The 55,362-nt window shown below is 42.1% G+C and carries 65 protein-coding genes, 2 other RNA genes and 6 pseudogenes; 18 read left to right on the forward strand and 55 right to left on the reverse strand.

The window, feature by feature from the left end:
• Positions 1-375: 375 nt before the first annotated feature.
• From MAHAU_RS12195 to MAHAU_RS12235, 11 genes are all read right to left on the reverse strand, one after another.
• Positions 376-744: a hypothetical protein gene (locus tag MAHAU_RS12195; RefSeq protein ID WP_013782032.1), complete on the reverse strand. Its 369-nt coding sequence runs from the start codon at positions 742-744 to the stop codon at positions 376-378.
• 66 nt (positions 745-810) lie between these two features.
• On the reverse strand, positions 811-1,167 hold the full coding sequence (locus MAHAU_RS12200) for a hypothetical protein (RefSeq protein ID WP_013782033.1): 357 nt from the start codon (positions 1,165-1,167) through the stop codon (positions 811-813).
• Between the two features lie 21 nt (positions 1,168-1,188).
• The gene (locus MAHAU_RS15775) at positions 1,189-1,365 is read right to left on the reverse strand and encodes a hypothetical protein (protein WP_171804982.1); all 177 of its coding nucleotides are present in this window, start codon (positions 1,363-1,365) and stop codon (positions 1,189-1,191) included.
• 19 nt (positions 1,366-1,384) lie between these two features.
• The gene (locus MAHAU_RS12205; RefSeq protein WP_013782034.1) at positions 1,385-2,482 is read right to left on the reverse strand and encodes a DUF3854 domain-containing protein; all 1,098 of its coding nucleotides are present in this window, start codon (positions 2,480-2,482) and stop codon (positions 1,385-1,387) included.
• The gene (locus MAHAU_RS12210; protein WP_013782035.1) at positions 2,479-3,021 is read right to left on the reverse strand and encodes an HAD family hydrolase; all 543 of its coding nucleotides are present in this window, start codon (positions 3,019-3,021) and stop codon (positions 2,479-2,481) included. Before MAHAU_RS12210 ends, MAHAU_RS12205 begins: the two co-directional genes overlap by 4 nt.
• Before the next feature lie 14 nt (positions 3,022-3,035).
• Positions 3,036-3,470 (reverse strand): JAB domain-containing protein, encoded by a 435-nt coding sequence (locus MAHAU_RS12215; RefSeq protein ID WP_013782036.1) that lies wholly within the window; start codon positions 3,468-3,470, stop codon positions 3,036-3,038.
• 87 nt (positions 3,471-3,557) lie between these two features.
• Positions 3,558-4,682 (reverse strand): DNA polymerase III subunit beta, encoded by a 1,125-nt coding sequence (dnaN, locus tag MAHAU_RS12220; RefSeq protein ID WP_013782037.1) that lies wholly within the window; start codon positions 4,680-4,682, stop codon positions 3,558-3,560.
• Positions 4,683-4,759: 77 nt separating this feature from the next.
• Complete coding sequence (locus tag MAHAU_RS15780) at positions 4,760-4,897, reverse strand: hypothetical protein (RefSeq protein WP_013782038.1); 138 nt, start codon at positions 4,895-4,897, stop codon at positions 4,760-4,762.
• 14 nt (positions 4,898-4,911) lie between these two features.
• Entirely contained in the window at positions 4,912-5,322 is a 411-nt protein-coding gene (locus MAHAU_RS12225; RefSeq protein WP_013782039.1) for a single-stranded DNA-binding protein, read from the reverse strand.
• A 128-nt stretch (positions 5,323-5,450) separates the two neighbouring features.
• Positions 5,451-5,951, reverse strand: a complete 501-nt coding sequence (locus MAHAU_RS15140) for an apolipoprotein A1/A4/E family protein (protein ID WP_245543918.1) — start codon at positions 5,949-5,951, stop codon at positions 5,451-5,453.
• A gap of 355 nt (positions 5,952-6,306) precedes the next feature.
• A complete protein-coding gene (locus MAHAU_RS12235) occupies positions 6,307-6,975 on the reverse strand; it encodes a helix-turn-helix domain-containing protein (RefSeq protein ID WP_013782041.1) in 669 nt (222 codons plus the stop codon).
• 247 nt (positions 6,976-7,222) lie between these two features.
• On the opposite strand from MAHAU_RS12235, the gene MAHAU_RS12245 reads away from it, so the two are divergent.
• Genes MAHAU_RS12245 through MAHAU_RS12270 form a run of 5 tightly spaced genes read left to right on the forward strand, consistent with a single transcriptional unit; the run spans position 7,223 to position 10,316 of the window.
• The gene (locus tag MAHAU_RS12245; protein ID WP_425357400.1) at positions 7,223-7,447 is read left to right on the forward strand and encodes a helix-turn-helix domain-containing protein; all 225 of its coding nucleotides are present in this window, start codon (positions 7,223-7,225) and stop codon (positions 7,445-7,447) included.
• A 14-nt stretch (positions 7,448-7,461) separates the two neighbouring features.
• Positions 7,462-8,451 (forward strand): hypothetical protein, encoded by a 990-nt coding sequence (locus MAHAU_RS15145; protein WP_013782043.1) that lies wholly within the window; start codon positions 7,462-7,464, stop codon positions 8,449-8,451.
• A gap of 7 nt (positions 8,452-8,458) precedes the next feature.
• A complete protein-coding gene (locus tag MAHAU_RS12260; RefSeq protein WP_245543919.1) occupies positions 8,459-9,118 on the forward strand; it encodes an ATP-binding protein in 660 nt (219 codons plus the stop codon).
• 4 nt (positions 9,119-9,122) lie between these two features.
• On the forward strand, positions 9,123-9,464 hold the full coding sequence (locus tag MAHAU_RS12265) for a hypothetical protein (protein ID WP_013782045.1): 342 nt from the start codon (positions 9,123-9,125) through the stop codon (positions 9,462-9,464).
• Between the two features lie 27 nt (positions 9,465-9,491).
• Positions 9,492-10,316 (forward strand): DUF5131 family protein, encoded by an 825-nt coding sequence (locus MAHAU_RS12270; RefSeq protein WP_013782046.1) that lies wholly within the window; start codon positions 9,492-9,494, stop codon positions 10,314-10,316.
• Positions 10,317-10,648: 332 nt separating this feature from the next.
• Here MAHAU_RS12270 and MAHAU_RS12275 read toward each other — a convergent pair whose 3' ends face one another.
• The 7 genes and pseudogenes from MAHAU_RS12275 to MAHAU_RS12300 form a co-directional block, all read right to left on the reverse strand.
• A complete protein-coding gene (locus tag MAHAU_RS12275; protein WP_013782047.1) occupies positions 10,649-10,966 on the reverse strand; it encodes a hypothetical protein in 318 nt (105 codons plus the stop codon).
• Between the two features lie 117 nt (positions 10,967-11,083).
• Positions 11,084-11,401, reverse strand: coding sequence for a type VII toxin-antitoxin system MntA family adenylyltransferase antitoxin (gene mntA / locus MAHAU_RS12280; RefSeq protein ID WP_013782048.1), 318 nt, complete (start codon positions 11,399-11,401; stop codon positions 11,084-11,086).
• A gap of 54 nt (positions 11,402-11,455) precedes the next feature.
• Positions 11,456-11,605: pseudogene (locus MAHAU_RS16165) on the reverse strand (IS3-like element ISHahy4 family transposase); the annotation flags it as partial.
• Positions 11,606-11,791: 186 nt separating this feature from the next.
• Positions 11,792-12,037, reverse strand: coding sequence for a hypothetical protein (locus MAHAU_RS12285; protein ID WP_013782049.1), 246 nt, complete (start codon positions 12,035-12,037; stop codon positions 11,792-11,794).
• A gap of 3 nt (positions 12,038-12,040) precedes the next feature.
• The gene (locus MAHAU_RS12290) at positions 12,041-12,262 is read right to left on the reverse strand and encodes a hypothetical protein (RefSeq protein WP_013782050.1); all 222 of its coding nucleotides are present in this window, start codon (positions 12,260-12,262) and stop codon (positions 12,041-12,043) included.
• Positions 12,263-12,290: 28 nt separating this feature from the next.
• Positions 12,291-12,650 carry a hypothetical protein gene (locus MAHAU_RS12295; RefSeq protein WP_013782051.1) on the reverse strand — a complete coding sequence of 120 codons (360 nt, stop codon included), beginning with the start codon at positions 12,648-12,650 and terminating at the stop codon, positions 12,291-12,293.
• 29 nt (positions 12,651-12,679) lie between these two features.
• Positions 12,680-13,066 (reverse strand): DUF1413 domain-containing protein, encoded by a 387-nt coding sequence (locus MAHAU_RS12300; protein WP_013782052.1) that lies wholly within the window; start codon positions 13,064-13,066, stop codon positions 12,680-12,682.
• A 340-nt stretch (positions 13,067-13,406) separates the two neighbouring features.
• Here MAHAU_RS12300 and MAHAU_RS15150 point away from each other — a divergent pair, with 340 nt between their 5' ends.
• The 4 genes from MAHAU_RS15150 (at position 13,407) to MAHAU_RS12320 (ending at position 16,707) form a co-directional block, all read left to right on the forward strand.
• A complete protein-coding gene (locus MAHAU_RS15150; protein ID WP_013782053.1) occupies positions 13,407-15,008 on the forward strand; it encodes a cell wall-binding repeat-containing protein in 1,602 nt (533 codons plus the stop codon).
• Positions 15,009-15,628: 620 nt separating this feature from the next.
• Positions 15,629-15,925, forward strand: coding sequence for a hypothetical protein (locus MAHAU_RS12310; protein ID WP_013782054.1), 297 nt, complete (start codon positions 15,629-15,631; stop codon positions 15,923-15,925).
• A 60-nt stretch (positions 15,926-15,985) separates the two neighbouring features.
• Positions 15,986-16,189 carry a hypothetical protein gene (locus MAHAU_RS12315; protein WP_013782055.1) on the forward strand — a complete coding sequence of 68 codons (204 nt, stop codon included), beginning with the start codon at positions 15,986-15,988 and terminating at the stop codon, positions 16,187-16,189.
• Between the two features lie 59 nt (positions 16,190-16,248).
• Positions 16,249-16,707, forward strand: coding sequence for a hypothetical protein (locus MAHAU_RS12320; protein WP_013782056.1), 459 nt, complete (start codon positions 16,249-16,251; stop codon positions 16,705-16,707).
• A 363-nt stretch (positions 16,708-17,070) separates the two neighbouring features.
• On the opposite strand, the gene cptIN is transcribed toward MAHAU_RS12320, so the two are convergent.
• Positions 17,071-17,712, reverse strand: a complete 642-nt coding sequence (gene cptIN / locus MAHAU_RS12325) for a type III toxin-antitoxin system CptIN family toxin (protein ID WP_013782057.1) — start codon at positions 17,710-17,712, stop codon at positions 17,071-17,073.
• A 343-nt stretch (positions 17,713-18,055) separates the two neighbouring features.
• Between cptIN and MAHAU_RS12330 the strand changes: the two genes are divergently transcribed.
• The 5 genes from MAHAU_RS12330 to MAHAU_RS12350 are packed head-to-tail and all read left to right on the forward strand — an operon-like array spanning position 18,056 to position 21,556.
• Positions 18,056-19,063: a hypothetical protein gene (locus tag MAHAU_RS12330; RefSeq protein WP_013782058.1), complete on the forward strand. Its 1,008-nt coding sequence runs from the start codon at positions 18,056-18,058 to the stop codon at positions 19,061-19,063.
• A 30-nt stretch (positions 19,064-19,093) separates the two neighbouring features.
• Positions 19,094-19,957: a ribonuclease HI family protein gene (locus MAHAU_RS15155; protein ID WP_013782059.1), complete on the forward strand. Its 864-nt coding sequence runs from the start codon at positions 19,094-19,096 to the stop codon at positions 19,955-19,957.
• Complete coding sequence (locus MAHAU_RS15785; RefSeq protein ID WP_013782060.1) at positions 19,950-20,222, forward strand: hypothetical protein; 273 nt, start codon at positions 19,950-19,952, stop codon at positions 20,220-20,222. Before MAHAU_RS15155 ends, MAHAU_RS15785 begins: the two co-directional genes overlap by 8 nt.
• Positions 20,215-21,087 carry a tyrosine-type recombinase/integrase gene (locus tag MAHAU_RS12345; protein WP_013782061.1) on the forward strand — a complete coding sequence of 291 codons (873 nt, stop codon included), beginning with the start codon at positions 20,215-20,217 and terminating at the stop codon, positions 21,085-21,087. Before MAHAU_RS15785 ends, MAHAU_RS12345 begins: the two co-directional genes overlap by 8 nt.
• Positions 21,088-21,139: 52 nt before the next feature.
• Positions 21,140-21,556 (forward strand): hypothetical protein, encoded by a 417-nt coding sequence (locus tag MAHAU_RS12350; protein WP_013782062.1) that lies wholly within the window; start codon positions 21,140-21,142, stop codon positions 21,554-21,556.
• 142 nt (positions 21,557-21,698) lie between these two features.
• Here MAHAU_RS12350 and MAHAU_RS12355 read toward each other — a convergent pair whose 3' ends face one another.
• The 25 genes from MAHAU_RS12355 to MAHAU_RS12465 all read right to left on the reverse strand — a co-directional run bounded on the left by MAHAU_RS12355 (position 21,699) and on the right by MAHAU_RS12465 (position 40,354).
• Positions 21,699-22,592 (reverse strand): ArdC family protein, encoded by an 894-nt coding sequence (locus tag MAHAU_RS12355; RefSeq protein ID WP_013782063.1) that lies wholly within the window; start codon positions 22,590-22,592, stop codon positions 21,699-21,701.
• Positions 22,593-22,660: 68 nt separating this feature from the next.
• Positions 22,661-22,921, reverse strand: a complete 261-nt coding sequence (locus tag MAHAU_RS12360; protein WP_013782064.1) for a hypothetical protein — start codon at positions 22,919-22,921, stop codon at positions 22,661-22,663.
• Positions 22,911-23,570: a hypothetical protein gene (locus MAHAU_RS12365; RefSeq protein WP_013782065.1), complete on the reverse strand. Its 660-nt coding sequence runs from the start codon at positions 23,568-23,570 to the stop codon at positions 22,911-22,913. The genes MAHAU_RS12360 and MAHAU_RS12365 overlap by 11 nt, the downstream gene beginning before the upstream one ends.
• 2 nt (positions 23,571-23,572) lie before the next feature.
• Positions 23,573-24,517, reverse strand: coding sequence for a hypothetical protein (locus MAHAU_RS12370; RefSeq protein ID WP_013782066.1), 945 nt, complete (start codon positions 24,515-24,517; stop codon positions 23,573-23,575).
• A gap of 55 nt (positions 24,518-24,572) precedes the next feature.
• A complete protein-coding gene (locus MAHAU_RS12375) occupies positions 24,573-25,016 on the reverse strand; it encodes a host-nuclease inhibitor Gam family protein (RefSeq protein ID WP_013782067.1) in 444 nt (147 codons plus the stop codon).
• Entirely contained in the window at positions 25,013-25,288 is a 276-nt protein-coding gene (locus tag MAHAU_RS12380; protein WP_013782068.1) for a hypothetical protein, read from the reverse strand. Before MAHAU_RS12380 ends, MAHAU_RS12375 begins: the two co-directional genes overlap by 4 nt.
• Before the next feature lie 91 nt (positions 25,289-25,379).
• Positions 25,380-25,826 (reverse strand): hypothetical protein, encoded by a 447-nt coding sequence (locus MAHAU_RS12385; protein ID WP_013782069.1) that lies wholly within the window; start codon positions 25,824-25,826, stop codon positions 25,380-25,382.
• Between the two features lie 42 nt (positions 25,827-25,868).
• Positions 25,869-26,105 carry a hypothetical protein gene (locus tag MAHAU_RS12390; RefSeq protein WP_013782070.1) on the reverse strand — a complete coding sequence of 79 codons (237 nt, stop codon included), beginning with the start codon at positions 26,103-26,105 and terminating at the stop codon, positions 25,869-25,871.
• 59 nt (positions 26,106-26,164) lie between these two features.
• Positions 26,165-26,347, reverse strand: coding sequence for a hypothetical protein (locus MAHAU_RS12395; RefSeq protein WP_013782071.1), 183 nt, complete (start codon positions 26,345-26,347; stop codon positions 26,165-26,167).
• A gap of 18 nt (positions 26,348-26,365) precedes the next feature.
• Complete coding sequence (locus MAHAU_RS12400) at positions 26,366-26,818, reverse strand: DUF6166 domain-containing protein (protein ID WP_013782072.1); 453 nt, start codon at positions 26,816-26,818, stop codon at positions 26,366-26,368.
• 90 nt (positions 26,819-26,908) lie between these two features.
• Complete coding sequence (locus MAHAU_RS15160; protein ID WP_013782073.1) at positions 26,909-27,814, reverse strand: hypothetical protein; 906 nt, start codon at positions 27,812-27,814, stop codon at positions 26,909-26,911.
• On the reverse strand, positions 27,807-28,028 hold the full coding sequence (locus MAHAU_RS12410) for a hypothetical protein (protein WP_013782074.1): 222 nt from the start codon (positions 28,026-28,028) through the stop codon (positions 27,807-27,809). The genes MAHAU_RS15160 and MAHAU_RS12410 overlap by 8 nt, the downstream gene beginning before the upstream one ends.
• Positions 28,029-28,118: 90 nt before the next feature.
• Positions 28,119-28,197, reverse strand: a transfer-messenger RNA (tmRNA) gene (ssrA, locus tag MAHAU_RS15415).
• Positions 28,198-28,417: 220 nt separating this feature from the next.
• On the reverse strand, positions 28,418-28,642 hold the full coding sequence (locus MAHAU_RS16170) for an RRXRR domain-containing protein (RefSeq protein ID WP_041644138.1): 225 nt from the start codon (positions 28,640-28,642) through the stop codon (positions 28,418-28,420).
• Positions 28,643-28,863: 221 nt separating this feature from the next.
• Positions 28,864-29,538, reverse strand: coding sequence for a hypothetical protein (locus MAHAU_RS12420; RefSeq protein WP_013782075.1), 675 nt, complete (start codon positions 29,536-29,538; stop codon positions 28,864-28,866).
• 5 nt (positions 29,539-29,543) lie between these two features.
• The gene (locus MAHAU_RS12425; protein ID WP_013782076.1) at positions 29,544-30,278 is read right to left on the reverse strand and encodes a hypothetical protein; all 735 of its coding nucleotides are present in this window, start codon (positions 30,276-30,278) and stop codon (positions 29,544-29,546) included.
• Between the two features lie 136 nt (positions 30,279-30,414).
• Entirely contained in the window at positions 30,415-31,638 is a 1,224-nt protein-coding gene (locus tag MAHAU_RS12430) for a vWA domain-containing protein (protein WP_013782077.1), read from the reverse strand.
• Entirely contained in the window at positions 31,638-32,720 is a 1,083-nt protein-coding gene (locus MAHAU_RS12435; RefSeq protein WP_013782078.1) for an AAA family ATPase, read from the reverse strand. Before MAHAU_RS12435 ends, MAHAU_RS12430 begins: the two co-directional genes overlap by 1 nt.
• 22 nt (positions 32,721-32,742) lie before the next feature.
• Positions 32,743-32,874: a hypothetical protein gene (locus MAHAU_RS16050; RefSeq protein ID WP_281004385.1), complete on the reverse strand. Its 132-nt coding sequence runs from the start codon at positions 32,872-32,874 to the stop codon at positions 32,743-32,745.
• 154 nt (positions 32,875-33,028) lie between these two features.
• Positions 33,029-33,108, reverse strand: a transfer-messenger RNA (tmRNA) gene (gene ssrA / locus MAHAU_RS15425).
• 972 nt (positions 33,109-34,080) lie between these two features.
• Positions 34,081-34,839 (reverse strand): IS21-like element helper ATPase IstB, encoded by a 759-nt coding sequence (istB, locus tag MAHAU_RS12445; protein ID WP_013780107.1) that lies wholly within the window; start codon positions 34,837-34,839, stop codon positions 34,081-34,083.
• Positions 34,832-36,328: an IS21 family transposase gene (gene istA / locus MAHAU_RS12450; protein ID WP_013780108.1), complete on the reverse strand. Its 1,497-nt coding sequence runs from the start codon at positions 36,326-36,328 to the stop codon at positions 34,832-34,834. The genes istB (MAHAU_RS12445) and istA (MAHAU_RS12450) overlap by 8 nt, the downstream gene beginning before the upstream one ends.
• Positions 36,329-36,769: 441 nt before the next feature.
• Complete coding sequence (locus MAHAU_RS12455; protein ID WP_013782082.1) at positions 36,770-38,338, reverse strand: nucleotidyltransferase domain-containing protein; 1,569 nt, start codon at positions 38,336-38,338, stop codon at positions 36,770-36,772.
• Positions 38,335-39,351: an ABC transporter ATP-binding protein gene (locus MAHAU_RS12460; RefSeq protein WP_013782083.1), complete on the reverse strand. Its 1,017-nt coding sequence runs from the start codon at positions 39,349-39,351 to the stop codon at positions 38,335-38,337. The genes MAHAU_RS12455 and MAHAU_RS12460 overlap by 4 nt, the downstream gene beginning before the upstream one ends.
• Before the next feature lie 49 nt (positions 39,352-39,400).
• Complete coding sequence (locus tag MAHAU_RS12465) at positions 39,401-40,354, reverse strand: IS66 family transposase (RefSeq protein WP_013782084.1); 954 nt, start codon at positions 40,352-40,354, stop codon at positions 39,401-39,403.
• Between the two features lie 413 nt (positions 40,355-40,767).
• Here MAHAU_RS12465 and MAHAU_RS12470 point away from each other — a divergent pair.
• Positions 40,768-41,895 (forward strand): annotated as a pseudogene (locus tag MAHAU_RS12470) (IS256 family transposase).
• A 154-nt stretch (positions 41,896-42,049) separates the two neighbouring features.
• Here the strand turns inward: MAHAU_RS12470 and MAHAU_RS15430 are convergent.
• From MAHAU_RS15430 to MAHAU_RS12485, 3 genes and pseudogenes are all read right to left on the reverse strand, one after another.
• A pseudogene (locus tag MAHAU_RS15430) lies at positions 42,050-42,866 on the reverse strand (IS110 family transposase).
• 292 nt (positions 42,867-43,158) lie between these two features.
• Positions 43,159-43,959, reverse strand: a complete 801-nt coding sequence (locus MAHAU_RS12480) for an ABC transporter permease (protein ID WP_013782085.1) — start codon at positions 43,957-43,959, stop codon at positions 43,159-43,161.
• Between the two features lie 3 nt (positions 43,960-43,962).
• On the reverse strand, positions 43,963-44,748 hold the full coding sequence (locus tag MAHAU_RS12485) for an ABC transporter permease (protein ID WP_041644142.1): 786 nt from the start codon (positions 44,746-44,748) through the stop codon (positions 43,963-43,965).
• Positions 44,749-44,830: 82 nt separating this feature from the next.
• Between MAHAU_RS12485 and MAHAU_RS15620 the strand changes: the two genes are divergently transcribed.
• Complete coding sequence (locus MAHAU_RS15620) at positions 44,831-45,100, forward strand: hypothetical protein (RefSeq protein ID WP_171804983.1); 270 nt, start codon at positions 44,831-44,833, stop codon at positions 45,098-45,100.
• A gap of 293 nt (positions 45,101-45,393) precedes the next feature.
• Here MAHAU_RS15620 and MAHAU_RS12495 read toward each other — a convergent pair whose 3' ends face one another.
• Genes MAHAU_RS12495 through MAHAU_RS12510 form a run of 4 tightly spaced genes read right to left on the reverse strand, consistent with a single transcriptional unit; the run spans position 45,394 to position 49,367 of the window.
• A complete protein-coding gene (locus MAHAU_RS12495) occupies positions 45,394-46,344 on the reverse strand; it encodes a prenyltransferase/squalene oxidase repeat-containing protein (RefSeq protein ID WP_013782088.1) in 951 nt (316 codons plus the stop codon).
• Positions 46,341-47,399, reverse strand: a complete 1,059-nt coding sequence (locus MAHAU_RS12500; protein WP_013782089.1) for a hypothetical protein — start codon at positions 47,397-47,399, stop codon at positions 46,341-46,343. The genes MAHAU_RS12495 and MAHAU_RS12500 overlap by 4 nt, the downstream gene beginning before the upstream one ends.
• Before the next feature lie 10 nt (positions 47,400-47,409).
• A complete protein-coding gene (prs, locus tag MAHAU_RS12505) occupies positions 47,410-48,510 on the reverse strand; it encodes a ribose-phosphate diphosphokinase (protein ID WP_013782090.1) in 1,101 nt (366 codons plus the stop codon).
• Positions 48,507-49,367: a radical SAM protein gene (locus tag MAHAU_RS12510; RefSeq protein ID WP_013782091.1), complete on the reverse strand. Its 861-nt coding sequence runs from the start codon at positions 49,365-49,367 to the stop codon at positions 48,507-48,509. Before MAHAU_RS12510 ends, prs begins: the two co-directional genes overlap by 4 nt.
• Positions 49,368-49,470: 103 nt before the next feature.
• On the opposite strand from MAHAU_RS12510, the pseudogene MAHAU_RS16175 reads away from it, so the two are divergent.
• Positions 49,471-49,656 (forward strand): annotated as a pseudogene (locus MAHAU_RS16175) (IS110 family transposase); the annotation flags it as partial.
• A 366-nt stretch (positions 49,657-50,022) separates the two neighbouring features.
• Here MAHAU_RS16175 and istB (MAHAU_RS12515) read toward each other — a convergent pair.
• Entirely contained in the window at positions 50,023-50,793 is a 771-nt protein-coding gene (istB, locus tag MAHAU_RS12515) for an IS21-like element helper ATPase IstB (protein ID WP_013782092.1), read from the reverse strand.
• Positions 50,790-52,018: pseudogene (istA, locus tag MAHAU_RS12520) on the reverse strand (IS21 family transposase). The gene istB (MAHAU_RS12515) and the pseudogene istA (MAHAU_RS12520) overlap by 4 nt, the downstream one beginning before the upstream one ends.
• A gap of 107 nt (positions 52,019-52,125) precedes the next feature.
• On the opposite strand from istA (MAHAU_RS12520), the pseudogene MAHAU_RS15980 reads away from it, so the two are divergent.
• Positions 52,126-52,395, forward strand: a pseudogene (locus MAHAU_RS15980) (IS110 family transposase); the annotation flags it as partial.
• Between the two features lie 331 nt (positions 52,396-52,726).
• On the opposite strand, the gene MAHAU_RS12525 reads toward MAHAU_RS15980, so the two are convergent.
• Both MAHAU_RS12525 and MAHAU_RS12530 read right to left on the reverse strand, forming a co-directional pair.
• Complete coding sequence (locus MAHAU_RS12525; protein WP_013782093.1) at positions 52,727-53,596, reverse strand: radical SAM protein; 870 nt, start codon at positions 53,594-53,596, stop codon at positions 52,727-52,729.
• A 56-nt stretch (positions 53,597-53,652) separates the two neighbouring features.
• Complete coding sequence (locus tag MAHAU_RS12530; protein ID WP_013782094.1) at positions 53,653-54,729, reverse strand: radical SAM protein; 1,077 nt, start codon at positions 54,727-54,729, stop codon at positions 53,653-53,655.
• Positions 54,730-55,362 lie beyond the last annotated feature (633 nt).

Below are 55,362 nucleotides of genomic sequence, written 5' to 3' on the forward strand. Positions count from 1 at the left end.
TTTTTGTTTTAGAAATTAAGCATACCCCAGAAAATGGGCATACTTCCAGACAGATATTTCTCCTTACATTTCTTTTTTTAAAACAAAAAAGGGCAGCACAAACACATTTGGCTTATACTGCCTTTTAGATACAAATCCACCTTGTTTTTTTGCCGGCAGAAACGTCCGGCGATGACGTAGTCGCCCCTACTCCCCGTATGGCGCTACTTGCTGCCACCCACAGTAGTGGACTCGCATTAGGTTGCGGCGTTGGACAGCTCGGGCTTCCGAACTTTTAGTCCGTTATCCCCCAACATTTTTTACAGCTATATTATACCAGAACGTTTATTTGCATGCAAGAAAAATTTTTGTCCTACCCATAGGTGAAGCTAGGGGCTACCGTACTTGTTTTGGTTCCCGGTGTTGCTCGATATATTTGCGAAGAGTTATACCATCGTTTTGTGGCACCCATTCGACAGTTTCCGTACCGTCCGGGTTTTGGACTGTGCACAAATGCAGTTCAATGATACTCATGCATTCAAATTCAGCTTCGTTGCCACGCGATTCCAATATACCGCCGGTTATCTGATATCTCTTGCCGCGGATATCGCCGGATTCGCACTGCAGAAAATCATCTTTAATCCTTTTTTCTGCACTCCGTTTCTCTATTGTTTCTGCTACGACTCGCTTAACTTCGTCTACCATTAATTTGTGTTCAACCAGGTCTCTGGCCGCCGTTTCGGTAAATATAAGCCTTACGTGCATAAAGCCTGCTCCTTTCTTTTAAAAAAATATAGGAGGTAAGATTTCGCTCCTACCTCCTATATTCTATCACTTTGCGGTAGTGCCCGCAAAATTGAACAGGCTTTCTTGAACAGGCACCCACACCTCAGCATCATCCTGTTTGGTTGGTACCATATCCGCACTGTCCAGCACCGTCATAATGTCTATACTTGGCTCATAGCGGCAATGGAACTGTGCCACAAATGATATGCCCTGATTGCCGTCATGGACAACAACATATTGGTTATCCTTGACGGTATCGCCTAAGCCGTCTTCTGCCCCCTCCAGAGCTGCTATGACCGCTCCCGGCAATACTTCTCTCTCAGTGCAGCGCTTTATCGCGTGCTTGGAGAAGTACACCGCGAAATCAAATCCGAACAATGATATGTTATATATTCCTTTCATGAAAATTTCTCCTTTCTTTTTTCAGTTGCAGGCGCTCCAGCCGCAGCTGTAGCATGTTACACATCCGCCTTCGTGTGCTAATCTGTCACCGCATTCCGGGCAAATACCGTTATAAACCAGCAATCGTACCAGCTTTTGCCCGTCTATTGTGCCCTTCTTAACCTCTTGCCACAATTCTTCCAGTTGTTCTTTAGACATTTGTTTTTTTCTCCTTTCTTTATTTCGCACCGAATATACGTTTCAATAACGATACCTTCCTGCCGGTTATCTCTATGTTTGCACCCGACAGAATGGCATCATCTATTCCTTTGCCCATACCGGGATGCCAGCAGGCCGTTGCGGTTTTAATGCCGGCTTTCTTCAGAGATGCGTGCAAATGTTTTATGGCTTCTTCGACATGTTCGTTCCTCACGAAATCCATATCAAAAGCCACTACAGCTTCTTTTATACCCATCTGCTTCAGCTGCTCGGCTAAACCTTTCGTGGCGTTTACCCCGGCTACACCTATAAACGTATGGCCGGTTAAAAATGATGCCACATCGGCTTTAAGCGGTCCTTCTGTGATCCATACTTCATCATCAATACCGTACGATGTATGGACCCAGCTTTTAGCCGACACGCTGTTGTCTTTATCCGGCATGGAAAACCAACGGTATTTGCCACCGATACCCGGGCTGTCAAGCCTGACCTGCATACCCTGTATACGACCTTCCACGTCCCGAACGGGTATGAGATAACCTGCACTACCGTAAAAATCCCAATTGCCGTTATCATCCGTGTAAAACCCGGGGACGCCTTTAAGCATATGTCCTGTCTGTATTAAAGCACGGCAAATGCTTTGGCGTGCCGCCGCTTCCTGCGGTACGGAACGGTATCCGCGGGATATGATCTCTTTTACGGTAAGCCCGCGCCGCCGCAGATCGGCAGTATGGTTAATATACAGCTCGAGTTTTTTCAGTAGCGCGGTATACGTCTCATCCCTGGTTTTTATATCCGCCGTATCCGGTACATTAACGACCGAAGGTTTGACTGCTGTGTGCGATACAGGAGCATCGTTTATAAGCTCACGGTATGCTTCTTTTGTGTCTATACCGGTCGCTTTTGCATACAGGCCGATCGCATATCCCCCTATGCCGCAGCGTGTGCAGTAATACTTATCCTCAACTATATTGAGGTACAAGTGTTTATGCCGCTTATCGTTACTGTCACCGCAAATAGGGCAACGTGCAACGTACTCGGTTCGGGTCTTAGGCTGGGGTGTCAATCCCAGCCTGTCTGCTACGTCCAGTATGTGTATTTCCTTTATGTCGCTCATAGACTTCTACCTCCAATCATGTAATGTATGACGTTTTTGTGCCGGATATCGGCATTATACGGCCACTCAGGGACAAACACCGGCCTACCGGCTTTCAGCAGTGCCCTTATCTCGGCCGGATTATCTTCTATGTACACGTCAGCTTCTACAAGAAGCTTGTTGTGTACGTAAAAGACCGGGTATACCAATTCGTATCTTGCCAGCCAGTCTTCTGTTATTTTCGATAGCGCCGGATGCCGGGTTGTGGCAAGTACCACTTCGGCTTGCATAGCTGAAATATACTCTGCCAAGCTTAAGGTTTCAGTTATCGGTTTAGCTTTGACCATGGCGCTTTGCCCGTCGTAGCCGAACCAAAAGTCCTCATTTAGCTTTTTGTTGGGGTATTTATCTGTACAATATCCCATTCTTTTCAGTTCCGCATTGGTGTTTGCAAGAGTATTGTCGATATCAATGCAGACTATTTTGCCCGCGGTACTGCGCAGCAAGTGTACAGCGCTGTTTAATTCTTCTTCTCTCACTATTATGTCAACCTCGCGCATATGGCACCTGCTTTCTACAGCAACCCGGCTGCATGCATACTGTAGTGTTTTTTATAGCCTATGATTATGCTGTCTAAGACTTGTATGCCAAGAACATCCCCCGCCTTGGCAACCTGTTTTGCCGTGGCAATATCGTCGCTGCTGGGGGTGGGATCTCCACTTGGGTGGTTATGTGCCAAGATTATTTTTGCCGCATTAACCAAAATAGCTGCTTTGAACACTTCCCTCGGATGGCTCACGGTTAAATCCAAGCATCCGATTGAGATTGTGCTAATGCCGATAACGGTATTCTTAACATCTAAGAATAACACGGCAAACATTTCCCTATCGGCGCCGACGAAGTATTCCTGTGCTATTTCGGCCGCATCGGTATCGTACAAGACGCGGCCATAGTTTTCTTCCCTTTCTCTGACCAGTGCAACCTTGTATACGGGCAGATATCCTTCCATTTTTTCTTTCTCCTTTCTTTTTTAGAAAAATAAAAAGGCAGCACAGCGCATAATACGGCTATACTGCCTTTTTGTCTAAATTTCAACTTATTTGTTTAATCGTATGGGCAAGATGTAATATAAATATTCCTGCTCTTCTACTGGTTGCACCAGGATGGGGTCTGCACTCGAACCGAAGCTAAGCACTATCTGGTCATCACCGATTACAGACAAGACATCGCTCAGGTACTTTCCATTTAGCCCAACCTTTGCATCTTCACCTTCACAATCTACCGCTATCCTGTCACTGACCTTGGCAATATCAACAGATGTGTTGAGTAACAGGTAATTATTCGTCACTTCCAATTTGAGAAGCGTTGAATTGCCTGCCTGTGCTACTGTAACATCTCTACCCACGGCGGATCTCATATCTTCGGTAAACAGGGTCATCCGGGATTTGCGGTCTTCCAGCGCTTCATCGATTAGTCCTTTATAATCAATGTATTTGCCGTTTAACAACACGGCGGTAAATATAATTCCCCCGTCGGCTGTGTTAAACCGGATAACTTTATTGCCAAGACTAATCTTTACGTCGCCATTGCCTACCGGCAATATCTTTGCGAGCGTAGCAAGTGATTTAGCCGGTATTATGGCCGTACCGTTGTAACCCGCCGTGTTTGTTACAACACTGCATCGTTGTGCTATCCGGTAGCCGTCAATAGCGGTCATAACAAGGTTGGTGCCTTCTAATTCCATTGCCACACCTGTCAGTATCTCTTGGGCGCTCTGGTCCGGTGCTGCAAACAGCGATGTGCCTTTTATCATGCTTTTGAGCACATCTGCCGGAATGCTAAATTCCGCACCGGTTTCAACAGCAGGCGGAGACGGGAAATCTTTTGCCGGTAGCGTTGCCAGCGTTATTTCTGATAGCCCGGCTGTTATAACCACGTTGCCTTGATTATCAGTTTTTATGGTTACCGGCCCTTCCGGCAAACTGCTAACTATATCAATCAGCAGCTTGCCGTTCGTTACTATGGCGCCCGTCTCAGTTACCTTGGCCGCTTTTGAGACTGCGATGTGCGTGACAGTATTTGTCGCATCGGCCGTCAGCATATTACCGGTTGCCGATAACTTAACACCTTCCAATACTGGCAATACGGATCTGGTTGCCAGCGCTTTGCCTGCTGTGGCCACTACTGTTTCCAGATTGTCCTTTTCAATTTCTACATACATTTTTTATTCCCCTTTCTTTTTTTGAAAAAATAAAAAAAGAGGTCTAAATACTGATTTGTATTTAGACCTCTTTCTCCTTACTTTTTTGCCGGTATTTTCGGTTGGTTAGTGTCTTCCCGCAGGGTATGTAAGACACAGGCCAAAACCTTGTCGGCATATGCTGCATACACGCATTTTTCAGCATGTACGCAGCTTAAGCATTTGTTTTGTTGCATAAGCCTACCTCCTGTTAAAACGGCAGATCTTCTTCCTCGGATATACCGAGGTCGGTAAAGCCGCTCAAGTCTGCCTCAGGTATTGGTTCCTGTGCAGAATCAGAATGCTGTGGCCGGGCTAATAACTGAAGCTCCTCAGCTATTATCTCAGTCGCATATCTGTTGCGGCCTTCCGTATCCTGCCATGTCCGGGTTTGCAGGCGGCCAGATACGGCTACCTGCCGGCCTTTTTCGCAGTATTTTGCAACTACGTTCTCGGCCAGCTTCCCCCAGACAATAACCGGCAGAAAATCAGCGTCCGGTTGCCCTTGCTGTTTAACCCTGCGGTCGACAGCAAGGCGGAATGATGCTATGGATGTGCCGTTTTGCGTCTGTCTGATTTCCGGATCGGCCGTTAACCGGCCGATCAATACTACTTTATTCATAGGATAAAACCTCCTTAAAAAATTAAAAAAACAGCCTAAAAGCTTTCTTTTTTTGCCTTTAGACTGTTTTCTTCTTACCTTAAAATTTAGGACAAGACGGTAAACATTATTTTTTCGGATTTGCTTCTTTATAGCAGTTTGATAAAGCCAATCATCGCTGCCATACCGGCTATAACAGTGCCAACCGTCCACATGAGATTTTTGGACAAGCCTTTTTGGATATCTTTGATCTCCGCTGTCATATCGGCACGTAGCTCCTTGAACTCCGCCGCCATATCGGCACGCAGCTCCTTGTTCTCCGCCGCCATATCGGCACGCAGCCCCTTGTTCTCCGCCGCCATATCGGCACGCAGCCCCTTGTTCTCCGCCGCCATATCGGCACGCAGCTCCTTGTTTTCCGTCGTCATATCGGCACGCAGCTCCTTGATCTCCGCCGTTAGGTCAGTGCGTGTTCTCTCAACGCTGGTACGGACTTCCTTGATCTCCACCGTTAGGTCAGAGCGCAAACCGTCTATTTTTTGATCCAGTCGATTCAATCTGTCATCGATCCTGTTAGGCCGAAAGTCTATCGGTTCCTCATAATTATAAGTCTCAGCTTTTTCTTTAACTTCTTTATTTTCTTCGCCCATGGCTTTCGCCTCCTCAATCATATTATACCACTTCTCCTTTCCGTTTTAAACATAAAAAGGCAGCACAAACACACTTGGCTTGTACTGCCTTTTAGTCTCAAATCCAACTTATGTTTTTTTGCCGGCAGAATGTCCGGCATTAACATAACACCCCTGCTCCTCGCATGGTGTTATTTGCTGCCACCCACAGAGTGGACCCGCATTAGGTTGCGGCGTTGGACAGCTCGGGCTTCCAAAACTGTTTCAGCTTTGTTATCCCAAACAATACTTTACACTTGTAGTATATCATGCTTTCTGAATTTTGCAATAGTTTTTTTATATTTTGCTATTATGTACAAAGATCCCATTAGTTGCCTTACTCATGAATAAATTTACCTTCTGTTCTTTTCTCTTTCCTGTATTTTTGCTTATCCTTTTCTCTGCTCATCCAAAACAATTCGGATATGTCCCTGAACAACGTTTCCTTATCGTCCTCCGGCACATCATCATTCATAAAGAACTGGTCAATATGTTCTATAAAGTCTTCATATTGGCTCAAGTCGCGTTTTGTTACAGGATATCTTTGGGCATATTCTTCGGGAATATACGAATTAGGTACATTGATCCTGCCGATAAGATAGTCGGCAGATACGTTAAATATGTCTGCTAATTTTTTGGTCAGTTTAATATCCGGCTGCCGGTTTCCTTCCTCAAGATCATGATAATACTGTTCCGAAAGGCCTAATTTCTCGGCCGTTTCCGCTACAGACCATTTCCTTTGCTTTCGCAGTTCTTTTAATCGATTTGCTATCTCCATTGCGGTATTGTTATCAGAGACAATATTTGGTTCGTCTTCCCCCAATAAATAACTTACAGTAGTGCCAAGCACCTCCGCAAGCTCGCTTAATCTTTTTAAAGAAGGGTTACTCCTACCATTCTCAATATCACTTAAAAAGGATATTGAGATACCGGCTTTCTGCGATAAATCGCGTAATGTCAATTTTCTTTGTTGCCTTAACTGTTTAAGACGCTCTCCAACGGACATTAAAATGATCCTTCCTCAAAATATTTACTCTCAAAAACGAAACTTTCCGTAAATATTAAACTGCTTTAATTATATCGCAAAAATCAGAAAAGTAAATTACAATATTTACGTAAATCGGAGGAATACAGAGATTGTGTTCGTTTTATACGTAATAATCCTCCTTTTTAGCCTTTTTTGCCACTATTTGCGGTTTTTTGGAGTTTGATATTATTCCGGTATAAGCGTAAAATAAACGTAGATTTTGGAGGTGGAGATTTTGCTGGGAACAAAAATAAAAAAACTGCGTATTAACAAAAAAATCAAACAAATTGAGTTAGCGAAAGCAGCCGGTATTTCAAACTCGTTTCTTTCGGATATAGAAAATGGCCGGACAATGCCTTCTTTGAAAACATTGTACAAGTTAGCTGACGCCTTGGATGTCAGCATAACTGTTTTCCTCGAAGACGATTCATCTTATGAATTCGTACAATAGGCGGTGAAAATATAATGGGTGGTTGGATTAAACTACATAGAAAATTAACCGAGCATTGGATATGGGACGACAAACCATTTTCAAAAGGCCAGGCATGGATTGACATGCTGATGATGGCCAACCATGACACCAACAAAATTTGCATTGGTAATGAACTTATAGAGGTTCAGCGCGGTTCTTTCATAACATCCGAACTCAGGTTGATGGACAGATGGGGTTGGTCCAAGAAGAAACTCAGAGCATTTCTGACTTTGTTGCAGGAAGACGGCATGATAATCAAAGAGAGCAACCAAAAAAGAACCGCTATTTTTATCGTAAATTATGAGATTTATCAGGAACAAGGGACTACAGAAGAACCACAGAGGAACCGCCTTACGGACGATGATGGAAAAATAACGTCCAGAAAAGGAACCACAGAGGAACCGCCTGAAATCCCGCAAAATAAGGAAGAAACGGAGGTTGCAGAACCACAAAAGAACCACAGAGGAACCGCTGAGGAACCGCCAAGGAACCATGAAGGATACACAAACAAGAATAATAAGAATGATAAGAATATATATATATATTCATCGTCTGAACAAAGTTCAGACGAACCAAACCAAACCTGTAGTAAAGGTCAACAACCGAAAAAACGTGAAGTACCGGTATTCACCGAGGATACCATACAATACCAGCTTGCATTGTTTATGCGCCAATGCATACTTGAAAACCTGCCTGCCGCGAGAGTACCAGATCCCGCCCCGGCTACGCTTAAACACTGGGCATACGATATTGACAAAATGATCCGGCTGGACAGCCGCAGCCCTGATGAGATCCGGGAAATGATCGACTGGACTCACAAAGACAACTTCTGGTATGCAAACATATTAAGCCCAGGTAAGTTGCGCGAAAAGTGGGATACTTTAACCGCTCAAAAAATGCGAAAATCTAAGACATATCCCAAATCTGCCGATAACACGGTTTTTGATTACGAGGCAGCAAAAAAGAGCAAGTATGGATGGTGATTTATTTATGCTTGATGAATTTGTGAAATACAGTATTAACAAAAACCAGCAGGAAGCCAAAGCGTTAATGATTAAGCAGCGGCAGGAAAAAGTATCTGAGTTGTTGATTCAGAGCGGACTCGGCAAACGTTTCCAAAATAAGACGTTTGACAATTTCGTTTCTGCTGGCCAGCTCCGGAACGCTCTGGAACAAGCTACGGCTTTTGCAGCCGGTTTTCCTGCTGTAAAAGGTCTGTTGCTTACCGGGCCTGTGGGCGTCGGCAAAACGCACCTTGCTGCCGCTATAGTCAACGAGCTTACTAAACGTATGTATGTTGTTGTGTTCGGCAACAGTATTAGTATTATAAGCCGGATAAAACAAACTTATGGCAAAACTGGCGAGAGTGAACTGGATATAATAAATGCTCTGACAAGTGTGGACCTTCTTGTTATTGATGATTTGGGCAAAGAAAAGGCCAGCGACAATACCAGTGCTATATTATACCAGATTATCAACCGGCTGTACGAAGAAGAAAGGCCGGTTGTTATAACAACTAATTATACGTCAGACATGCTGGCTAACCAGCTTGGGGAAAGAGGCCAAGCGATAGTATCGCGGTTAACTGAGATGTGCGTACCAGTGATAATGCAGGGGATCGATTGGCGCATAAATCACGAGGAGGGTTAGAGAAATGACTGTTATGATAGATGTAGAGGTATGGGGCAGTAAAGAAAACAGCAAAGCGATAATCCCCAACTGCTGGATATGCAAAGACAACGGGCTGGTAATTTATAAGAAAAAGACTAAAGACGGTATATACGAGCATATTGCTCATTGCACTTGCCCGGCTGGTATTCCTTATCACTATGACGGCAGAGAATGCAAAACAAATAAATCCGAGTACTATATACCTTCTATTGCGGATATAGCGGATCCCGCAATGATTGCGAAAGATAACCTGGCCGCTTTTTATAAACAAAACAAAGGCAATGATGATATTATGAAAATATTGCAGCAACAACTGGCTAGTTAAATTTGTTTCTAGGGAAGACCTAAAATTATGAATAAAACAAAAATTGAGTGGTGTGACTACACTTGGAATCCGGTCACAGGCTGCCTGAACGGTTGCGAATACTGTTATGCCAAAAAAATAGTGCAGCGGTTTCAAGGATGGACAGATGATGACGGTTGGACGCATTATGACGTTCTGTTGCATAAAGACGAGCCAATTCGAGTACTGGATCATCCTTTATACGTGGCATATGAGAACACAAAAGGCAAATTTCCGCAAGCACCGTATCCGTTTGGCTTTAAGCCCACATTTTATCGTTATCGCCTTAATGAGCCTAAACAGGTTAAACATCCTGCTAAAATATTCGTATGCAGCATGGCAGACCTATTTGGGGATTGGGTACCGGCTGAATGGATAAATGAAGTGATAGAAGTAGCAAAGGAATGTCCACAGCATACATTCATGTTTTTAACCAAAAATCCGGGCAGATATTTTGAGTTTGAGTTTCCTGAAAACTGTTGGTTAGGCGCTAGCACAGGAGATAAGCCAGATGACAAAACGAGCACAAATCCGGATGGTACGTTTATTGTATCTAACGTACATTCAGTAGCAGATATTATGCGGTTTCTACCCAGAAGTTTTATATCTTTTGAACCGTTGCGTTGTGATGCAGCAGCAGACTTGAGCCTCGATTGTATCAGTTGGGTTATTATAGGTGCTCAAACAGGTCCGGGTGCAATACTGCCAAAGAAAGAATGGATACAAGACATAATTGATGTGGCAAGAGAGGATGGCGTTCCGGTGTTTATGAAAAACAACCTTAAAGAAGTATGGGATAAAGAATTGATCCAGAAATGGCCTGTACTAGTATAAGTCTTGCTACGAATGAAACTTTCTGCTTTCTTTTCAAAAAACAAGAAAGCAGCCGGTTTTTAGCCACTTTCTATAAACAAAATAAAGACGATGCCGATGTAATGGGAAGTTCAGCTGATATTGTTTTCGATATAGTATTGTTACCGATGGCTTAGCAGAAAGCCTCGCCGCTTGTGGCAGGGAGAAGTCAATGAGAAAGAAAGCCAACATCGGTAAGCTACTTTTAATATTTTCTACCGATGTTGGCATATTTTATAAACAACTGATTGTATGTCGAGTATAAGTACCGGAGCTGAACCTTTGCATGGCTAAAACCAGACACTACTGTCTATTTATATGCAATAGATGAAAGCATCTTCTTTCTTGTGAAGGACAGAACATTTGCTGGTCGTATGTTTAATATTGGGATAGTTTTGGGCCAGCTGTGACGCTACAGCACCTATATGCGATGCCGGTTCTTTAAAACCACTGGATTTTTCATAACGGTCGAGATAACTTTTCAGTGTCTTAATAACATTTGATTCCTGCAAAATTTCAAGGATCTCATGGCTGGTTAAAGTCTTACCTTGGTTTTGCTTTAAGACGTTAATTATCAACTTCTCCATATCATGGAGGAGGCCAATATTTGCCAAATAGTTCAATTGAAACATAAATTATACCCTCCTTTCTTATCAATAATGATTTGTCGTTTATGTCAGCGAGCGAGAACCTCCGGCCAGCCGATTTTTGTAGCATGTCCGGCTTATTACGAATGGATTGACCTGGTGTTAGTATCTCTCCTGACTTTTATCATAAATAATAATACTATCCGCTAAAACTTCATCTTTAATAAACCTTGATATATCTCGATAATCCAATATATCAACATCTTTGCCTAATACTTGCCTCAATGCATCTTTGGTCTCTAAATATTTTGGTATATCAATAATATCTGGTAATGATACCAGAATATCGACATCACTATCAGCTTTTGCTTCTCCTCTAGCGTATGAACCAAACAATGCTATCCTTGTAGCGTCTAATTGCTTTAATCTGGGCACTATAATATTTCTAATTTCTTCTATTGTATAAACCTTTTTCATCATAATCTATACACCTTCTTAATGACATTCTGACTTCTCCCTGCCACAAGTGGCGAGGTTTTCTGCTAAGCCATCGGTAAGCTTGCGGTAACCGTACGGATAGCCATCAGAGTATATTAACTCACTTAAACGCTCTTTTACTTCTTCATCCGATATTTTATAACCATCATAGGTGAAAGAATAACCAGGTACAGGCCTGCCATGATGCTCGTTTTTATCATTATAAGGCAGGCCTTATACCCTTGAGCAATCTACTTGTTCGCTATTCCAACTTTGTCGGTTACCGAGGGTTTACCGCATCTCTTAACTTCCTTAGCACAGCTAATTCAAATTCTTTCTCGCCCAGAAGTTGCTTTAGCGTGGTATTCTCTCGACTTACACTTCGTAAAATAGCTATTTATGCCTTAAATTCAAAACTGATATTATTCTACCTCTATATTTCTCGGCATAGACCACCGCCATATAATATGGTAAAGCATCCGCCTTTTCTATAGTATCCACCAGCACAGGTTCTATCTGCCCAGTTAAATTTACATAGCCTTTTGGAGTCAATACAACATACCTATTTTGTTCTAGATATCTTAAAATACGCGTATCCTGTTCTTTCCCAAGCTCCAGAATCGATTTTCTTTCTCCCATATATTACGCCCCCTTCAAATATCCCATTTCATCCAATTTATCTTTTGCAAGTGCCTCTGTATACAAGGAAATCAAATCCATAAAATCTAAAGTTATCATGCCAAACATCACGTCTATGGCCTTAACCTGTTTATTCTTAAAATTAATACTTACTGGCAACAAATTCAACCTCGTTGCCAATTTATAATAAAAATAAATATCTTTCGGTGCTTTCTTTCTAAACATTTTTATTCTCCTTTCTTAATACAATTCATTAAAACTTGCCTGCTCTCTCAAGTAGCTGCTTTAACAAAGCATCTTGGTCTTTAATACCCTTAGGATACTTAGCTGCATCCAAAAGTGTTATTAATACCATCGGTGCTCTATCCAACCGCAATCCTGGAATTACTTCCTCTGGCCCAATAAACTCTGGTTCCGATATTCCTATAGCATACTCCTGCCGATAAACTATTCGTACTCTACGTGGCTTAAATTCAATTGAATTTATATTTATTATTATAGCCAACCGCTTACCTTTAGATATATAGAAATACGCAGGATATTCCATATTGTAAAATCCCCTGTAAGGTATTTCTGGCTCTAAATTATAAACATCCCGAAATTCTGGCGCCATTCAATATCACCTCCATTTTACTAATTTTATCATATCTTTTCATACATTGCCTTTCCACCATAAGCGGATTTTTTGCCTATGAATTTTACATTTGGATACTGGCCGTTTATCACGGCTCGATAAAAATATTTACCCAATCGTTGCCTTTGCCCATTCGTCAAATCTCGCCAATCAAGACCAAATAGCTCTTGCAGTAAGAACTTTTTCTTACTTGGCAATTTGTCTAATGATTCTTCCAGAATTTTCTGAATTGTTTCATCATCAACATAGTTTTCCACCTCCTTGAATACGATCCCATCATTTATACACCGTTGAACACACCGCTTGATGAATTCACTCAACGATATGCCGTTTTTTATAGACTCACGCTTTATCGTCTCACTGAACTCATCATCAAAATCGATCGTGATCCTCAAAGTTTCTCACCTCTTTCTTTGCACAAATATTTTATTTATGCAAATAGTATATCACACTTTCTGAATTTTGCAATAGTTTTTTTTAAGATAGAGGATAAGGCTAATTCCTAGCCCTATTCTCTATGCCTCCATCTCAACCACAAGCGGTGTGGCTTTCTGCCAAGGTATTGGTAACACGGGTTAAAACTACCATTAGCGCCGCTTAGATCAGCTGTTTTACGAACCATATATGGGCAGGCATACGCTAATGGTTAAAGCTAGGGGCTACTGCATTTGCTTTGCCTTCCGGTGTGGTATAATATATATATATATATAATATATTAAAAGGAGAAAATATATCATGTACAAAAAAACACTTGCTCTAATTGCGATTTTCGCCCTTTTATTAACGTTGATGACAGGCATGGTTACTATGCCGGCTTTTGCAGCAGGTACTTATCAACGGCTAGCCGGTGCCGACAGGTACGAAACATCAGCAGCTATAAGCCGGAAAGGCTGGGAAAGCACCGATGCCGTAGTGATAGCCTGTGGCGAAAACTTCCCGGACGGGTTAGCAGGAGGTCCCCTGGCATACAAATATAACGCGCCGCTTCTGCTCGTACAGAAAAACCAAATTCCGGTACCAATTTTAAAAGAAATCCAGCGTCTCAAGCCGCAAAAAGCATACATATTAGGCGGGCCGGGCGTAGTGTCTGACAGTATTAAACAAACACTGGAGGATAAAGGCATATCTGTTGAGCGCGTATATGGTGTTGACAGAACGGTCACCGCAGCTGAAATAGCAAAGATTATAGGTGCTCCGGATGGCAAAGCAGTGATAGCATCCGGTCTTAACTTCCCTGATGCGTTAGCTGCCGCACCTGTTGCAGCTAAGAACGGCTGGCCGATACTGTTTGTTTCAGGTTCGACTATCCCGACTGCTACTAAAGATGCACTAACAGCACTTAATATAAATCAGGTTGATATAATAGGCGGGATCGGTGTTGTACCGTCAGATATAGAAGTTAAGCTTATTGAGATGGGTATGGATACCAAAAGATTATCCGGTTATAATCGTGAGCTTACATCACTCGATATAGCCAAAACGTATTTCGAGCCGGGAGATGGCATAATATTAGCCACAGGCCGGAGTTATGCTGATGCGCTATCAGTATCACCATTTGCTGCTAAAATTGGCCAGCCCGTTATTTTGTGCAGTACAGATTCCGTTGCCAGTAAGATCCGGACAACAGCTAAGGAAACCGGATTAACAACCGATGAAGTGACAGTGGTAGGCGGCATAGGTGCAGTATCTCAAAAAGCTGTAAACAAACTATTTTCGCCGCCGGATTCTCAAATTGTAAATTATGACTGGGATTTAACCGAAGCCGTCCAAAACGGTATGACTCCCGTATTTACCGAACAAGCTTCTAAAATAGAGGCATATTATAATGCTGCACAGAATATACTGTCGTCAATAATCGTACCAGGGATGTCTGACTATGAGAAAGAGAAGGCAATTCATGACTATATAATTAACAATACTAGATATGATATAGAGAATTATGACAACGATACCATCCCACCGGATTCATACAGCCCATACGGCGCTTTAATCAATCACGTAGCAGTATGTCAAGGATATGCCGAAGCAACGGATCTGCTGCTTAACATGGCCGGGATAGAGAGTAAGGTAATATCTGGCGAGGCAAACAACGGCGAAATAACAGGAGGTCATGCCTGGAATATAGTTAAAATCGACGGCAAGTATTATCATGTGGATACCACGGCGGATGATCCCGTTTCTTCGAGTGGCAAAAACATTTTGAGATACGATTATTTTAACTTAAGTGATGAGGAAATAGGCAAAGACCATTTTTGGGATAAAGAGAACTATCCGGCATGTCCCAAGCCCGGACCACATCCCAAATATGACAACAGGAGATATCCGACATCTTATTAGTAAAAAGCCTCGCCATTTGTGGTGAGGCGAAGTCAGTCTTTTATGTTCGCAGTAGCCGCTATTAACAGTAGCGGCTTTGTTTTTTCTCTCAGAACCTCTTGCGCCTTTTTTTACCTTACATGATAAGAACAATAACGCAATATAATAACACATGATAATTAAGCTTATATTGCATTTTAGAGCGTTTTTTGCTCTGATTATGCTCTAAAAAGGGGGATTATCCCCCCTTAAAAACGCATGATAATATTTTATCCGCCTTTTTGCATCGATTATGTTATCATAAACCTTTCGTTGCTTCTGACTACTCTCCGCCACTTGTGGCGAGGCTTTCTGCTAAACCATCAGATTCCCAGCTTAAAATACCAAAATACTATAGTACTGTTATACTAAAGTACTAAAGTATTATAGTACTATTCAAGCTATTTTTGAATATTCACAGCACCTAGCATTGCTATGTATTGTTCCTGACTACTCCCCGCCACAAGTGGCGTGGATTTCTGCTAAACCATAGGTAAGGGTTCCATTATGTTTTGCTATGAACCGGAGCCTGCATACTTGACTTATGTATAACGATGTTATACAATATAGTCAGAAAGAAAAAATGAATAGAGGTAACAAAAATGAAAGCAACGCTAAAACGCGGCATATGGCCGCTGGGCGGATGGCATGAAGTTATAATACATGCGGATAAAATTGCGTGTATGATGGTGGATAACGTGGAATGGAGCATATATTTCGTCCAGCACGATATTTATATCGTTGCACGGACGGAATACGGCTACTTCGGCCCGGAGCGAAACTATTCCGAATACGAAACATTCGATGGCCTGCCCCGTGGGCGGCAGGAAGTGGCGGGATACATCATCCCGCTTGAACTAGTGGATAGTGCCTTTGATGCACTATTCCCGATATGCTAAAAAATACGGCTTGCCGGTGGCCGTAAATACCGGTAATACAAAAAATAGGAGGTAGAAAAAATGGTAAAAGTTAATGCTTTCTTTGTGAACGACAGTCATGATATAGAACGCTTTTTAAGTGATAGCCGAATTGTCGGGTTAACTGATGCCCGGCTTATGCAGATGGATTGGGATGACGGAGAGGGAACCGCCCTCATAGTGAATGACAGCGTACTCTCACGATTAGAAGAAATCGCGGAAGAATACGGCATAAAGTTAGTATAAAAAATACGGCTTGCTGGTGGCCGTAAACGTCGGCATATAAAAATATGGAGGAATGAAAAATGGCAAGAGAAAAATTATTCGCTGTCAGAATAGACAGCGATATATATGAGCTGTATAGTCGTTTATGTAACAAGCATGCAGCTACTGTATCGTCTATGACGAGAAAACTCGTCGAGGACTGGACAAATGATGAATTGTGCAGTATTTTGGACGACATATGTGTGCTAGAGCTAACTTCGGCAGAGCTGAAAGATGCTTTGCCTGAAGTATACGACAATCTGCTGGCCATGTTGTCCGGATTTGCAGCTGATCCGGACAACATGGTTACAGATGAAAACGTGGCTATGTTTGAGAGTGGTAAGTATATTATTGAGTTACTATTTGGTGAGGACGGAGTAGCCTACACCGCCGGGAAAGATACTCAGGAAATAAACAACCAGCCACCATGGGCTCATGATACATGGAACGACTTTTTAGCAGCCGCTTCAAAAAAGTGGCTGCTAAAAATAATAGAATAAAGAAGGAGCGTTAGATATGGTATTATGAAAATGTGGGAATAGGAGCTTTTAATCTCCGGATAGCATTAGAGAAGAATAAAAATAGAGAATAAATTTTTGCACTTGGATTTAGACACGTGTAAATGCCCCTAGATTTGATTTTTTTGTGTGAGAGGTATAAATACATTACCTCTCTTATTTTTTTGCGTTGTAGGGTAATCTGAAAAGCTTATTTAGAATAAGGTAAGTATATAGGAATTATTATAGAAACCTTTTCCCTATTTCACTATCGCTCAATAAGGAAAAGGTATAAAAAGCAGGACATAGCTACGCTTCGCTTTGCTATTTCCTGTCTATGAAAGGGAGTCTCCGCCCATTTGTAGCTTAACGAGCTGGGTGGTTTTCTTTTTCTACTTTTTTTTGAGACTGATTACTGTTATGTTGATCGGCTTTAACTTGTGCTGCGGTTATTTGGTCTTTTATTGATGACATTGTAGAAGTGGTATTTTCTGTTACAGATGGCGCAGCTTCTTGTGATGCTGTATGTATTTGATGTAATTCTTCTAACATAAGATTTTCAAGCCGCTTTATATCTGGAAATACTACAGTTTTACCTTTGCGTATAAGCTGATGAAGTTGTTGCATGTTGGAATGTACTTCTTGTGCAATAGAGTATTTTATAGGTACAGGATTGCCATTTCTTGTGTGAATATGATCTATATACTGGTCAGTAATAGGAAACATATTTTGCAGTAAAAAAGCTGATTTTCTTCCATCGAACTCACCCAAAACGATCGTAAGACATTTACCATATTTTGCAACTTGCTTATCGTATATAGCCTTATATTTTGCTATTTTTGTGCTCATAGGGACAACCCATAATAAACCTTTGTTTTTTGGATCTTCCATACAAAGGTAAGTTGGCCGATAAGTGCCATTTTCTTTATTTTGCATTAGTTTATCATCTTGCACTTTATCAAAATAAGCATCTTTTATATGGTAAGCATAGCCTTCTTGAAACTTCATAAATATCACCTATATGAGAATATAGCCCTATCAAAAGATAGGGCTATATTCTGTAATTTTCGAGCCGTTCACTTGTATAGCCGCCAACGGTGGGCGGACAATATTTGTCGAGCCGTTCACTTGTATAGCCGCCAACGGTGGGCGGACAATATTTTCGGTTTTTTAGGTATCTCAACCTTGTATTATTATTATACGGGATAAATCAGAGTATGTCAAGATATTTTAATAAAAAATGCATAATAATAATACAATATAATATATCTTATATTGCGTTAATTAATATAATATGGTATAATTAAGGCATAAAGCCGGGCAAAACAAAAAAAGAAGGGAATCGATAGCGATGCTGGTAGAATATGCGGATTGCTATGCACTGAATTTTGTTAACGGTGCAGATCTCCGAAACACTAAAGAATTTGATATTGATTTTGATTTAGTTAATGGGCGCAAGATAGAGCTTGAGCTTTATGCGCGTCAGAAAAAAGACGGGACGTATAAGGTAGTAGAAGTATTATTCGACAAAACCGCAGACGAACAGGATATCATAGATTTAAGCGGGATATACTGGTATATCATAGGGAAAGGCTACGAGAACAAGAAAGTGCGGCCGATACTTAACATATGGGAAGACGGTGATTATTATATAATTGCTTCGATAGATGGATGTGCGACAGATACTGTCAAGCATATACAGCCCCGGCCGGTATGCTGGTGGCCAAGCAAAGATGCATGGCAAGAAACGGCCTTTTGCCGACACTTCCTGCCAATCAGTGAAGTCAAAGCCAATTTTTATACCTATGACCAGTTTGCTAAAAGGAACAGCGATATACCATATCAGAATATCGGCTTGGAATACGCACGGCAGATAAGGAACCTGCGCAGCCAATTGCAATACTGTAAAAAAAACCATCTAGTAGCATCGTTAAAAGTAGTAGACGTAGATAAAGCCCAGAAATACATTCATGATAATAGGTTGGAAGATAACGAACAAACATGGGCATCCCTTGTGACAAAAGACGATTTGTTCATTGATATGCCGGATATATATACCGAAACAAACATCGTGTATACTACTAAAGAAACGGGAAAGAAGATAACCATAGAGGCCCTATCATACTACCCCGCTCATCCGGCTGATATTGATTGTATTGTCGCGGTAGAATATCTGGACAAGGTTAAACGCATAACCAAGTATTGGCTTAATCCTCTTTTTAATACAGAATCTTTGTATAACAAGGTGTTTGATATGATCTGTGCCGCTGCGGCTAAAGCAGGGATCACCAAAATAGAAGTCATACAACCGGGCATGTCGTTCGAGTCATGCCCGCATTGCGGAGAATTGCTGATATAGAGGAAAAGGCAAAGCAAGGAGGTAATTTTTTTGGGAAAGAAGAAACACCGGTCGGGTATCAAAAGAGACAATTATCAATATACAGTTAACGTTGACGGTGCATGTGCCGGTAATCCCGGGCTTATGGGCATAGGCGGGGTTATTGTCAAAAGCGGCGAAACGATACATAGTTTCTCCGAAGCCAAAGGTTTCGGCACAAACAACGAAGCTGAATACCTTGCCGTCATAACCGCTTTGGAATACATGATTCCGCTATGTCCCGAATCGGTTATAATAATATCCGACTCGCAACTGGTGGTTAACCAGATAAACGGCATATACGGCATCAACTACCCACACCTGGCAAAGCTTTTTAACAGGGTCCAAACCCTTATTAAGCAGATCGGTTGTCCTGTTGATATTGTATGGGCTTCCAGGGAGGACAACAAAGAGGCTGATGCTCTTGCCAGTGCGGCAGCCGGTATGCCAATGGCTCCTATTTCGGATAACGGCAGTATTAACCTTTGGATACCCGATCCCGACTATCGGCCTGATGCGAACAAACTGACCGAACTGCCCGAACTTAACTGGGAATGCGAAAGAGGTATAAGAGATATTGTACGTATGGGCGGTAAGGCAAAATTCGGAGAGTATGCAGCATTGAGGACAGGCGGGTTTGACGGATACAGCAAAATCGATACGGAACTGCTAAAATACTACATATCTGTCCGGTTTGGGCAAGATGCGGTAGACTGGCTTGTCGATGCGGTCGGCGAGGAGACCGAATATGCCCGGAAGGTTTTCCGCTGGGCGGCAAGAGGGCTTCCCCCTGATATGGCTCTTAAGAAGGTATCGGTAGATACCGAGATAACAGCTAATGCTGTCAATAAAAGGAGAGTAGTGTCATATGACTGATATTGAAACTAATGCTCTTTTGCTTTTGCAAGAAGCTGATAGAAGTATAGCGGTCGCTTCGGCTCTGATCCTCAATGAAAGATGTGCTGATATAGTGGTTGATTTATGCAATCATGCCGTCAGATGCAGTAAAGCGGCCTATAACATATATACCGGCTTGCAACTCGAACAAAAAGAGTCGGAGACCGGACCTGAAGAAGCATTTGAAAATGCCAAAACAGCATTTTATGCCGCTGTTAAGGCGATGGGGGAAAGCAATGTTTGATCACCTTGACGAGTTCAAAAATGAGCTGCTGCGGCAGGAGAAATCACTTCATACCGTGCGGGCTTATGTATCCGACGTAACCGAGTTCATTAAGTGGCTTACGGATATGCTGGGAACAGAATATTCACCTGATAAGATAACCAGTGTAGATATACAGGAGTTTCGCAGTTATCTGCATAATATCAGGCAAAACAAGCCGACCAGCGTAAACAGGAAGCTAACTGCATTAGAACAGTATTGTTCTGTCTTGGAATCTATGGGCATAATTAAAAATAATCCGGCAATCGGTGTAAAAAAGATGCGGTATCAGAAACAATCGCAGGTTGAGGCATTGGACAATAAAGACCTTTATAAGCTCAAAAGAATGTTTTATATGGAAGCCAATAAACGGGATATAGCCATATTTGAGCTTATGATAAATACCGGCTTGCGGGAAGCTGAGGTATGTAACCTGCAATTGAGCGATGTAATCGTGAGCGACCGGAAAGGCACAGTAATCGTAAGATCGGGTAAAGGCGAGAAATACCGTGAGGTACCGCTTAATATTGATGCCCGTAAAGCTATCACAGCCTATCTTGAAGTACGGCCGGACCGCGGCAATTACCTGTTTGTCAGCAATAAGTCAGATAGGTTGTCGGAAAGCCAATTGTACAGGATAATACGTAAATATGCCGATATGGCAGATGTGAATGTTTATCCGCATAAGCTCAGGCATACCTTTGCAACTAAACTGCTGCGTGACGGTGGTGTAGACCTGGTAACCGTTAAGGAACTGCTGGGCCATACAAGTATAAACACAACGGCAATTTATACAAAAGCCAATAAACAGGATATGGAAAAAGCTGTTGAAAAACTTGAAACATAGAAGCAAACACTTTTCATTTTGCTAATAAGGCTAATAAGAAGGAGACTTTGTTATGAGGATAGCTAACTTAACCGAAACCGTGCAGGAGTTTGTACGGCAGCTCCCGGAAGGCGTCATACATATAAAGGACAGAGGCCACTATAATTCATGGATAGAAAAACACATTATGCCGGACGATAACACGTATGTTATAGTGCGAGTATCGTATTTTGAAAACGGCGGCGTATACAAGTACCCGGCTGATGCTATAACTATAGGCGAAAGAAACGGCTCAGTGTATGTTGAGGCCGATCCCGATACCGCTACAGTGCTGGTAGACCCGGAGAACTATCTTGTGACTATGGATGACGGTAGCCGCGGTATACCGCTTCGGAACTGTAAAGCATATTATGATGCCATAGATGCCACAGGATATGTCAGTGAAGATGACTGGCATACGATTGATAATTTTTACCACATTGCTTGGTGAAAAAAGCCGCCGTATTAGACAATGTTAATCCTAATACGACGGCTTTTTCAGTTATGCCTTAATTATTATCATTTCTTATTGTTTCTATAGACATGAATATTCTCCTTCCCGTTTTAAACATAAAATAGTTCAAAAATTGGTATCATGCTTCCGTAGCCATCTCGGGTACAACTGCCGTTACACGGGTTAATATCTCATCTACCGCTTTTTGTATCCTGTCTGCTGAGGCCTTAATCATCTTAATAGCGTTTTCTTTGCCCCAACTGGAAAGATACCAAAAAGAGTAGCCTGAAGTATCCAAGCCTAATGCACTGCATACCGCATATGCAACTGATTCGGCTTCGAGTTCTCCTTGTTTTCTGCTTATGTTCGGTACTTGGCTAGCGTGCAGAATACCATGCGCCCATTCATGGATAAGAGTTTTAGCTTTCTGTGCTTCTTCCAAACCTTGAAGTATTTTAATTTCCTTGCTAACCGGGTTAAAAGTACCATTGGCACCGCTTAGATCAGCTGTTTCACGAACCATATATGGGCAAGCATAAAGCAATCGCTCATATAAGCCGCTGTCACCTGAAAGCTTTTGTATCGGCAATTCGGGCAATGGGTTTCCGTCGGTTTGGCTGACATCAAATACATAAACGATGCGGAAACCGGTTATTATGCGTTCTTTTTGATTTTCAATGCCGTTGTCAGCCGGAGTATTGTTCATGGGACCCACAGACAATACTGTGGAATATGTCTTTATATCACGGACATTGACTTTGGCATCAGCTTTTGCTTTTTTTATCATCGGCGCTAAAATAGCTATGCCTTTCTCTCCTTTTTTGACGTATCTGCCCTGTGCTTTCCAAGCGTTGTACCCTGCTACCATTGTGGCATCAGGTTTTTGTGCCAGGATGAGCATAATATTTCCATAGCTGTAGTTTGGCAACCGGGACATAAGAGCTATATACTGTTTCCAACGTTCATCATCCAAACATGCTTCTATGCCCTGTTCTATTTTTTGCAACGCCTCTGCTATGTTTTCTTTTGACATTTTGTATTCTCCTTTCTTTTTTGAAAAATAAGAAAACGACCGGTTTTTGGTCGTTTTCTTATAAAAATCTAAGATGTTACTTTTTTGATGGCCTGCATAACGTCAAACGGTGTTGGTATGTGGTTCCATGATGTGCCGTTGGTATGATCCGGAAATGTTGGATCATATAAGCACACTGCCTGCCAAATCGTTGTACCGTCTCCTGCTATTATGATACGGGCTATATCGTCCCAAGTATCAGGACTAGGTTCAGCAAAGAAACGGCCTATCTTTTTTCGGCACTCTGACGATATTGGCTCGTTATATATGTTACGGCAGCTACCTAGCATTGCGCATCGCCTCGAATTCTTCACGGCGGATAAACTTGCAGAAATCAAAAGAAACACCTAAAGCATTACCTATGGCATCTATTCTTTCTTTGAGCCATTCCATGTCTTCTTCCGTTGAATATCCGAAAGGTGCAAGCGCTTGGCTTATCGGCTCAAAGCTTGAAAAATACCGGATATCACTTAATCCCTGCAAGGCTTTGGCTAACGGAGTATCGGCCTCACCGTCCAATATTATTTGGAGCACATACCTTTCATTGAAAAATTTGCCTTCGATGTCGGTATTGATGCAGCAGCTTCGGTCATCGCTTTCTGCTTCAAGTACATACTTAAGGCCATACAGCTCGGCTATAAGGTCATACAACTCAAACATTGGTCTGCCATAATCCTCTGTAATAAGATACAGACCATGTTCATTAATTTCAATATCGTCTATCTCGTTCCGGCAAATTTTCCCCGTATCTATGCCTTTGTATGCAAAGAAATCGGCCAGCGAACATTCGTCAACCGGCCTTGCTTCCAACATACTGCAAAGGTCTTCACGCAAGCGTACTATATTGTCGCGTTCGCCATAATACTGAATATTGTTAATATACCAGTTCATTTTGTTTCTCCTTTCTTTTTTAGCAAGAGGCCCAACCAAAAAATACATACTCAAACCTCCTGTTCTAACTTAACAAGCAAGTTGTTTATAACCTCTTGCTTGTTAAATAATAGAGCGTATCTGCTGGCAGGCATATAAGCGAATTTTAATTCGCTATTATACGCAAACAGGTCGGCCTCTGTGCCTCTTGCCGATGCAACCACAACCGCCTGTTCAGTCCTGTAGAACAGCTGGTGCCGAGTCCATTCCTCTATGACAGCGTCAGACGCGAATAGAGGATTGACGTTCGATACCTTGTCGATCACGCCGAACCTGTTGCGCTGGAAGTACGTGCCTTTGTACTGCTCGATATTGAGCATCATCAGATGCTCTGTGATAACCGAGCAGTCCTCCAGCTGCGGCTTGATTATATGAGCGACAAACCGCTCATAATTCAATCCGCATCCAAGCTCATGGTTGAATACATATACTTGGAGGGTATGAAGTGTCAGATTGCTGTCGTAATAAGCAATCTGCACTTTCTTGTTTCTATCTTCTATATCGGTAGTATAGCTATACAGGCTGTTCAGCCTGTATACCAGGTCCGACGCCTTACGCTCGAAGTACAGCGCGACTATCGAGCCGTACTGTACTACAACTACAAACGGCTTGACGCTCCAGGCGCCGCCGAATGTGTCGCTGTCGATCCAGTGCTTCTGGAGCCACTCGCTGTTGGCTATAGGCGCTAATGCCCACACAGTGGCGTCCTTCACTGGTATCGGCTCCCCAGGGTTGGTGCAATATTTTGCATCAACCCTGTAGCGTCCCAACTCCAATATATTTGCGTCACGGGCTATACGCCCGTTGCGGGATAATCCCGAACGGGAAACGTAGCCTTCGGTTCCTCCGTACATCTCATGAATCTTCGCATACTGATTGCCATAGCAGTATGCGGCCTGATTCTCTACGTCCAATATTACGCTGGCATCTCCGCCAGCAACAAATAAATCCATCATTTTCGTTTCTCCTTTCTTTTTTAGCAAGAGGCAGCATTATTGCTGCCTCTTTTTTTTATTCTACTATAAATTTATCCGGCTGCTGTTCTACTTCAATACCCGACACAACTTCGCCGGTATCGCGGTAAACAGCCTTCTCTCCAGCAATAGCAAGCTGCTCTTTGATACTTGCCCAGTCCGGCTCTTCTTTAGTTCTAATATAAGTCGGCTGGTTATTACGCAGCCACTGCAGTAGTGTTTCGTTATCGCGTCTGAACACCGGCTGCTGTTTTTTGACCTTATGCTTGGTTTTTTGGCGTTCTCCTTCAATCCAGCGCTGAACCTCGGCTATCTTCTCAGCTGCCAGCCGTTCTTTGCGTTCCAGATCGGCTCTAGCTGCTTTGATTTTGGCTATAGCCCAATCAGCAGTCAGATCGTTGGTGATACGCCATTCCTCATTACCCTCAGTTTCATCGTCCGGAAACAGCAGTGTTTCCGAGGTTAATGTATCCTGACTCATATCTCCTCAACCTCCCGTATCCCTACCTTGTTGTAGGGTACTTTATCGGACGATGATGGGCCGCGTAAGGCCCAATACATACCGACCAGCATCTGTTGGTCAATGGTTGCGGCGTTGTCATATAACCTGGCAAGAATATCGTCAGCACGTTGAGAGTTAATCACTACCGTCCTGACGTCTATCTCGTCCGGTGTATCCTCCAGCGCTTCGTAGAACTTTTTGATATCCTCTAAGTTCCTGATTTCGATATCGGGGAATTTTATCAACCTCATTTTTTATTTCTCCTTTCTTTTTTTGACAAAAAGAAGCCTAAATACAAGTTAGTATTTAGGCTTCTTTCTCCTTGTTTTTTGCTGGTTTGTATCAAAAGTGATAATCCAGTATGCCACCAATATAATATGGCACACCTTCTATTAACTCTCGTACAAAATCATCAAACGTACGCCAATATTCTTCGTACACATAAAACCCGTATTTATGATTAATGAGCTTACTGATTTCATAGGTCGACAGGCCGGTGATGAAATTTTCGAGAGTTAATTCTTCCACAATTTTTTTCAATTTTTCAAACCTAGGCTTAAAGTAAAATACCTTAAAGCCCGGCAGAAAAATTATACTTTGACCGTCATACTTGATATAATCAGATGGTAAACTGTCAATAAACCATCTTATATATTCCTGGCGGTCAACTTCGTCAGAGACATAATCGGCAACACTGCCGACGAAGCTGCCTTCTTCAAAGTCGTACTCGCTGATAAATTCATTTTCCGATATAGGTGTTTCCCCCAGCTGAACGATCAAGCTATGCATAGTATTTATTCTCCTTTCTTTTTTTTAGCGCTTAATACGTTGTTATATTGCCATACTGCGCTCGTATTCTTCTCTGCTGTCGGCTATGACCTCGTCAACCGTTTGGACAGCCTCGTCAAGAGTCATGCTGTTGCGTGTTAAGTCCCCGCGTGTACAGCATTCTATTTCTTCCCCGGATTCCGTATAGATATGAACCCGATGGCCTCCAAACCACACAAACACAAGGCCTAATTCTTCATTATATTTTGCATACCCTCCATCGGTAAAATAATCAAGCATTTTGTATTCTCCTTTCTTTTTTGTTGGGAGCAGTATAATCCCGCTCCCGTTGCTAATTTTCAGTTGGCTGTGTCGGCTGTTATGACATAATCCGGCACCTCTCGTTTTGGATCAGTGCCGTCTTTTAACCTGGGACATAACCCCAGACCTCCTATTGATTTCGGATGCCGGCGGTATGCATCACGGTGGATGCATTTTTCTTTGTCCGGGCAATCCGGACAATAACACCTGTCTACCTTCATGATTATTCTCCTTTCTTTTTAGATGACAAATTTCAGTTGGTAATTGCCGTATTTTCTGGCAATCCAATGCAGAATGTCATTGCGGGTTATGATTCCGCCTTCCTCAGGCAGAACAGCGATATATTCCTGTTTGAAGTCCTGATGCAGAAAATCTGCAACTTCTGCATCGACAAACATTAAGAGGATGTTTAACGACAAATCGGCCGGACCACTGCCATTGTACCCCCACTCGTAACCTGTCGTGCTGTGGCGTACCTGTCGATGCGGCACGTTAGTTGCCGGTCTGCCGTCAATGCGTTTCAACACAATATCGCCGTTACCTATATTTTTTAAGTAGATATCGGCGAATTTCTCCTGCCTGACTTCGGTTTCCTGCCGTTTCAAGTACCGGCTATAACAGACAGGACCCATGCCCCTTTTTGCCGATGACGGATTTGTAAGCTTACGCCCACATACAACACAGTTAGCCATTTTCATCTCTCCTTTCTGATTGTTAGACACAAAAGGGCAGTTAAAAACACTTAAACTGCGCCTTAACTGCCCTTTTGGTCTTGATTCTCCTTAAGCTACTTCAATCCCTTTAACTTTTATTCGTCCTTTGCCTTTCTCTATAAACTCGTGACCGTTTATAGAACGGCAAAGGAATTCTATTTCCTCGCCTATATACCCGTCTATTTCAGCAATAAACAGGTGGTCCGGCGGGAAAATAACCGACTCACCGGTATCCAGTACAACGGCTAATAGTGGACTGCCGTTTTTGCGCTGGACGTTTTTCATGTCAACCGGAGTACCTTTGACCCAGTGCGGGCCGATGATGTTCTGCGTTGGAGCTGCAGCTTGCGGTACCCGCTCTTGTGCCATTTCTGCGGCAGTGTGCGGCGGTTTTTCTTCCGGTACAGGCTTGCCCGGTTTAGGCGGTCTTGGCGGTTTATCATCGGGCTCATTGCCGGCTGACATAACCTCATCGGCACTGGCAACGCCCGTACCGATAAGGCCATACCCCAGGAAGCCCAGAGCGCGGCCTACAGCACTTGTTTCAGCGTTTTCAATGGGATTGGTTTTATCAACCCCACTATTTGCGCCGATTTTCGCTGTTGCTGTAGCTGAGCCTAACAGCTCCGACTGAACCGTTGCCCTCACAAAGCCGTTCAGCACTTCAGTATTAATATTAAGCGCTTTTTCGGCTTTACGGTGTTCATCGCGGGCCCAACGTATACGGCCATCAACGGTCATGTAAGGCAATGAGATAGTTACATATACGGACCCATCTTGAGCCTGCCACATGCCGATTGCCTTACCATCCGGTGATACCTGATATCCCCCTGCTGACTTACCCAGCTTTACGCTTTGTTTAAGCAAAACAATAAAACTGTGATATTCAGCAGGTATACATTGGTACGCCTGTCTTACCTTTTCCTCCGCAGCTGCTTTTTCCGCAGCCGCTTTTTCTACCCAAAAATCAGACATAAGCATTCTCCTTCCTATTTTCTTCCCAATCTTTCAGCCCTGCCTGCGCCCAAATAAGTTCCTGTAGCTGGCTGATGCGCCATAAGATATACTTTCCATACGGGCTGCCATCCGGATATACGTCGCAATAGACGTTATAAACGTTGGCAACAGCCTGTAAAAGCTTAGCTTCCGGTGCAGGAGTAGAGATTCTTACTTCTTCCTGTTGTAACATTTTTTATTTCTCCTTTCTTTTTGGGAAAAAATAAAAAACGGTCTAAAAGCTTTCTTTTTTGCTTTTAGACCGTTTTCTTCTTGCTTTTTTTGGTGGAGCTGCGGGGAATCGAACCCCGGTTCCGGGTTGTGCACATCGGCTTTTCACCCGGTCGAAACCTTCCAGCCCCTAAACAAAAAAGGCAGCACAAACACACCTTTGGCTTGTACTGCCTTTTAGTCTCAAATCCAACTTATACTTTTACCGGCAGAAACATCCGGTTTTAACATAACGCCCCTGTTCCTCACATGGCGTTATTTGCTGCCATCCGTATGATACGGACCCGCATTAGGTTGCGGCGTTGGACAGCTCGGGTATACAAAACTAATTTAGCTTTGTCCCCCTCACTCTTATTTTACAGCTATATTATACCACATATTTTTGATTATACAACTGCTTTTTTTGATAAAAATTATGGACTGATGTGTACGCCCCGTGTCATATGCAGATGCCACATCCTGCGTGTATGTTGTGCTGTCATATAAAAGCTGTATAGTGAACGGTTTGCTCTGAACTACACACGCTTTCTTCTGTTTCAGCAATATCCTTACCCTGTCATGCCGTTTTGTCGGCATGAGCGGTTGTCCGTTACTCTATATAACGTATACCATCTTTCCACCTTTCTCAAGGTAAATACTCAACCATACAGGTTGGTAGGTCACCCCGGCTTGATACAGCCCATCAGCGTCCGGGACTGGGAGTGGCATCCCGGAGTGCGTAGCCGTATCAGCCAGCCTGTTCAACTACCGCATCCTAAGATGCAACATAGCAACCACGCGGCTGTATGCTCCTCAATTTATTGAGGAGTAGTTGATTCCCAGACCCAGCGAAGGTGCCAATTACCGTCGGCAGAACGGTTTACCCATGCTTGGCTGGGATAAATCTCAAACTCTTTGCCCTGCCGGCCGGCAAGAACAAGATATCTTTTCTCATCTTCGGCAAGCACATCAAGCACAAACCAGCCGTCAACAACAGCTAATCCGCGACGGTATACGCGAGCTAACCAAACAGGCGGAATAGTAACAGTAATAATTGTTTTTTTCTGTGTTACGGCCATACCGCATATGTCCGGCTTACCAATACGGATCCGGTCAGTGTTGCCAGGCCATTCTTGACGTTTGTATGCACACTTTCCCAGTGTTGCATATGCCAGTGTTGTTGCCTTTTCTACAGTACGCGCAAATATCGGCGTATCGAGCGGATCACAATTGTATTTATTCCTCAATCGTTGCCTCCACTTTTTCATTCTTTTGTCAAACGCCGGGCGTAGCGCAGGCGGCAGTGGTGCCCGGTCTTTTTGTTTCCACGCCTCAAGTATTGCAAGGCAGCGTGGAAGCTCACCGCCAAGGGCTCCAAGAACACGCTCGGTTATCAGATCAGGATGGTCGTGCAGCACTAACGCCCCGCTTTCTGTCAGGGTTATGGTATGCATGTGCCCGCTGCACCGTACCCGGCATCGTACTTCTTCCATTGTTTTTACTCCCCTTCCTTTTTAACTGTTACTATGCTATTTCCCCTCGAAACCCAGCGAAGGTGCCAATCACCGTCGGCAGAACGGGTAATAACGGCTGGCCATAAGTTAACTTCAAACCCACGGCCTTGTCGTCCTGCTAAGACGGTAAACCCCTTCTCATCTTCGGTAAGCACATCAAGCACAAACCAGCCGTCAACAACAGCTAACCCGCGACGGTGTACGCGGGTAAACCACGAAATGGGAACAGTAGCGCTGACGTATGAATTTGTGCCTGTCCACTTGCCATTTTCACTCCGTACCTGTTCGGAACCGCCACATATATGCGGTTCCCCGACCCGGGCACAGGCAATGTGGTTACCCCCTGCCCAGCGGCTTTGAGACCGCCGATATGCGCATTTTTGCAGTAGATCCTCTGCTATCTTTTTAACCCGTTCTTCCGCACGTGTGCGGAATGAAACAGACAAAGGATCTATAAATGTGTTCCTCATCACCCGTTCTCTTGTCTTTTTCTGTGCTTCGTTAAGCGCCGGGTGTAGTACAGGCGGCAGTGGTGCCCGGTCTTTTTGTTTCCACGCCTCAAGTATTGCAAGGCAGCGTGGAAGCTTACCGCCAAGGGCTACAAGAGCACGCTCGGTTATCAGATCGGGATGGTCGTGCAGCATTAACGCCCCGCTTTCTGTCAATGTTACAGTATGCATGTGCCCGCTGCACCGTACCCGGCATCGCACTTCTTCCATCTTTCATTTCTCCTTTCTTTTTTTAGAGAAATAAAAAGGCAGCACAAACACAACTGGCTTGTACTGCCTTTTAGTCTCAAGCTCACCTTTAATTTTTACCGCCGCAATATAGGCATATTCACACCTTTGCTGACAATTAGGCTATTTTAATAGTCTTTGCCCAGGCCGGTGCTTCTTGGTCGCTCATCATGCCAACTATTACTTTGGCTTTTTGTGGCGGTATGCCGGGCCATGGTGTATAGCCGTCAGTAAGTACTATTACAACCTGCGGTCGCGGTTTAAGCTTTAATGCCGCTTCTATTCCGCTGCCCATATTTGTACCGCCTCCGCCTACCAAGTTCACCTGCTTTACGTTAAATACTTTTTTGCACGTGTGAACACTGGCATCTGTGGCTAGTACAGTGACTCCACGGGACCCGCAGCTTTTGAGTACTCCTGATACCTCGGCTAACGCTTTGGTTAGCATATCGTTTGATATACTGCCCGATGTATCCACCACTATAGCCACCTCGGGTATTGGTTGGCATAGCGACGGGAGTATTATTTTGTTATCACGAAACTGCCCTTGCCGCCTGTTTGGCCTGTTGTAACTGTAGTCTACAGTACCGCTTACCTGTGCTACAGCGTTTCGTACAACAGATGCCATCTCACGCCTCCAGTCTACCTTAGGCTGTAGTTTGGCATTTGCCCAGCGTACCAAGTGCGCCGGTATGTTGCCACAACTTTTTGATGCATGGATTATTTGCACAGCGGTATCCCGGCGTATAAGCTCCGCTTCGGCTTGATTTATACCATTGCTCGAGTCAGGAGGATCGTCTTCCCATGACTCCTGCTGACCTGTTGCGCATGAACCGCATCGGCCGGCACAAGGCGCCGGTGTTTGCATTCCGGTCTTGTTCTCATCAGCCGGGTTGTCGCACACACCAGCTCGCAGCAATGAGATATGTTCCGCCTTAGCTTCTAAAGCAGCGTAATATTCTTCTGCCAACAGGTTGTCAGGCTGTCTGATACTGGCCGGCGTAACCGGATTCTCAGGCAGTTTCACACCTTCATGAATCAAATCGTCGTTTATTTCCGCATCTGTCGCGATATTTGCGATAGTGTGATCGAGATTTTTCATTCGTGAAGCATGATCCCTGATTAGATGGCAGATCTCGTGGTAGAGCACACCGGACATTTCTTCTGCTGTCCAGCGCTCAACTACCACCGGATCGTAATACAGCCGCCAGTACTGGTCTACTGCCATGGTTTCCAATCCCGGTTTCTCGACCGGATGAAGCGCCAATGCAGCGGATGCCAGGTATGGACGCTCTTTTACTAACCGCAGGCGAGCAGCCTGCAGGTCTTCCGGCATAGGCATTACATCAAACCTCCCTTCTTAAGTAGCGGGATAAATTCCCGTACCTCTTTTTGCGGTAACGGGAAGTTCGACTTCCGTGCTTCTACTAAGACTTTTGCAGCAGCTGCTGCAATATCTTTTGCGCCCTGTTCAGCGGCTTGGGCTAGTATCTGCCATGCTGCTATCCACCGCTTTTCAGTCAATTTATTGACTGCCGCCACTACAACAGCGGTTAATACGGCGAATGCCTGGTCACCACGGAGCGGTACCTGAAATTGATCGTGATGTTCCAGCAGATACTCCGGGTCGGGCAAATCCAACGCTTTCTTCCACGAAAGAAATTCGAGCGCGGGACCTGTACCGACACAGCCGGACAGGAGTGTTGCTTCTGCTTCTTCGCCTACATCAACGCTTTCTGCTGCTGCCAGTAGGCGTGCAGCCATGTCCCAACTCCGAGGGCTGGGCCAAGCTTTGCCGACCAGACTATCCTCATTAGGCATTTGAAGCAGCAGATGTGGCCTGTGCCGGATAAAAGCCGCTATCGCAGCTTTTGCCTGCGGTATTTTATCCTGCCAGTCCTCTGGCAGTTCCGGCATAGGTTTATTTTTAAACCCGCTTACCATGCCGTTCACCCATTCGGTAGGATTTAATTCCCAATCCAAATGACAGAATCGGTTAGCAAGCGGTGCAGATAATTCCCATCCGCCTGCAGCCTGCTCTGGCGGATTGGCTGCTGCTACTATGGCCACTTCGGCCGGTAGCGGTTGATCGCCCACCACTTTATCTAACACTACTCTCAGCAGAGCGGCCTGAACGGCTGGCGGCGCAGTTGATATTTCGTCCAAAAACAAGATGCCCTTGCCTGCTTGAGCTAGGCGTTTGGCCCAGGCAGGAGGTTCTAGATGCACCCCGTCATCTCTAATAACCGGGAGCCCGGAAAAATCACTCGGTTCCCTTATAGACGCTATAACGACTTCAACGGGCAGACCCATTTGATCCCCCATCGCCTGTATAGCGGACGTCTTGCCCGTTCCTGGGGCTCCCCATAAAAGAACGGGTACTTTCGTTTGGATGGCTATTGCCATCGCTAATACTTCTTCCATTGTTTTAATTCTCCTTTCTTTTTTAACAATCATACATGACACCATGGCTATTGGTCTTAACCCAATAGCCGCTATTGCTGCGGCCTTCCAGTTCTATTGGCCGCCGTATGTTTGTAGTTGCTTCTTTATATGCCCGGCGAGTGGCTTTTCTCATTAGCCTCTTCGTACGGGCATAATTTTTTTGAGACAAATGAGAGTTGTGCTTAAATCTTGCCAGTTTCATTTTTTCTCCTTTCTTTTTTGAAAAAATAAAAAACGGTCTAAAAGCTTTCTTTTTTGCTTTTAGACCGTTTTCTTCTTGCTTTTTTTGGTGGAGCTGCGGGGAATCGAACCCCGGTTCCGGGTTGTGCACATCGGCCTTTTCACCCGGATGAAGCCTTTCAGCCCCTAAACATAAAAAGGCAGCACAAACACACTGGCTTGTACTGCCTCTTTAGACCTATTCCTTCTTCATCTTCACCGGCAGAATGTCCGGCATTAACATAACACCCCTGCTCCTCGCATGGCGTTATTTGCTGCCACCCACAGTAGTGGACCCGCATTAGGTTGCGGCGTTGGACAGCTCGGGCTTCCAAAGCTGATTCAGCTTTGTTATCCCACACAATACTTTACACTTGTAGTATATCACGCTTTCTGAATTTTGCAATTGTTTTTTTAAATGAATTATAACACGACATAGCTTGAATAGTACTAAAGTATTTTAGTATAATGTTACTAGAGTACTTCAGTATTTTAAGCCTAAAGTATAAAAGGAGCATAGTACTATGCTATTTATTGGTAAAGAACATAGGAGGTTTTTTAATAAAAAAGTTCCGTCTTTAGACTTTAACACCATATTCAGGAAACCAGCGCAAACACGTGCTTTTTTGTTCCAAAAATACTTTTAAAAACTTACTGGATCAACCGCAAAAGGTATCTGTGCGATCGTCAACGAAATTTTGAGCCACTCGCTAATGAAATTTTGAGCCACCTTCGCTAACGAATTCGTGAGCCACGCGCTAGCGAAATTTTGAGCCACCTTTGCAGGATTTAAAAGCAAATCTTGCAAAATAGCTCATTTTGCTTCTCTTTTTCAGCCCGAGGCAGGCTAACCAATCGAGTTCTACGATTTCATCGGGGGAGCCGGTCAGGTAAAAAGCGGGAGGGATAAATTCCCCAAGGCCTAACCCGCCAAGTCTTTATGCTCACGCTTTTTACCGGCGCTTGACAAGACCGGGTCCCAAAGGGATATAATATTTTAGGCGAGGGTTGGGCTGTTTGGATTTTTGCTTCCCTTCCGTTGCCCTCGGTATTTTTTGCCTATCCATTTGGGTGGTCTTGTCAAGAGAGACCGGCGACTCCCGAGTGCTAGACTCTGACTCTATCCTCGCTGGGCTGCTGCTTGCTGCTTGAACCGGTATGATGTACCGTTCATATTGAGTATGTGAGCCCTAAAGGTTAAGCGGTCTACCAGCGCTGCTGTCAGTACGGTATCTTGAAAAAATTCTACCCAACGGGAGAACTCTAAGTTAGTGGTTATCATTACGCTGGCTCTCTCTGAGCGTTCGGATAAAACCTGAAACAAAAGCTCCGAATGGTGCTTATTGAAGCTCAGGTAGGAAAGCTCGTCAAGTATGAGAAGATCAATTTTAGACAGTTGCTTCTCTATCTTGCTCAAGCGATGGTACTCCTGAGCTTCGGCCAGCTCGTTAGCCAACTGGGCCGCTGTGTAAAATCTCACCTTGTATCCGGCTTTGCATATTCTCATGCCTAAGCCGATGGCCAAGTGGGTTTTGCCGGTACCCGGGTTGCCTATCATGATGACATTCTCCCGATTTGCTACAAAATCACCTGTAGCCAGCTGCCAGACCAGTGCTTCTTCGACATGCTCCAACGCTTTGAAATCAAACTCATCCAGCGATTTAGCGAGTGGAAAGCCTGCTGCTTTAATCCTGCGCTTTAGCTGATTTTCCTGTCGTGTAGCCACCTCGTTGGCCAATAACTCGCATAAGAAATCCTCATAGCCCATGCCGTCCTCTGTGGCGTGACGCATAATCGGTTCGTATTTGGCTATGGTAGGCAGGCGAAGCTGCTTGGCATATAGGCGTATAAGTTCCTTTTTGGGATTTATCTCACTCATGGTTCTTATCACCTCCTGCCAAGAGCACGTCATAAGCGTTTAACGATACCTCTTTAACCGATACATCATTCGGAAAGGGTATAACATTATCCACGGCACCATTATCGTCGCTATCGGTTAATCTGCTCCTTAAAAGCTCAATGGTAGGCGATGATATATCCAATGCTTTGATCTCTTTTAGTATGCGTTCTGTGCCATAGTCTACCACCAGCCTGAGCAGTTTCACCATATCGCGGTTACCTGCCGGCAATCTTTGTCCCCATCGCAGTATTTCCTGAGGTATATTGGCTTGCTTAACTGGTTTAGCATTCAACACCGCTCTGGGACGCTTCTCCAAAAGGTCAATGTAATGGCTCAACTGATACTGAACAGTATTTGCCGTATAGCTCCTAGGATAGGCAGCCACATCCTCATTATGATAATATATCCTGACCGTTGTGCCGTATCCTTTGACGGTAACATTCTTGCCCACCAAATGAAGAGGGACCGAATACTGGCTGCCGTCAAAACGCACTATGCCAAATTCATTTACACCGGCAGTAACCTGAATGGCAGTATCAAAGGGATATAAGGGCAACGGTATCAAGCTGGCTCGTTCGGTCTCATAGCCTTTACCCACTGTTTGGGAACGGCCCCTTATGGTATGCGAGCGGTACTTTATGCATCTATCCAGTATTATCTGATTTAGCTCTTCTATGCTATCGACGTGCACAAGAGGTACCAGTACATTGCGACGTATATATCCTACCAGGCCTTCTACCAGTCCTTTTTCATGCCCCTCTGCCAGGTTGCAGTACTCAGTTGCAAAGGCATAATGGGCCTTCAATGCCATAAAGCGCTGCTGTTCTTTAACTACATGGGTACCCCAGCCTTCTTTTACAGCAAGCCGGGAATTGTCGAATATCTCCTTTCTTGCTACGCCGCCGAAGTATTCAAAACCGGCTCTATGGCCTTCCAGGAAAGATTCTTCATTTTCCCTGGTAAAAGCCATGACAAAGATATCGCAGCTAAAGCACAAGCGCATACAGAACAAATGTACGGTTTGTTTTACGCCTTTTATATATACCTTAGCCGCTCCCCAATCCACTTGGACCGCTTCACCGGGCTCAAAGGATAAAGGGATATAGGCGTTATTGACGTTTTGCCGCAGTTGCTGGACGTACTGCCTTACAGTGGACTCTCCGCCCATAAACCCTTTTTCCTCTACCAAACGGTCATAAATCCTTTTTGCCGTATGCTGCTGCTTTTTGACGTTCTCTTGTTTATCCTGTTCCAAGCAGGAGTGGATAAACTCGATTACTTCCGTGGTTAGTACCGGGGCAATCCTTCCTTGGTAAGGTTTGCGTTGCCCTGGCATACATGCACCTTGGCAATACTTTTTGACAGTATTGCGTGAGATACCCAAACGCCTGGCAATCTCCCTTTGCGAGCAATGCTCTACAGCATAAAGCTGACGAATTTCTTGATATAGATCCACTTCAATTGTCACACTCCTTAGCCTCCTGTATCATAAGTTTTTCATGTCTATAATACAGGATTTCTAGTCTTTAGTGGATCAAAAATTCGTTAGCGTTTGACCTGTTTTTGGCTCACTTTTATTATAGCGTTTATAGTATCTGGATGATGCAACATGCTAAGGCTTTGAGTAAGGTTCGTCCGGCAAAGAGGGGCAGGCTGACAGATATCTACTCATGTGCTAAGTCAGGAACCCCATAATTCGTTAACTCCCCTGTGTGTATTAAATTAAACTTTTAGGGTGTGTAAATAATCTTGTGTATGGGGGCTTTTAGCCCCTTTCCGGTAACAGGTCAGTTGTTACGTTTCTGTAGCAACCGAATACTTTTTTTGTAATTACTGCCAACTCCCCTTCACACTTTTCGTTTACCACTTTGAATATCTCTTGATAGGTGTGCATTATACTTTTTCTCTTTTAAATTTTTAAAAATATTGGCTCGTATTTGCCACCTATAGTTCTAAACCCATCACATCCTATCTTTTCCCGAAATTCAATATTATGAAAAATTCTATTGTCAGAGTCCTTAAAATTCATATCTAAACACTCAAAAGGAATTAATACTTTAATTAGCCTTTTATTACCTAACTCAACAAATTGCCAACTACACTGCTGTAAATTAACAAATTGTACTTGCAAACTTTCATCTTTCGTAATGGTAATGGTCCTACTAGGTATAGCATTATCAAGATTATTATCTATAAATAAAACAAAAAGATAATAATTGCCTAATTGTTCGTAAATATTATTGTCAATGATTACATTAAGATATAAACTTGTATTATCACATGTAAACATATATTCAATATCCCATTGCAAAGATTCTATAAAAAAATGTCTATATGTTTTGACATTAGTCAACGTTGCAAAGGACTCTTTTTCTACTTTATCATGATTATCATAATTCCTTGCATTATAAATCTTCAATTTGGTGAGCTTTACGAACTCTCGTTTTCTTTCTTTATCATTAAAAAGTCTGAAAACAAAATCACTTTCCCATGCATTTATACTTCCATCACTATTTCCATTAAAATAGTATGTAACTTTATTGGGGTTAAAAGACTCAATAATTTCATTCGATATTACTTTACCAACCATTCCTGTCATACATTTTAAAACATAATAAATTTTATGGGCAATTTCATATTTATTAGATAATGAATTAATTTCAGTCCAATTTAAAAAATCGCCATGCTTTGAGATAAACATACATGTATCGAGTATATCTCGTAAATTCGTTTCATGATTAACTCCCCATTCTGTTTCAAAATTTGTAAAGAAATTCGAGCACAGATGGAGGAATGTATAAGTTAAATTTAATGTTTTTATATCAATCCCATTAATACTAATACTTTGTACATTTTCAAGAAAATCACCTATATGCTTTAAAGGTATAGCAGATGAGGCTCTCTTTATTTCAACAAAGATGTAAATATTATCACCGATATCTTTAATACATTGAAATTCATGGAAATCCGATCCATATTTAAAAATTGGTTTATCTACTGTATTATATCGATTCGTATTTTTATCAAAGCTTATTTTCTGTAAATATCCAATACTATTTAACAAGTAGTACATTTTCTCCATATCGGCTTCTTTTACTAAGAGGTCTATATCCACAAACTGTCTGATATATATGTCATTGTATATAATCTCGGCTAAAGCGGGACCTTTCAACAAAATAACCTCAATGTTGTTTTGTTCTGCAAGCTTGAGAATCCTATCTAATTCAAGCATTCTAATATTAATTTTTTTAACAATATCATAATATTTTTGATCATAAAAAGCTTGGTACTTAATAGGTATATATTTGCTAATAGCTTTATAAACAATTGGGAACACTTTATGCCGGAGTGAAATTTGCAACAAATATTCCCAGTCTAGTGCTTTTATTATTGTGTTATCTAACTCTAAATCTTTTTGCTCTAAAATACTTTTAGTAATTTTAATCAGTATTTCTTGCTCACGTTTCATGTCTATCATTGATTATCTCCCCCTCTATTTCCAACTGTTGTGTACATCTTAATTAGGATATCTTCGATTTTTGGGTCTTTAATCGAAAAATCTATAATATCATATATACCCATAAGCATTCGAATTACTTGAGCTGCTGTATACTGCTTTTTGTTAAATGAAGCATATTTTTTGCTATTTTCACCATCAGACAACTTTATACCCTCAACTTCGAGAATATCCTTATCATCGCTTCCATACTTTTGTCCATAACTAAACTCTATAATGCTTTCTTCTGAAAAGTTGGTTTTAAACTCCTCTACTTTTCCGTCATACAGGATTTTTCCTTTATCAATGAGTATAAGTCTGTCACATATTTGTTCGATATCATCCATATCATGAGTTGTCAGAATTACTGTTGTCTGCCGCTCTTTGTTTATTTGTCTTATAAACTCTCTTATACGTTTTTTAGTGAGCACATCCAGTCCTATTGTAGGTTCATCCAGATACAAGATATCCGGATTATGTAGAAGCGCGATTGAAAATTCTGCTCTCATTTTTTGGCCAAGTGACAATTGCCTAATAGGACGGTTTATGAACTCTCCCATGTCTAAAATATCCGTATAAAAATCAACATTTTGTTTAAAGATTTTATCATCAATTTTGTACATCTTTTTATAAAGATCAAATGTATCTATCATGGGCAAGTCCCAATATAGCTGGCTACGTTGACCAAACACCACACCAATATGCATAGCATTTTCTTTTCTATTTTTTTGAGGAACGATTCCCCTAACCAAAACTTCTCCAGATGTAGGGTAAAGAATTCCGGTCAATATTTTGATAGTCGTGGATTTTCCGGCCCCGTTTGGCCCTATGTACCCTACAAGCTCGCCTTTAGCTACTGAAAACGATACATCCTCAACAGCTCTTTTTATTTCAAATTCACGGTGAAAAAGAGATTTAACAGTATCAAAAAAACCAGAGTTTCTTTTATAAACTTTAAATTCTTTATACAAATTCTTTACTTCAATAATAGCCATCTTTGTTCCTTCCTATCTCAATATTTTGATTTATTTTTCACCCTCGTTCTCAGAATTTCTTTAGATTTCTCCAACTTTCATCGGTTCTGAAAACGAGAGTGTTTGCCATATTACGGATATTTCCAATTGGACCTTGACATTTAACCGCTGGACTTTTTTCGTGGACAGCATAATAAGCAGCTCTATCGGTACATGCTACATGCAGCCATTTGGTGCTTCCTTCTGAACGTATACCGGTTTCGTCGAGATGCGCTATTTCTGAGTCAATAATACTCTGCTTGATCTCTTCTACAGGGCCTTCTAATCCTTCATAAAGAGCGGTTGCGGCATTTACCAGTGTCCCTTCACTGACTTTTTGGCCTGTAACATCTCGATCCGTTTCAGCTGCCCTTTCCAATGGCAACAGCTGATAGTATGTAAGATAATTCATCAATGCACACATATTTTGACCATATTGTGCCGGTTGAGTCACCTCGGCCGGGAATTCCCTCTTATATACCTTACCGCATATTGGACATACTTTCTCATAGGTCACATATTCGGTTACTTTAATCTGCGGTTCTGATATATCAAATACCTGACGGGTTCTTTTAACAGCCCCAATATCGGTTAAGCTGCATCCGTAATCGCAGGTGTCCGCTACTTTGTATTCGATAATTTCATCAGGATTCTGAACTTTCTCCAGTGTTTCACCTTCATGACCGGGTTGGCCGCCGCTGAGCTTGCCGCTCTTTTGGCGGGTGTTATACACAGCTTTTTTGTATCCATCTGATGATGGCGGCTTGCTGCTGTTGTCGCTGTTTTTGTTGAGCCTGGCTTCAAGTTCAGCAATTTGTATTTCTTGTCTAGCATTAAATGCTTCTAAATCTACAATCTTGTTATTGAGGCATATGATGGTTCCATTTAACAAATCAATGTGTAAGCTCATATCTTTCACCATGACTATTACCGCATCGATGTCTTCATCGTATGTCCTAATGATTTTTGATTCTGATTCATCCATCTCTTAATCACCGCCTCAAATCATAATCTTCTATTCCATCATAACATAATTCCCGACGGTTTGATTGTCAAAATTTTATTTTACAGTTTTGCTAACGGCTGAGTAGTAACTATAATTTAATAGTAGGCTACCCTGAAAACCTCGGAAGATGTCCAAAATTCCGTGGAATTTGGAGTAGCGGTTCCTGCCTCTAAAGGTATATAATATACTTATATCAGAGAAACAAAATGAGGAGGAACCGTTTAATGGAAGTATATCACAAACTAAAGTAGTTGACAAGGGATCTTTCACCTCAAATTATGGCGGCAGCTTACCCTAACATTAATCAAGAACAAATAAATGACCTGCTGCAAGCTGTCAAAGAAGGCCTACTTGCCTTCTCAGTAACCGTTGGCCTTAACGTTATTAAGGCCATGATGGAAGAAGAAGCAACCCAATACGTGGGACCGAACGGTAAGCGCAACCCTGAGCGCAAAGCGTATCGTCATGGTAAAGAACAGGGACAGGTAGTATTGGGTGGCCGTAAAGTCAAAGTAGAACATCCACGGGTCCGCACTATTGATGGTAAGGAACTGGTGTTATAGACATATAAAATGTTTCACGATGAAGATATATTAGGCCAAATGGCTATGGAACGCATGCTATATGGCCTGTCTACCAGGCAATATAGCAAAGGGTTAGAACCCGTGGGAAGCTCCTTGGATGCAAGAGATATATCTAAAAGCACAATAAGCCGCCACTTTATTGAGCGCACAAAAACAGCATTATCGGAGATGTTAACCAGGCGTTTAGATAATCTAGATATAGTGGCTCTATACATAGACGGCGTAGTAATGGCTGATCATACAGTAATAGTGGCTATGGGGCTAGATAGCGATGGATACAAACATATACTCGGTTTATGGGAAGGGGCTACGGAGAATGCCACCGTTTGCAAACAACTATTAGCAGATTTAGTGGATAGAGGGCTATGTAGCGACAAAGGGCTGTTGGTTATAATAGACGGTTCAAAAGCCTTAAGAGCTGCTGTTAGAGATATATTTGGACAAAAGGCTTTGGTCCAACGTTGCCAGGTACATAAGAAGCGTAATGTACTGGACCATTTACCCGAAAATCAACATGATTGGGTTAAGCGCAAGCTGGATAAAGCATGGAGCATGGAAGACGCTTCGAGGGCGGAAAAAGAACTAAAAGCATTGGCTAACGAACTGCAGAGAGACTATCCAGGGGCGGCAGCCAGCCTTTTAGAAGGTTTAGAGGAAACCCTAACAGTGAAACGTCTAGGGTTATCCGATTTATTAACCAGGACATTGTCTTCCACCAATCCGATAGAATCGGCATTTGATATAGTACGCAGTTTAAGCCGAAATGTAAAACGGTGGAAGAATGGTGAACAGGTGCTAAGATGGAGTGCGGCAGGGCTATTGGAGGCAGAAAAACACTTTCATAGGATAAATAGTTACAAAGACATACCGATCTTAAGGGAAGCGTTGTCTCGGAAGATAAATGGGATAAAATCCCATGAAGGAGCATTAGCATGAAATAATAAGGTAGGATGCGCTACAGAAATTCTACGACGTTTGGGACAACCTCAACCTCGCCGATACAGGTAAAAGATATAAAAATACTCCTTTACCCCAAATATGTATGGTATATTCAGGGGAACTGCTCGTTTATCTATATTTACAGATGCTATTATACAGCTGCTTCTTCAATGCTTACTTTATACCCCAAAGCCTCAAGGCGTTTCAGTGCTTTGCGGGCAATATCCTCTTTTCTCTTTCGGTCAAAATAATCTGCGCCCAAATCTTTATAAGATGTATTGTCTTTTATAATATGATAGGCAATAGTTAATATTGTATGGCCGACTGCTACCGCTGCCCGATTACGGCCTCGACAGGCAGCAATCCTTTTATATTGGGCTGATAAATAAGTATCCTTACTTCGCCCCGCTGCTTTTGCACACTCAGCCAGAGTACATCGCAGAGTATTGTTCCCTTTCCTGGTCTTGCCACTCTTCTTCTTTCCAGCGCTTTCATTGTTTCCGGGGCACATTCCGGCCCATGATGCGAGGTGTCCTGCACTCGGAAATACACTCATATCAGTCCCGATTTCAGCTGCAATATCGTACCAGTTCCTTCAGTTCCCGTTGCTCACGGCCTGGAATATAGCTGCCCTTAAGCAACCCATGTCTTAGCAAATCTGCGATCCATTCCGCATCCTTTACATCAGTCTTTCGCCCAGGCATCGCCTTGATATGCTGAGCATTAACCACCATTGCCGGAATCTCTTCTAGTTCCAATAGATTATGTACCGGCTTCCAGTAGGAGCCTGTGCTTTCCATGGCAACCATTTGGCATCCTTCGCTCTTGATCCAATCAAGCAACGAAAGCAAATCATCCGTTACAGTTCCATACGTCTTTATTTCTTTCCTGCCATCGGATATGACGCATGCAACTATTTTGTCCTTATGGACATCCAACCCACAACAACGCTCGTATATTACTTCCATTCTAATCGCACTCCTCATACGGTTGTAATATTCGGCGCAGCTTCCTGAATATCATTAATCTACCCTGCGTGCTCACATTAAAGTGGCAACAATTTGTGGTACAAGCAGGAAGCTGAAATCAGTCTTGAGAACGGGCTTAAAAGCACTAAGAAGACTCGATCTTCTTCACCGTATCTACAGTATACAGCGAAACTAGGTGGTTTTCATCCGTTTGTTGGTACAATGTTAGTCGCATGTATGTCTAAATACACAGGAATTTTTTAAATTTGCCTATCGACTGAGTAGTAACCATTTATGAACCAGTACTTTTATAATTCCTAACTCCAACAAAAAAGAACATATAACCCAAAACAAACAATATACTGCCAATTACTACCGTCATGTGAGCAAAAAACGGACTAAATCCTAAAAAATCACTTTTTTGCAAAAAGTATTGAGACGGATAAAAATTGATAAAAGCAACAGGAAAGACAAAGGTAAGCATTATTTGTATCCATCTATCATAAATCGATATCGGATATCGAATAAATTCATCAAGCGCCCATCTGAACGATGACAGTGCATCTGTCTTAACAATCCAGAATGCAGGAATGTTAGAAAACATAAATAATGCAGAATGAATAAGTGCCGAGCCAATAATAATTATGATTAAATAAAAAATATTCACAAAACTCATTGAAATATTGAGTTTTATAATACAAATGATCATTGCAGTTACAGTTGAAATTAGATTTCCTAAGTAACCAGTTGTAAAGCCTTTAAAACAAAGATAAAAAAATGGATTAAGTGGTTTTGTCAACATTTCATCAAATGTTCCCATTTGTATGTGCTGAGATAACATTGCAAAGGGGTTAAACATAAAAAATCCCGCCAGAGCGTAAGATGTAGCATCCATTGAAAATAAAAACAGCACTTCATACGCTGACCAACTTAAAATGCTTTCAAACTTGTGTACCATTAAATATACAACAATTAGATCTGCTCCCCATCCCATCATCTTTGCAATGCTATGAGCCCAAAAAGCCCCCGGATATTCAGTAATACTTTTAAGCTTTATTTTTATAAAATCAAAATATAAGGACATGTATTCCATGCTCTAACCTCCCTGAACAGTAACAACTTTCCGTGCGAAATACCATGTTATGCATTCTAAAGTCAAAAGAATCAAAAACCAGATTATTTGAAATAAAATAATAAACAATGCTTCTTCAAACGTGGCTTTCCCCATAAATATATTGATAGGCTTAAATATAAAATATTGAAACGGCAAAAAGTTGGCAATTACTTTAAGCGGCTCAGGATAAAACCAAAGGGGAATATATGAGCCTGAAAATAGAGTCATGAACGACCGAACAATCCAACTGATATGGAAATCCGTTTTGGTCCAAAATGCAGTAAGACCCATAATGTATTCCATTGTTGAATAGAGAATGATTGCCATAAATAGCGAGGGCACAAAGAGCAGCCATTGATAAAGCTGAGACGGCAATACAATCCCCCACATCATACTCCCAAGTACAACTATTGGAACGACAAACACAATGACGTTGAACAAAGCACCGCCCAAGCAATCAAATATAGCACAGAATTTTAAATTTACAGGTCTTATGAAATCAATTGAAATAATGCCGCTGCTCGCTCTGCCTGCAACATATTTGCTTACAGGAAGGCGTACTATTGTTGTCACAAATTGTACCATTAATACATATGTAACCATTTCTTTCAGCGAAATGCCGTCTATAATACCTTTTCCCCTGTAAAGCGCAGTCCATATATTTACTGTAACAAAGAGATAAATAAACGAAGTAAATACATGTATGGTAGTATTAGTTCGATAAACAAACTGTTGTTGGAAACTCTTTTTCAAAAGTTCAATATACATAGTCAGAAATACCACCCCACTTTGAATTCCGCGTTGAATGTGCTTTTTTAGTTACTATTCTACATGACTGATGTCTGGCAATATGTTAACCGTGATTATGCCAAACTATATTGTTGTGGAAATACCCACCGCTCTGTCAGTAACCACTGCTATAGGAATAGTATCTCATGATGCAATAAATAGGGCTTTATCGGCCATAGGGGACGATTTAACGAAGATCATCATGAGATACTATCCCTCTGTCGGCTTCTATATAAGGTCCATGATATTGGAGTTTACGAACTATGGTAGCAACACCTGGGTTTTGAGAAATGCCATATGCGGGATTATACAAAGCTGCAAGGGCATTTAACCCTGGTGTTTATCTCCTATATGTTTGTCGAATATATGAGGATAATTCATAGATTCGAGACTATAGGAGATACCGTAAATTACCTCAAATCGACTTCCGAGATAGAAGTCGGAGATAAGGTATTTACAGTATATACTTCCCTCAGCAAAGGCAAATTTGTGCCAAAAGTTATAGGTGAGGATAGCATAAGAACAATCATCTTCGAAAACTTCGCAGCTTAAAATATTAGATTTTCAAGGTTCGTCAGACTTTTGCGTAAGTCCTATATTCTATTCTATTCAGTCATTCCCACGTCAGAAGAACTTTTTGGCCATAAAATATTTTTTCCCTTTATACAAATCCACATAGTCTATTAAAATTGTCATCAAATCGCATTTTTCTTCAAAATTCATCCTGTCGACATCATATGTTAGGATATAATCCAATCCCTTATCGATACTATCAAGACTGGTGAAAATATTATCATTCGCCCAGACGGAGTTTATCAGCGCTTTGGAAGCATCGAAACATTTATCTAAATTTCCCGCATCCCAGTAACCGTAATAAGGATTTTGATTATGGATGATAAACAGAATCCCTCTGCCAATATACTTGACATACTTTTTGTTTGGAAGCAACGCACGCAAAGCATCTGACGTCGTTCCTACTCTAGAACGCGGCTTCCCAATTTCATGCCATCCTCCGTCTTCCTCCTGCGTCCTCAGATAAAAGTTTGACAGCTTATCATACCAGTAAGCCGTTTCCCCCTTTTGGAATTTTTTATCGGATCCGTTCTCATAATTCAGTGCATAGTACAAACACTGTAATATATAATGGTTCAGATCCAGTATTCCATGTTTTCGATCAGAAGAATTTTTTTCCACCCAATATTCATCACCATCTGTCCGCAACAGGTAATCAATGCCCCTTGCTATCGAGTCTTCAATAATCTTAACTGAACTTTCGTCGTTTCGCAATCGGTCAATAGTCCAAAACAACAGCTGTAATGCGGTTGCCGTTATGCCATAAAGACCCTCAGAATTCGATTGCAAGCTCCCCCAGCCCCCAGATGGCAGCTGTTTTTCGAGAAGTTTTCTGTACATTTTGGATATGTGCACCGTATCATTTACCTGTAAAACGATTCTGAATATATGATTAAAAATATATTGAGGCACCTTCATCGCATTTTGATAATATTCCTCTAAAAGCGACGGATAATAATCGTTTATGATTTCCATGCTTTTTTTATACAATAATTCGCTCATATGCCACCACCCATGCATTCATAAAACTTCACCGCAAATTCCCTAATATCGAAGCCGATTTTTGCAGTAAAATACTGTATCCGGCTGTTCATTATTTCGTTTTCAGCCAATCCATTTCTTCGTGAAAATATATGCAGCCAGTTCGGATGTTCATTGTCATCCTCGAATAAATAATCATATAAACCGACTGCATGATCGTTGTTTTCGATCTCGGAACAGCAGTTCAAATCCAAGCTGCAGGCAACGATCGCTGAAACTTTCACTGGTTCGATACACACGAAATCGGATAATTCTTCAAAAGAAACATTCAGCTTGTTTCCAACTTTTTTTGCCTGACGCAGGCAATCTAAAAACGCGTTGTCTTTATAGCTGTCAAATATAGCTTTATAGGTGCCAGTTCCTATCCGTATGGTGCTGTCGACTGATATCACATCTATACATTCCGCTTCCGGATTGTATTTGAGCAGAGACCGGTCGTTAGAAATGATTTTAGCCGAATGATTATACGCTAAAAGCGATAATAATGCCGTGGTTTTTCCACTACCTTTCGAGCCAATGAATAAAACCGCTTTCCCTCCATAATCGATGGCGGAACAATGCATTTCCACGTACCCTTGACTGAAGAAGTATTCCATTATTATACTCTTTAAAATATAGCGCGGTATCCACGATTTCAAATTGGCAAAGTAACAATCCAGATAATGAAGATCGTTTCGCTTTTCTACGATACAATCATCTTCATCAAACAAGTAGGTATCCTTATCTTTCCCCTGATAAAGCTGTGCGGTTTTGTATAAGTCCTGATTGCTTCCGCCATGGACAACGATCTGTTTCGGTTGGCCACTGAGAATGTTTCTCCTTTGGGCAATTACATCTTTGGAGCAGAGCCATAAATTGACTGTAAATAGCTTTTGGTATAATCTAAGTTCTTCCTGAAGTATGAGGCCAGCAATATGAGGAAGGGAATCAAAAATCGCGCTCATAAATGTTTCGGAGCAATTTGAGCATACTTCGATACAGGAATCTAAAACACCAAGATAATACTTTCTAGACATATGGATCACCCTACTTCAGACTTTCTATTAATTTACTTATTTTTGTTTTTGGATCCAGTATTTTGCTGATCGAAATCTCCTTGTTTATTGATTCAATAATATACGCAGCGTATTTCGATAAATCAACATCAACAAGCCATTCCCTTGCGATATGTTCCTCTTGTCGGTATATCAAATTTGAAACAAATATTTTGTCAAACAAATGGTTTCTATACGCCACTTCGAAACACTCATATCCATTCGTAAACATTCCAAACGTAATGAACGCGAACACTCTCTTGGCACCGCCTCTCTTAAGCTCAGTAAATGAATCTATCAACGACTCTCCCGTATCCATTATGTCGTCCACTATGATAACGTCTTTCCCAAATAAATTGTCACCCAAAAATTTGTGGAACAAAATTGGATTATGTCCCTCGGTCACATGAGTTGTATCCCTTCTTTTATAAAACATCCCAATATTCAGATTCAGTGACTCGGCGAGTTTCAAACATCTCTGAATTCCTCCCGCATCTGGTGCGACCACTATCATTCTAGAAGGATCAATAGAAATATCGCCCACATTTCTTACCAGCGCCTTCATCATCTGATAGTTGGGATACAGATTGTCAAAGCTGGTTAAGGGAATAGCATTCTGAACTCTGGGGTCATGAGCATCAAAGGTTATTATATTTTTTACACCGAGGTTCTCTAGTTCTCTTAAGGCCACGGCACAGTCTAGCGATTCCCGGCAATTGCGAGCATGCTGCCGTGACCCATAGAGCATGGTCATGATCACGCTGATCCTCCACGCTTTTCCGTTTATCGCCGATATTACCCGTTTGATATCCTGATAATGGTCATCAGGACTCATGTTCGTATCTATTCCGCGCATTTTATAGGTAATAGAGTAGTTGTAGGGATCTGACACGATGTAAATATCTTTTCCTCTTACCGATTCGGTGAGTACTACCTTTCCGTCACCGCTAGAAAATCTTGGATATTCCGCATCGATGATAAACGTATGATCGGTTTCACGCCACTGTTTTAAGTAAAAATCAATTTTCGAGCAAAACTTTTTCGTACCAGGCATGGATATAATCCCCAAATTACCAGAATATTCACCGTTCATGATTTTACCTCTTCCCCAAGAATGTGACTATTGTGATACCAATTTCTTACTAGATCAAAACATTGATCCTCAAAAATACTGATACCATATTCCGTATAGAGATGGCAGGGATGCAAGGTTCCCGAAGCAGATAGGTAAAAAATCTTATTTGCTGCTAAACATTGATTGTCCAGACTTTTAAAGTAATGTGAACACACGCTGGACGATATATTGACCCCATACTTTTCGGATAATCGCTGTATCTGATTTTCTATTTTATTTTTGTCAATCTGAAGTTCCAGCATTTCTTTATTGAGCGCCCCTTTCCCCCGCGGCGTTATGTAGGCGCACATGATGTTTTTCACACCTATCCCAGCTAAACAAGAAACCGTTTCCTCTATATGCCCGTAGTTCAATTTGCTGAGCGTAGTAATGACTTTCACATTCTTTACCCTTATTATTCTCAGAATATTATGAAGGATCGTATCGTAACAATTCTGTCCTCGGATATTGTTGTGGATATCCGCAGGTCCATCAATACTAGTAGTAATTGAATCCAACTTGTCTATCAACGGTTCGATAAGGGTATAGTCGTAATATAAATTGGTGACAATCCCGACCTTGATTCCCGCTTCCTTCAGTTTCGATACAATATAGTAAAGCATTTTATTCAGTGTGGGTTCTCCTCCGGAAATCGTCACCTTCATCACATCGTTTTTAGCAAGTATATCGACCACTCTATCAATATACTCAACGGTTGTTGGCTCTTCTACCTCTTCTTTACTCGCACAGCAATGTATACATTTCAGATTGCATCGATTGGTAATATCCCATTGTAATCTTATCCCCTTTTTCAATGGAACAAAACAGCAATTCATAAGGAACTCCTTTCTGAACTTATATTTTACAACGGATCATGATTTCACAATCACAACCAAGGATGAAAATGAGTTTGATGTACTTGCATAATTTCAATTATGTGCTAAAAAAGCAATTATAGCTCTTGCCATGAAACTACTTGTAATCATCTATACTATGCTTAAAACAGATACAAAGTATAACGAAAGCTGTTTTGAAGCACGCAGGCTTCAAACAGAGCAAAAGCGAGTTGCAAGAATGGTTTATGAACTTCAAAAACTTGGTTTTGAGGTAAAGCAACCTGTATAATTGAAGTATTTTCATTATACCGCATATCTATCTGGCAAGTATAGACAATTATACTTGCATAGGGTAGTATTGTCCTTTTTAGGATTAATATATTAAATTGTCAAGGAGCAAGCCTTCCAAGAGTCTTTGAGGTCTTGGAAGGGGGTTAAGTTATTTTTTTAGTAATTCTTTATATGAATCCTGCATTCCGCAAGCATATTTCATCACAACCATTCTACGCTACTACACACTTATTATATCATGACGCACCTTAGAGCGCAACATAAAAGAACAAATTGAGCAATTTGCCCTTGACACACCGAATGAAGCAGCTATTGCATAATTTGTCAATAGCGGATTTAAATTGACCCACCCGGGCTTTTTAAATTAAGCATTATCACGCTGACTAGCATATAGCCCGGCTTTTAATCTGTCCTTTAGACGGTAGCTGTTGCCCCTTATGTTAATTATGTGAGCATGATGTAATAATCTATCTAATACCGCAGTGGCAAGCACAGGATCTCCCATTAGCTCCCCACATTCCCCAAAGCCTTTGTTGCTTGTCAGAATTATGCTCCCTCTCTCATAACGAGCACTTATTAGCTGGAAAAAGAGATTCGAACCCAGACCATCTAATGGAAGATACCCTACTTCATCGATTATAAGAAGCTTAGGCCTCGTATATATTCTCATTCGCTTCTCTAATCGGTTCTCTTCATAGGCCTTCTTGAGGTCTTCAATAAGCCTTATAAGGCTGCTAAAATAAACCGATATCCCCTGTGATAGGGCTTCCATAGCAAGCCCTACAGCAAGGCGCGTCTTCCCTACTCCAGGTGGGCCAAGAAATATTACGTTCTCCTCCCGGTGAACGAAGGCCATCGTGGCTAACTCCTTTATCGCTTTCTCATCAATACTGGGTTGAAAGGTAAAGTCAAATTCCTCCAGAGTCTTTTTATACGGGAGCCTGGCAAGCTTCGTCCTTACCTCCATATTCCGCCTTTGCCTTTCAACAAGTTCGGCTTCTAGAAGGTCGTTTAAAAAATCAACGTACGTACTGTTTCGATGCTGAGCCTTCTCAAGTAGGGCATCAAGGAGGGACGCTGCATTTGAAAGACCTAGTTCTTCAAGGTGAGTCCGAGCTTTTTCAAAGTCTATCATGCCCTATCTACCTCCAGAAGGCTTTCATAAATCCCCAGAGAACGCTTCTCTACTTCCAGGAAAGACGATTTAATTGCTATTGGCTTAGGATAAATCATGCCCTCAGCTTCTTTAAGGCCTTTATACTGATCTTTGATAAAAACTATACTCCTCGAACGGTAATGTTTTTCGTGGGTCGCTATCACCTTTCCTTCATAAAGGATTTCAATTTTGCTGTTTTTATCCCTTACAATCACCTCTTTCCCGCTATACTGCCACGGCACACCGTACCTCACACCGTCAAAGCTCAACAGACCATCCTTGTGAACCTTTCTTACTTCTTCCATGAATTTTTGGTATCTATCAGGGGCAGGCAGGGGTTTAAGGTTTTCTTTTTCCAAGCGGTCAATAGGCCTTTCGCCAGTAGTGCCGTGTATCCTCCTGTTTTTCTTTTCACACCACGCTATCGCCTGACGGTTTAAATCACCGTAGTCTGTAAACCTCCTGCCCGCCAAAAAGTTATTTTTAACAAACCCTATACTGCTTTCTACCTTGCCTTTAGTCTGCGGACGCCGTGCCCTACATACCCTGGGAATAAATCCAAGAGTAGCACCACATCTTCAAATGTGGAATTCCATATCGGCTTGTTGTTCTCATCAGTGCCAAGTATTACGGTTTTCATTCTATCAGTGAGCACTATGTCAGTTACTCCGCCAAAGTATTCAAATCCGTGGATAAGACAACGAATGAAAGTATGAACATTGCAGCGGTTTGTAAATTCCACGTATATGGCCCTGGAATAACCCAATACCATGGCAAAGATATAAAGTTTACGCATTTCACCGCTCTCTTCATCAATGTAGGTATATTCACTCCAGTCAACCTGGGCTTGTTGGCCTGGTTTGGTTTCATAGCGGCACACAGCAGGAACCTGTTTGGTAGGCCTGAATGGCCTTACATAGTCCCTCAAGATGGTACGGCCGCCAGTATAGCCCTCCTCTCTAATCCTTTCATAAATAACCTCACAATTGAATATCCCTGAATTTATCATCTGTTGAATAGTATCCTTGTAGGGATCAAGCTTTGAACCCCTTTTAGGATGCGGTTTCCTTTGAGGGATACCGTATGCTCTGAGGTATTTTCTCACAGTATTTCTTGAAAGACCGGTTTCTTGAGCGATTGCGCGAATACTCTTGCCCTTTGCTCTTAATTCGTGTAACATGATAATAGATCCACTCCCTAGCATTTATTTCCCTCCGATCTTTTTATAGGATTAATCAGAGGGATAATTCGCCAGGGGGTGGGTCAATTCCTTCTCGTTATTCCTGGGTCAATTATACACCGGCGGTGACACTTTGTGAATTCGCCTGGGTAATAACCCGCCAAAGGAAATCGTATCTCTGTGCCTGGTATTGGAAGATTAAGCAGCGTAAAGGTCCTAAAAAAGCAATTATAGCTCTTGCCAGGAAACTACTTGTAATCATCTATACTATGCTTAAAACAGATACAAAGTATAATGAAAGCTGTTTTGAAGCACGCAGGCTTCAAACAGAGCAAAAGCGAGTTGCAAGAATGGTTTATGAACTTCAAAAACTTGGTTTTGAGGTAAAGCAACCTGTATAATTGAAGTATTTTCATTATACCGCATATCTATCTGGCAAGTATAGACAATTATACTTGCATAGGGTAGTATTGTCCTTTTTAGGATTAATATATTAAATTGTCAAGGAGCGAGCCTTCGCAAGAGTCTTTGAAACCTTGGAAGGGGTTAAGTTATTTTCGTAGTAAGGAGCAAGCCTTCCAAGAGTCTTTGAGGTCTTGGAAGGGGGTTAAGTTATTTTCGTAGTAATGTACAATAATGTCACTATATCGTGCATTATGTTATGCCTTAACTCTCTTTAGGCTCTCTATTGAAAGCTATGCGGATTATGCTGGAAATATATTGAATTTCCAGTTATTTTTGAAAACTTTCCATATAATCGGCCGTCAGATCATGTAGCATCTGCGCATCAATTTTCCCCGTGATTTTAATTTTTCTAGAATTCCTCCTCATGATACAACTGATCAGGTATCCATCACTGGTAATTCCCAGAATGTTTTTTCCCGCCATACACTGCTTGTTGTCACACACTTTACGTATATTTTTCGTATTTATGATGATTCCTGTGACAGGTCGCAACCGCTCAATCAACAACATGATATCCTTACATTGGGCATCTGTCAGTAGAACGCTTTTTACATAGTCAACATCATTTGCTATATCTGCAATAATATTTGCCACCGCAATTGAGTCAACGCGTAATTCCTCTGCAAGAGCTATGATCTGCTCAACAAATGGATAATTATGGGAGTTTAATGTGCAGATCAGGTGAACCGCGATCCCTTGGAAGACCAACTCCCTAATATTCTGAATTACCTTGTCAAAGTCATCTCGGCCTCTGAGCACCCGATACAACTCGCGATTGTGAGCGTCAAGCGACACGGAGATTTCCGAAACATACTTCTTGAGATTGCTGATTTTCTCTTTATCCAGCAACGTGCCATTAGTACACAAATCTACGCAGTATCCTCCTCGCTGGATCATATCCATAATTTCAAAAATATCCTTCCTGAGGAATGGCTCCCCCCCCGTCAAAATGATATCTTTTATCTGAAGTATTTTTAGATTATCTAGTATTTTCTTGACGTCCTCAATGGTTATATTGTTGGTCCCCTTTGCATGACAAAATGGGCATCGCTGATTACACATATCCGTTATTTCCCATAAGATCCTATACTTGTTTTTATCGCCATTTCTGAAGCAGCATGACAAATCGTAACTCATAATAATCCTCCAAACTAATTGAAGCCCTGTACAAGTGTGCCGACAAAACATACACGCTAGACGCCAAAGAACATAGTGGGCAGATATCCATGATGGATCGACTGGAAAGAATCAACTTTTGAAATTCGAACCTTGAAGTCCGGCACATAATTCTCCGGCCGATATAAACAATACGGGTCCCTGCTATTGAAGGAACCATACCACAGATATCTTCTGTCATACACTCCTCCACGACATTTGTCCACATACCTGCACTGTGCGCATTCGGCTGGCGTATCAAACTCGATACCCACGTTCGTTGAATCTATTTTGCTCAGCACATGGTTCTCCAGTATATTGAATTTTCTGAATTTCTCTTTGAGCAAATAGGTGGAAGGTGTTATGCTTCCATCTGGAAGGATGCGTAGGCTCTGAAGCCCGGACGGGTCAATTTGCTCATAGTCATCGCATAACACGGAAGCGAACAATGGATCATCGATGGCGATGATTTTATGATTTTCATTAATCCATTTCAATGCGTCTATTATTTTTGAAAAGTCAGCGATAAATCTTTTTGAATGGTCATTAATGCCATCCGTAGGCCTGAATATATTCAGTCGCAGTTTCGAATGGTATGCCTTAGCTATATCGAATAGTCCACTGATGTTTTGTATCTCAAGAGTTAAATTTGTTCCCATAAACACTATGGTCGATATTATACCATTCGTTTCACAATATGAAAGCGTTTTGATAGCCAATTCATACGCAGAATCAAACCCCCTGAACGCATTGTGTTTGGACGGTATGCAGTAATCTAGTGAAACATCAATTTCCGAAATACAGTTTTTTACAATTCTATCGAATTCGGCGTTCTCACGGACCCTCTTTACCAGATATCCGTTTGTTGTAAGTGCCTGCCGAATAAACGGATAATGGGTGCCAATATAATCCACTAACCTAAACCAGTCGTCGCTAAGCGTGTTTTCGCCAGTACCATAATTGATGCTATTTACGCTATCGCAATTCTGATCGATAAAATTCTTCCATTGTGAAAAAGAAAGCTGCTGCACTTCCTGTCTCGTTTTTTTGCTGTAACAAAATTCACATTTCATATTGCAGCTCGATATGACACCCCAGCCGATGTTCCATTTCATAACAAATCCCCCTATCTCAATATTTTGATTTATTTTTCACCCTCGTTCTCAGAATTTCTTTAGATTTCTCCAACTTTCATCGGTTCTGAAAATGAGAGTGTTTGCCCTATTGCAGATATTCGCATTCGCTGCCTTTTAATTATTAGGTATTTGGCATAAGTGGGATTGTCAACCCCGAAGCCGTCAGGGCACAAAAAACTTGCCTCATCTATTTTCTTGCCTGATACCCAGGCAGGTTTTTGTACGGGTTGACAAGACTGCATTGTCAAAGATAATTCCCATAAGGCAGCATATATCATTTATTTTATCCGGGTAGATAACCACCTTTTTGTCCCCCTCATTAACCCTATCATGCCTCACATTCCTTCGTACTATGTAGGAGGACCGGTGGAGGCTCCTTTTGCTCGTATGCAGGGTCTATGCCCTAATGGAGGAAATTCTGCCTACTCCACCCGGTTCCCCTCTTTTACGCGGCCTGTGCTATTTGTTGCTTTCTTATGCTTCCCAACACTTCAACTGGATCGTATTTCTCTTTTTTTGTACCCAATGTATAGAGAAGCCGTATTAGTTTTATGCTTATTACCAGTGAACTACATCGCCAATTTATTGGCGAGCTTCGGATTCCCGATGAAA

Source organism: Mahella australiensis 50-1 BON, assembly GCF_000213255.1.
Taxonomy (GTDB): Bacteria; Bacillota; Clostridia; order Mahellales; family Mahellaceae; genus Mahella; species Mahella australiensis.

Excerpts from the sequence above, each read along its gene's own strand:
- MAHAU_RS12195 (WP_013782032.1), bottom strand. The coding sequence starts at position 744 with ATGCACGTAAGGCTTATATTTACCGAAACGGCGGCCAGAGACCTGGTT.
- MAHAU_RS12200 (WP_013782033.1), bottom strand. The coding sequence starts at position 1,167 with ATGAAAGGAATATATAACATATCATTGTTCGGATTTGATTTCGCGGTG.
- MAHAU_RS15775 (WP_171804982.1), bottom strand. The coding sequence starts at position 1,365 with ATGTCTAAAGAACAACTGGAAGAATTGTGGCAAGAGGTTAAGAAGGGC.
- MAHAU_RS12205 (WP_013782034.1), bottom strand. The coding sequence starts at position 2,482 with ATGAGCGACATAAAGGAAATACACATACTGGACGTAGCAGACAGGCTG.
- MAHAU_RS12210 (WP_013782035.1), bottom strand. The coding sequence starts at position 3,021 with ATGCGCGAGGTTGACATAATAGTGAGAGAAGAAGAATTAAACAGCGCT.
- MAHAU_RS12215 (WP_013782036.1), bottom strand. The coding sequence starts at position 3,470 with ATGGAAGGATATCTGCCCGTATACAAGGTTGCACTGGTCAGAGAAAGG.
- dnaN (WP_013782037.1), bottom strand. The coding sequence starts at position 4,682 with ATGTATGTAGAAATTGAAAAGGACAATCTGGAAACAGTAGTGGCCACA.
- MAHAU_RS15780 (WP_013782038.1), bottom strand. The coding sequence starts at position 4,897 with ATGCAACAAAACAAATGCTTAAGCTGCGTACATGCTGAAAAATGCGTG.
- MAHAU_RS12225 (WP_013782039.1), bottom strand. The coding sequence starts at position 5,322 with ATGAATAAAGTAGTATTGATCGGCCGGTTAACGGCCGATCCGGAAATC.
- MAHAU_RS15140 (WP_245543918.1), bottom strand. The coding sequence starts at position 5,951 with ATGGGCGAAGAAAATAAAGAAGTTAAAGAAAAAGCTGAGACTTATAAT.
- MAHAU_RS12235 (WP_013782041.1), bottom strand. The coding sequence starts at position 6,975 with ATGTCCGTTGGAGAGCGTCTTAAACAGTTAAGGCAACAAAGAAAATTG.
- MAHAU_RS15145 (WP_013782043.1), top strand. The coding sequence starts at position 7,462 with ATGGGTGGTTGGATTAAACTACATAGAAAATTAACCGAGCATTGGATA.
- MAHAU_RS12260 (WP_245543919.1), top strand. The coding sequence starts at position 8,459 with ATGCTTGATGAATTTGTGAAATACAGTATTAACAAAAACCAGCAGGAA.
- MAHAU_RS12265 (WP_013782045.1), top strand. The coding sequence starts at position 9,123 with ATGACTGTTATGATAGATGTAGAGGTATGGGGCAGTAAAGAAAACAGC.
- MAHAU_RS12270 (WP_013782046.1), top strand. The coding sequence starts at position 9,492 with ATGAATAAAACAAAAATTGAGTGGTGTGACTACACTTGGAATCCGGTC.
- MAHAU_RS12275 (WP_013782047.1), bottom strand. The coding sequence starts at position 10,966 with ATGTTTCAATTGAACTATTTGGCAAATATTGGCCTCCTCCATGATATG.
- mntA (WP_013782048.1), bottom strand. The coding sequence starts at position 11,401 with ATGATGAAAAAGGTTTATACAATAGAAGAAATTAGAAATATTATAGTG.
- MAHAU_RS12285 (WP_013782049.1), bottom strand. The coding sequence starts at position 12,037 with ATGGGAGAAAGAAAATCGATTCTGGAGCTTGGGAAAGAACAGGATACG.
- MAHAU_RS12290 (WP_013782050.1), bottom strand. The coding sequence starts at position 12,262 with ATGTTTAGAAAGAAAGCACCGAAAGATATTTATTTTTATTATAAATTG.
- MAHAU_RS12295 (WP_013782051.1), bottom strand. The coding sequence starts at position 12,650 with ATGGCGCCAGAATTTCGGGATGTTTATAATTTAGAGCCAGAAATACCT.
- MAHAU_RS15150 (WP_013782053.1), top strand. The coding sequence starts at position 13,407 with ATGTACAAAAAAACACTTGCTCTAATTGCGATTTTCGCCCTTTTATTA.
- MAHAU_RS12310 (WP_013782054.1), top strand. The coding sequence starts at position 15,629 with ATGAAAGCAACGCTAAAACGCGGCATATGGCCGCTGGGCGGATGGCAT.
- MAHAU_RS12315 (WP_013782055.1), top strand. The coding sequence starts at position 15,986 with ATGGTAAAAGTTAATGCTTTCTTTGTGAACGACAGTCATGATATAGAA.
- MAHAU_RS12320 (WP_013782056.1), top strand. The coding sequence starts at position 16,249 with ATGGCAAGAGAAAAATTATTCGCTGTCAGAATAGACAGCGATATATAT.
- cptIN (WP_013782057.1), bottom strand. The coding sequence starts at position 17,712 with ATGAAGTTTCAAGAAGGCTATGCTTACCATATAAAAGATGCTTATTTT.
- MAHAU_RS12330 (WP_013782058.1), top strand. The coding sequence starts at position 18,056 with ATGCTGGTAGAATATGCGGATTGCTATGCACTGAATTTTGTTAACGGT.
- MAHAU_RS15785 (WP_013782060.1), top strand. The coding sequence starts at position 19,950 with ATGACTGATATTGAAACTAATGCTCTTTTGCTTTTGCAAGAAGCTGAT.
- MAHAU_RS12345 (WP_013782061.1), top strand. The coding sequence starts at position 20,215 with ATGTTTGATCACCTTGACGAGTTCAAAAATGAGCTGCTGCGGCAGGAG.
- MAHAU_RS12350 (WP_013782062.1), top strand. The coding sequence starts at position 21,140 with ATGAGGATAGCTAACTTAACCGAAACCGTGCAGGAGTTTGTACGGCAG.
- MAHAU_RS12355 (WP_013782063.1), bottom strand. The coding sequence starts at position 22,592 with ATGTCAAAAGAAAACATAGCAGAGGCGTTGCAAAAAATAGAACAGGGC.
- MAHAU_RS12360 (WP_013782064.1), bottom strand. The coding sequence starts at position 22,921 with ATGCTAGGTAGCTGCCGTAACATATATAACGAGCCAATATCGTCAGAG.
- MAHAU_RS12365 (WP_013782065.1), bottom strand. The coding sequence starts at position 23,570 with ATGTATTTTTTGGTTGGGCCTCTTGCTAAAAAAGAAAGGAGAAACAAA.
- MAHAU_RS12370 (WP_013782066.1), bottom strand. The coding sequence starts at position 24,517 with ATGATGGATTTATTTGTTGCTGGCGGAGATGCCAGCGTAATATTGGAC.
- MAHAU_RS12375 (WP_013782067.1), bottom strand. The coding sequence starts at position 25,016 with ATGAGTCAGGATACATTAACCTCGGAAACACTGCTGTTTCCGGACGAT.
- MAHAU_RS12380 (WP_013782068.1), bottom strand. The coding sequence starts at position 25,288 with ATGAGGTTGATAAAATTCCCCGATATCGAAATCAGGAACTTAGAGGAT.
- MAHAU_RS12385 (WP_013782069.1), bottom strand. The coding sequence starts at position 25,826 with ATGCATAGCTTGATCGTTCAGCTGGGGGAAACACCTATATCGGAAAAT.
- MAHAU_RS12390 (WP_013782070.1), bottom strand. The coding sequence starts at position 26,105 with ATGCTTGATTATTTTACCGATGGAGGGTATGCAAAATATAATGAAGAA.
- MAHAU_RS12395 (WP_013782071.1), bottom strand. The coding sequence starts at position 26,347 with ATGAAGGTAGACAGGTGTTATTGTCCGGATTGCCCGGACAAAGAAAAA.
- MAHAU_RS12400 (WP_013782072.1), bottom strand. The coding sequence starts at position 26,818 with ATGGCTAACTGTGTTGTATGTGGGCGTAAGCTTACAAATCCGTCATCG.
- MAHAU_RS15160 (WP_013782073.1), bottom strand. The coding sequence starts at position 27,814 with ATGTCTGATTTTTGGGTAGAAAAAGCGGCTGCGGAAAAAGCAGCTGCG.
- MAHAU_RS12410 (WP_013782074.1), bottom strand. The coding sequence starts at position 28,028 with ATGTTACAACAGGAAGAAGTAAGAATCTCTACTCCTGCACCGGAAGCT.
- MAHAU_RS16170 (WP_041644138.1), bottom strand. The coding sequence starts at position 28,642 with ATGCCGACAAAACGGCATGACAGGGTAAGGATATTGCTGAAACAGAAG.
- MAHAU_RS12420 (WP_013782075.1), bottom strand. The coding sequence starts at position 29,538 with ATGGAAGAAGTACGATGCCGGGTACGGTGCAGCGGGCACATGCATACC.
- MAHAU_RS12425 (WP_013782076.1), bottom strand. The coding sequence starts at position 30,278 with ATGGAAGAAGTGCGATGCCGGGTACGGTGCAGCGGGCACATGCATACT.
- MAHAU_RS12430 (WP_013782077.1), bottom strand. The coding sequence starts at position 31,638 with ATGCCTATGCCGGAAGACCTGCAGGCTGCTCGCCTGCGGTTAGTAAAA.
- MAHAU_RS12435 (WP_013782078.1), bottom strand. The coding sequence starts at position 32,720 with ATGGAAGAAGTATTAGCGATGGCAATAGCCATCCAAACGAAAGTACCC.
- MAHAU_RS16050 (WP_281004385.1), bottom strand. The coding sequence starts at position 32,874 with ATGAGAAAAGCCACTCGCCGGGCATATAAAGAAGCAACTACAAACATA.
- istB (WP_013780107.1), bottom strand. The coding sequence starts at position 34,839 with ATGAGTGAGATAAATCCCAAAAAGGAACTTATACGCCTATATGCCAAG.
- MAHAU_RS12455 (WP_013782082.1), bottom strand. The coding sequence starts at position 38,338 with ATGATAGACATGAAACGTGAGCAAGAAATACTGATTAAAATTACTAAA.
- MAHAU_RS12460 (WP_013782083.1), bottom strand. The coding sequence starts at position 39,351 with ATGGCTATTATTGAAGTAAAGAATTTGTATAAAGAATTTAAAGTTTAT.
- MAHAU_RS12465 (WP_013782084.1), bottom strand. The coding sequence starts at position 40,354 with ATGGATGAATCAGAATCAAAAATCATTAGGACATACGATGAAGACATC.
- MAHAU_RS12480 (WP_013782085.1), bottom strand. The coding sequence starts at position 43,959 with ATGGAATACATGTCCTTATATTTTGATTTTATAAAAATAAAGCTTAAA.
- MAHAU_RS12485 (WP_041644142.1), bottom strand. The coding sequence starts at position 44,748 with ATGTATATTGAACTTTTGAAAAAGAGTTTCCAACAACAGTTTGTTTAT.
- MAHAU_RS15620 (WP_171804983.1), top strand. The coding sequence starts at position 44,831 with ATGTTAACCGTGATTATGCCAAACTATATTGTTGTGGAAATACCCACC.
- MAHAU_RS12495 (WP_013782088.1), bottom strand. The coding sequence starts at position 46,344 with ATGAGCGAATTATTGTATAAAAAAAGCATGGAAATCATAAACGATTAT.
- MAHAU_RS12500 (WP_013782089.1), bottom strand. The coding sequence starts at position 47,399 with ATGTCTAGAAAGTATTATCTTGGTGTTTTAGATTCCTGTATCGAAGTA.
- prs (WP_013782090.1), bottom strand. The coding sequence starts at position 48,510 with ATGAACGGTGAATATTCTGGTAATTTGGGGATTATATCCATGCCTGGT.
- MAHAU_RS12510 (WP_013782091.1), bottom strand. The coding sequence starts at position 49,367 with ATGAATTGCTGTTTTGTTCCATTGAAAAAGGGGATAAGATTACAATGG.
- istB (WP_013782092.1), bottom strand. The coding sequence starts at position 50,793 with ATGATAGACTTTGAAAAAGCTCGGACTCACCTTGAAGAACTAGGTCTT.
- MAHAU_RS12525 (WP_013782093.1), bottom strand. The coding sequence starts at position 53,596 with ATGAGTTACGATTTGTCATGCTGCTTCAGAAATGGCGATAAAAACAAG.
- MAHAU_RS12530 (WP_013782094.1), bottom strand. The coding sequence starts at position 54,729 with ATGAAATGGAACATCGGCTGGGGTGTCATATCGAGCTGCAATATGAAA.